The sequence below is a fragment of the Gordonia ajococcus genome, from assembly GCF_012974285.1.
In the GTDB taxonomy this organism is placed as follows: domain Bacteria; phylum Actinomycetota; class Actinomycetes; order Mycobacteriales; family Mycobacteriaceae; genus Gordonia; species Gordonia amicalis.
Map to the genome: position 1 here is coordinate 918,136 of NZ_CP052884.1, position 57,671 is coordinate 975,806.

Genomic DNA, 57,671 nt, shown 5'->3' on the forward strand with positions numbered 1-57,671 from the left:
AGTTCGCGACCGCTGGTTGGGTCGACTGGTACAACAACAGCAGGCTGCACTCGAGTATCGGCCAGATCCCCCGACCGAGTTCGAAACGCTCCACTACTCTGGCCTCGGCCCCGAGGACCAGCCCACAATGGAGGCGGCACAAAACCTGGGGTGATTCATCTTGTTGGTGTGCAGCACTTCGGCGAGGTAGTCGGCGACATCGGCCGCGCCGGTGATGTCGTGGCGGGCAGCGATTTGGACCTTCTCGGCGGTGATGCCGATGAGCAGGATGGATTCGGTGGGCACGAATCCGATCAGGCCGGGGATCGCGGCGATGAGGTCGGGGGTGGTGATGATGGGGTGCATGGTCGCTCCTTTGGGTCTGCGGGTTCGCTTTGCTACCGGAGGACTTTGGCTGGAGACCGCGAACACCAACGAGGCAAGCGACAATTGTTTTCGGGGCGCTCGCCCTGTAACCGCCTGCGGCGAAATGAATTTCGCGCCTTGGTGGCGCGGGTGGAAGCCATGGGCTCGGAAGTGCAAAGCGAACCGGGGTCAGGGCTGTTCACCGTGCGGCGTAGCCGCTTCCGATCAGGTGACGGCGCAGCCGGCAGTCTCACTGCCGCACTGACGAACAGCCAGCAAGGCGGCTCGACGCAACCACACCGGCCGCAACCCCGCAGTCGGGGATCTCAATGCGGGAATGCAAACTGACATGCGGAGCGCGGCGAGGCTGCCGTGCGCTGGTGTAGCGACTCAGCTGGCGGCCGCTGCTGTCCCAGCATGAACACGATGACCACGTGCAGCAATTCAAGGTCGTCGGCCGCGTACCGCGGCAGCTTTGGCGTGCTGGGGAGCGTGATATGTCTTGCGTCGTCACGGCGCAGTCGATGATCGCGGGGCACTTGTCCTTGGCTTCATCGACAGGCGGTGTTGTCGTGCGACCATTGGTCGTGGCTGCACTCGTCTAGCCATGCTCTTAGCGGACCCTGGATACGATCTCAGCCGAACTGGATACGACGAGTTTGCCCTAGTCCCAGACACTTTGACGCGGTCAGACATCGCCTTCCCCGGCAACGATCAACTCGTCCAGACATGCCTGGCATCCTGTCCAGCAGGAACCCTTCGTGCCATCAACTCGGTACTCACCCGGAATGGGAAGGCACGGCACTCGCAATCTCTTGGCGCTTCTCCAGGTCTATGGGCCGATGCGGCGTCAGTCTGTCCGCGTGAAGTTGGTGAAGAAGTCATCGATTGTTGATACGTCGGCATACTGTCGGAAATGAGCGACGTCGACCTTGACGAAGACACCGCTAGAGGTGAAATACGTTTGAGCATCTAGCGATCCAGCGGCCGCAATGTGCAATAGACGATCCGACTCGTGGTCAATCCAGGCAGTGAGGCGCATGGGAGTGTGGAGAGGGACCGGCCGGCGATATTCGACGGTCAGGGTGCGGGTCACCGCGGGGGTCCGCGCGATCCACAGGGTGAAACCCATGATGTCGTCGCAGGCGGCCGAGATCGCGCCACCGTGTGCCAACCCTGGCGCGCCGACGTGTTTCTCGTCGAAGGTGTGATCGGCGTACACCCGCTCGCCGCTCCGGTGGACCTCAAGTTGAAGTCCGTGGGGGTTTTCGCTTCCGCAGCCCATGCACTGGGACGAGTGCGCCGGCAGTCTTGCTTCTGAGGTCATCTTCTGATCGTTGTCCTTACTGAGCCGCCACCTACTCAAACAGGGTGCGGGGGTCGATGAGGTGTGGGAGCTGGTCCCGACACGGTCTTTCTATAAATACTATGGGTAATACTGGCAGTACCTGGTACTGTCCATCACGCGCACCGGCATTGAGTGGCGCAAACCACGTGTACGAGGGAAGGAGAGGTCCATCACCACTAGGACCGACGCCAACCGTTTCCTGGACGGCGCCGCCACTTTCGGTAGCACCCTCGGCTTGGCTGGCCAGGCCCTGCGGTGGGTAGCGGTAGACATTGCTACGGGACGGTTTCCGTTTCGCGAAGCCGTATCGCAGACCTGGTTCGTTATTGTCGTGACGACTCTGCCCGCGATTCTGGTAGCTGTGCCATTCGGTGTCATCGTGTCGGTACAGGTGGGAAGCCTCACTCAGCAAGTTGGGGCCACGTCAATTGCTGGCGCGGCTGGGGGCCTCGGGATCATTCAACAGGGAGCGCCGATCGTTACCGCCCTTCTACTCGGGGGCGCGGCCGGATCAGCGATTGCCTCTGATTTGGGCGCTCGAACGATTCGCGAAGAAATTGCCGCCATGGAGACACTCGGACTCAACCCCACCAGGCGCGTCGTAGCACCTCGGTTCGTATCTGTGTTGATCACCGCGCCGATGCTCTGCATGCTGATCGTCTTCACCGGGCTGCTGGCGGGCTACGCAATCAGCGTCGATGTCCAAGGCATCACACCCGGCAGCTATGTCGCGTCGTTCGCGTCGTTCGCATCGGTAACCGACATCGTTGTCGCTCTATGCAAATCACTTGTGTTCGGACTTGTCGTGGTGACGATTGCCTGTCACCGCGGGCTGTCGACGAAGGGCGGCCCTAAAGGCGTCGCAACCTCGGTGAATGCCACCGTAGTACTGGGTGTCGTCGCGTGCTTCGTGATCAATGTCTTTATCACGCAACTAACAACCATGTTCGTCCCCCAAACCATTGGATGAGAAACGCCTCGTGACCACCGTTCCCTCCCGGAGGTTCTCCGCCGCCACCCGTCCGGTCGGTGCCGTGATCGCGCCCGTTGCACAAGTACCTGAACGCTTGGGGCACGTCGCGACCTTTGTGATCGCCGCGGTCCTCGGCATCCGCCATGTCATCGCCACCTACCGACGCCAAACCCTGCTCTACATACAAGAATTCGCCTGGGGTAGAGGTGCAGTCTTGGTCGGTGGTGGAACGGCCATCGTCCTCGCCATCCTCGGCATCGCCGTCGGCGCCTCAATCGGTATCCAGGGTTACGCCTCGCTGGACCTCGTAGGGATGGGTTCACTGACTGGATTCATCTCTTCCTACGCCAACACCCGAGAGCTTGCACCAATGATCGCTGCGATCGGGTTCGCAGCGCAAGCCGGCTGCCGGTTGACAGCTGAGATAGGCTCGATGCGCATTTCCGAGGAGATCGACGCTCTCGAGGCTATGGCGGTACGTCCCATTCCCTTCGTCGTCAGCACTCGCGTAGTGGCGTCGATCACGACCGTGATTCCTTTGTACATCATCGCGCTTATTCTCGGATTCGCGGCCGCTAAACTCGTCGTCACACAGGTACACGGCCAATCCGGCGGCACTTATGATTTCTATTTCGACCAGTTCCTCAAACCTCAGGACCTTATCTTCTCGCTCATCAAAGTTCTTGTATTTGTCGTTTCCGTAGTGATTATCCATAGCTATCAGGGCTACTTCGCCACAGGCGGAGCTGAGGGGGTAGGCCGGGCGTCCGGCCGAGCGATCCGCACGAGCCTCATCGTCATCGTCGTGGAGGACATGATTCTGACACTTCTGATGTGGGGACTCGATTCCGGCGTACGGATTTCTGGGTAGGGGGGTTCAGTGGCTGTCTTTCATGATCCGTCCGGGCGCGAACCATCGCACGGGAACCTAGTCCTTCGGGGGGTCGCCCTCTTAATCCTCGGCGCGATAGCTGCCTACTTACTGATAAGTGACGCTAACGGTGACTTCAGCGATCACACGTCGTTGACCATCAACACCGACGCGATAGGCGACGGATTGAAGGGGGGATCGGAGGTGAAGTACCTTGGGTTCACCGTGGGCGAGGTCTCGAGCATCTCGGTTCGAGACCGTGGCGCGACGGTCAGAATCAACTTCACCGGTTCCGGCAACGATCTAGATCTCCGGCAGGGCATGACGGTGAATTACACCTCGGCAAACGCACTGGGACCGACGGCACTGGAGATCGTGGATCCTGGACACGGACCGCCCATCGGTTCCGGCGGGAGTGTCTACGTAAGCAGGTTGCAGTCTGAACAGACCTCGGTGTCAACACTTGTTAGGAAGATCTCCACGCTGGTCGAGGCACTGGACCAGCCCTCATTTGAAGCGGTGGTGAGGTTCATCGTCGAGGATTCGCAGGCAATGGCTGATAGCGGAAAACTCGTATTCCAGATCGCGAAGCTCACGCGGGATGTCCAGAAACGGCCGGTCGGGGAGGACCTAGAAATTGCAGCCAATCTGTCCACCGGAGTCGCCGACTTCATGACGCCGTTCGTCCCTGGCGTCTTGAAGAACGTCGATATCGCTGACTTTTTCGCCACTCAACAAAACATCGATCGCACGAAAAGCAATCTCGGCGACACGGGAAAGGTTCTGTTCGGTGCACTCGGCGGACTGCTCGACAAGAATTACCCGGCCCTGAGTTCGCTGTTAGACGTCGGCCTTGACCTAGCGCGGCCCGTCGCCAGATCCGCCTCGGGGCTCGTTCGCACGGTGTACACGATCCCGCAGATCCTCGATGGCATCGACAAAGCCTTGCCGAAATTCGGCGACCGAGTCCAGCTCCAGCTAGCACTGGTGGTCCAGACCTCACCTGCTCTACAAAGCGCATTGAGAATGGGGGGGCCCACGGGATGACTCTGAGGTCTCTGACACCCACAATCATTAAGATCACCGCGTTCACCGCTGTCATCGGCGTCCTTACATATGTCATCATCGCGATTCTGCAGCCGACCAACGAAGGATCCTCCAGTTCGCAGCGTTCCGCGGTTTTTGCCGACGCTTCCGGACTCAAGCCCCGCGACGGGGTACGACTCGCTGGAGTGAAGGTGGGATATGTAACGGCTGTCGACCTGAAGGGATCAACAGCGATCGTCCGTTTCCAACTGGACGACGGCGTCTCGATTACCCCCGCGACGACTGCCGCCGTCCGTTACCAAAACCTGCTGGGGCAGCGGTATGTGGAGCTCATCAATGCCGGACAAGGCGCCGACCAGGAGTCGATCACACAGGTGGCACTCAACAAGACCGTCCCGTCGTTCGACGTATCGACACTATTCAACAGTTTCAAACCAGTATTCGATACATTGAATACGGCCGAGATCAATGAGCTTCAGTCGAACCTGCTACGGGTCGCCCAGGGGGACGGTCGAGGTATCGCACCAGTCATGAAGCAAGTCGCGAACATCACCGAGTACGGGAACCAGCGTTCAGAGATCATCACCAACATTGTGACGAGCCTGGGACAGGTGTCTGATCAGTTGATGGGGCGCTCCGCCGAACTGGTCGAGTTGATAGACAAATTGGGGTCAATCGTCGATGCGTTCAGCCGCGTGAGCGATCGCCTGAGGGCCTCGCTGCGGGAGGTCAACCGTTCGATGGCGAAGACTGTGCTCTCCGGTGAGCAGATCGAGTCGACCTACGACACCAGCTTCGCGGCCATTTATCAGAGATTGGTGCGGGAGCCAGGGGATACAGAAAGCTTACTGAACGGTGCCGTTCTCCTGAAGCCACTCCTGGACGCCCTGGAAGCTACATCCAAAGCGACACCTTCGTCCTCGGCGGCAGGGTGCGCCCGAGGAGTGCTCGACCTACCGAGAACAGCGCAGATCGCCCTGATGGGTCAACGACTGGTGGTGTGCCAGTGACCCGCTTCTTCGATAAGCGTCCGCATCACCGCCCGCAGCGTCGGCGCGACCTCATCCTGGCGGGAGTCGTTACGATGGTCACGGTGGCCGGCCTCGTCGTGGCGGGTGCTGTGTACATCTCACCGCCCGGACAAACTATCTACAGTGCCAAGTTAGTCAATACCGGCGGATTGGAAGCCGGCGACCAGGTACGTATCGCCGGGATCAGGAAAGGCAAGGTCGCGTCAGTCGACCTGACCGGAACGTTCATCACCGTGCGATTCCGGCTGGATGACTCGATTGCCGTTCGGTCGGACGCGACGGCGAACGTCCGTCTCATCACCCCTATCGGTGGACGTGTATTGGACCTCGACCCAGGTTCAGGCCCGTCGGCCCTCGACGGTGCAATCCCACTGGAGCAGACAAGCAGCACCTACGACATTTCCAGCACGCTTGAGACAACCACACCGGTGTTCCGTGACGTGCGTGGTGTTGATCTACGGCGCACAGCGGCGCTGCTACAGAATGCTTTCTCCGACGGAAACACCAATATCCCTGATGCCCTGCAAAACGCGAGCAGCCTGATGGACCTACTGCAACGTCAGTACGCACAACTCGACAAGACGATGACGTTGTCCGATGAGTACGTCGCCGCCCTCGCAAACCGCAAGCAGGTACTCGTGGACTTCCTCCGCCAGCTCAGCTTCCTTGCCCGCACCCTTGGACCAGACATCGCCAACGTCCAGAACGGATTCGATTATCTGCGCCGTCTTTTCAAGCTACTGACCCGACCGCTTGTCGCGTACCGCGACGGAATAGAACCATCGGTACAACAGTTCAAGACCCTTCTGAACAAGGTGTCGGCCCAGATGCCCGCCTACGCAAACGCGCTGACCCAGGTCGATCAGATCACCAGACGACTGAGCATTCTTCTCGACGCTCCAGAGGTCGGTCCAGCGAGTCCTGAACCGACTGTCCGCGTCTGCATCCCGAGTGGTGATCAAAAATGCTGACAGAGCGGATGCGTCAGCATCTGATCCCGATCGCCACCATCGTCACACTGGCAGTAGTGATCGCGGCCGTAGGAATCAACTATGCGACAGCCGACGACGACACGCGGCCACTATGTGCGGAGTTTTCCGACGCATCAGGTCTGTACGAAGGCAACTCCGTCGCGATGCTCGGCAAGAAGGTGGGCAGGGTCGTAGGCATTCACGAGGAGGGCCAGAGGGGCGTGCGTGTCGACATGCGGATCGACAAGACCGTGCCGCTTCCCGCGGATGTGGGGGCCACCCTGGTGTCCACCTCGATTGTCACCGAAAGGCAAATCGAGTTCACCCAGCCCTATCGCGGCGGAGAGCATTACGAGTCGGCCAAGTGCATACCACTGAACAAAACCAGGACTCCACTGGGGATTAGTCAAACGCTCGACGCGATCAGCACTCTTTCTGATGAACTCGTCAAGGACGGCGGACGTAACACCGATGCGATTCTCCAGGCGCTCACGCTCGTCTCCAAGAACATGGAGGGAACCCAGGGCGATATCTCTGGCATTCTCAAGGACTCGGCCACGCTGATCAACGATCCGACCCGGCGTGATGGTCAGATACGCAGAATTGTAGCCAACCTCGCGACCTTAACCGGTGTTGCCACCGAGAACAGTGCTGAGGTGACCCAACTGTTCGACAACTTCGTCGGCGCAATCGAGGTGATTGTTGCTTTCGGTCAAACATTCGGCGCCGCAACAGAGTACGCAGGTACCTTCGTCCCCATCCTGTCGCGATTGGCGTCCGACTTCGGTCCACCGATCTTCGCAATTGGTGATGCTGCGGTTCCACTCCTCGCGCAAGTAGGCAAGCAAGAGAACATCCTGGCGACCGTCGCCGCTCGAACGGCTGACCTCATCGTCAAGCATCCGGATGCGAAGTCGATCCTGCGGGCATTCGCCGTGTCTGTCCCACTGCAGACCCTAAGAACGGCGTGTGCCTCTCCCCCCGTCAACGGCGTCTGCAGGACGGGTAACGAAGTGGCGACGATCGCTAACTTGATCGGAGGGCAATCTCAATGATGACCTACGGCTACCTTCGCCGTGTCACGGCCGCGATCGTGACGCTGTTCGCAGCGACCATCGCCCTCGCCGCCTGCAGCATCAACGCCGACAATCCGCCGACCATCGGCGGATCATCCGCCCGAGACGGTTACTACATCGAGATCGAGTTCACGAGTGCTCTGAACTTGCCTGCCCGTGCCAAAGTCCTCTCTCGAGGGATTGACGTCGGTGCCGTCACCAGCGTCACGTACGACGGAGGCCACGCGCTGGTTGCCGCCCGAATTGATAAAGACGCCCAACTGCCGGAAGATTCGCGCGCGGAACTCCGCCAAGACACTCTCCTGGGCGAGATTTATGTGGCCATCCTTCCCCCCGCACAGCAGTCCACCCAAGCCTTGCTGCACGCGGGATCGGTAATACCTCTCTCACGCACCGAACCGGCTGCCAACGTCGAGGACGTGATGCGGGGTATGGCTAATGTACTGGGCGGGGGTGAACTCGATAAAATCCATACCGCGATATCGACACTGAACTCGACCTTTCCGAGTGACCCCGCCCAATTCGATACGCTTTACCGCACGACGTTGCGCACCGTGTCTGAGGTGTCCGCCAACACCGACAAACTCGACGTAGTCCTGCAGTCGGCCGATCGCACGCTGAAAGTGATCCTGGCCGACCCGTCAGGTACTGACCGAATGCTGACCAAGGGGGGAGTGAACTTCTATGGTCTGGGCTACTCGCTAATTGACGTCGCGCTACTTATCGCCAACCTGCGCGACTTCGCAGTATCTGCCGGCCGTATCGTCGACCCTGAGTATTCCCGCATCAAGGAAACGGTAGGAGCGATCGCGCCGGTAATCGCGTCCATCGCGTACTCGGACATCTACTCCAAGGATGTTTCTGACAAGGCGACGCGTGTAATACGCGAGAAGCTCATCCCATTCGTCAGCTCGCCAGATATCAACGTTTCCGACGTGTCTATCGACGGCCAAGATCTAGCGCGACGTGATGCCGGGTCGTTCATTAACGTATTGCGAGCGATCGGAATGATGCCATGATCCGCAGCACCGTCGTATCCCTGGTTGCCCTTGTCGTCGTCTTCCTCGTCGGAGCAACATACCTGACCATCGACGTGGCACGGGTAAACCCGTTCCGCTCCGACTACACGATCTCGGCCATACTCGAGAGCTCGGGCGGCCTGCTCGACACATCGCCGGTGATGCTAGAGGGGGTGCCGGTGGGCAAGGTGACATCTATTCGCGTCACAGATAATCAGCTCGCCGTCGACATGTCCATCGACTCCGGCTATAAGATTCCTCGCGGCAGTGTCATGACGATCCAGAACCTCTCGGTCGCGGGAGAGCAATACATCAACTTCATCCCACCGGGTACCACCACCAGTGAGTACTTGCGTAGTGGGGACCTAGTGTCCGCCAGTGCCATCCACGTGTCCCAATCCGTTCCCCAGGTGCTCCCGAAATTGTCGGCAGTGGCCGATGCGCTCGATCCAGCATCGATTGAGTCCATCAACGAAACGATCTCGGCTGCAGTCGACGGCCGGCAAAAGGACCTCGACACGATCGGAGACATGATGCACCGCCTCGTGGACTTCGTCGGTGACGACGGTGCGGTCCGTACCACTGCGGACAATGCCGAGTTCCTCCTGGGCCTTATGTCGAACGTGGGCGGTGTGCTCAGTACCGCGTCGGTCCGGACCCCGGATGCCGTCGACGGTTTGGCGAGAATCCAACGTGCGTTCATCGTTTTCACCTCTACGTCCTACGACAAATGGCCGCCGATCCTGAAGCTAGTGGAAAAGCTCAGCGGTTACATCCAGATACTTCAGCCCGACATTGTCGCCATCACCCGCGCGGTCAAACCGGCGACGGCGAAAGTCGCAGACACATATATCGACTTCGGATCGATCGGTGATCTTCTGGCTCGAACATTCCCCGCGTCCCATCGGGGGCAGGCGCAGATCCCGATCGCCGTCACACCATCACCTCGCTGACGCCCGATGTCTACCCCCCTACCCCAGCATTTACAGAAGGCAGCAAATGACGGCACACGACAACGGATCAGAATCCGAGGACAGCGGCACCGAAAATGAGCTGACTGCGGCTTCCGATAAGGCAGATCGCGGCGACGCCACTAGTGCTGCAGAATCTGCGACGTCACAGGACGTTTCCGCCTCGGACGAGGCAAGCCCCCCGACGTCCGTCGCCGAGCAGCGCTGGGGATCAGCACGCCTCCAGGTGGTGGCCGTCGGTGCTCTCGTGGTAGTACTCGCGGTGCTGGCCGGGCTCTTTGCTTACCTCTACATTGACATGCGGCAAGCAAAGACGTCCCTGGAGGACGCTGCCACACAACGAGCGCAGGCAGCGCAGGCAGCATCGGACTACACCACAAAGTCGCTCACGTACAGCTACCAAAACACCGACGCATTCTTTACCGAAGTGAAAGAGAATGCCAGCGATGCGTTGGTCAAGCGATACGACGATGTCGAACCCACCTTGACCCAAATCATGGAACAGGCCAAGGTCCAAGCGTCGGGACGCGTACTGGCGACCAGCGTCACCGGCAGCGCCAGCGAGAACCGGGGGGAATACACGGTGCTGGTCTTCGCCACCCAGAAGACCCAGAATGTTCAGAACCCTCAGCCGAGCGAACTCCCCACACTGTTGAAAGTCGTCGTGCTGAAGACCGATAACGGCTGGCAGATCCAGGATTACGGACCTGCTGAATGATCCAGCGTCCGCCGCGAAAGGAGAGTTAGATGAAAAGCACCATGCAGGAGGTGCCGATGACAGTGTCATCGATACTGCGCCACGTCGCAACCAATCACACTGTTAGGCAGGTGATTACCTATTCCGTGAACGGCTCTGCCCGGTATGCGACCTACGGCGATCTTGAAGAGCGATGCGCACGTCTGGCGAATGCTCTGCGTCGGGTCGGCGTGGTCGGCGACGACCGCGTGGCAACGATGCTGTGGAACAACCAGGAGCACCTCGAAGCGTACGCTGCGGTACCCGCGATGGGCGCGGTGCTGCATACGCTGAACATCCGGTTGTCACCGGCTCAGCTGCAGTTCATCGCGAACCACGCCGAAGACAAGGTCATTATCGTGGACGGGTCGCTGGTTCCGTTGTTGGCGGCGGTCCTACCGGGCTTGGCGACGGTTCGGGTTGTGTTCGTTACCGGCGACGGCGACACCTCCCCGCTCGACGGGCACGGCGTGACCGTGATGCGATATCATGACGCGCTCGCAGCGGAATCCCCAGTGTTCTCTTGGGTCGATCCCGACGAGCGGTCGGCTGCGGGTATGTGTTATACGAGCGGCACTACAGGCGATCCCAAGGGGGTCGTCTACAGTCATCGCTCGGTGTTTCTGCACTCCATGGCAGCGTGTACCGGTAACGCTCTGGCGATCGCAGAAGCCGATCGTGTACTTCCCGTCGTGCCGATGTTTCATGCCAGCGCCTGGGGTCTGCCCTACGCGTCGCTGATGGCCGGCGCGGACTTGCTGATGCCTGATCGATACCTTCAAGCAGCGCCGCTCGCTGACATGATCCAACAACATCGCCCCACGAAGGCAGGAGCAGTACCGACAATCTGGAACGATCTTCTTCAGTACGGTATCGCGAATCCGGGTGTCGACTTGTCATCGATCGACCTTGTCGCCTGTGGTGGAGCTCCCGTCCCGCAGTCGTTGATCGAGGGGTTTGCGGACCGCTTCGGCGTACAGATTATTCAGGCGTGGGGTATGACTGAGACGTCCCCGCTTGCAGCGGTAGGTCGGCCTCCCGCCGGGATCAGCCCCACAAAGGAAATGTCTTACCGCAAGCGACAGGGACGGGCAATTTGCGGGGTGGAGATGCGCCTCATCGACGAGGGCGGCCTGCCTGTTCCCCGTGACGACAAGTCCGTCGGTGAACTCGAAGTGCGGGGTCCGTGGGTCACAGGCAGCTACTACCGACTCGAGGACACCGAGAGGTTTCGGGATGGCTGGTTGCGGACCGGCGACGTGGGACACATCAGTCCGGACGGGTATCTGACGCTGACCGACCGGTCCAAGGACGTCATCAAGTCCGGGGGCGAATGGATCTCGTCAGTGGAGCTCGAGAACTGGATCATGTCGCACCCGGATGTCGCCGAGGCCGCGGTTGTCGCGATGCCCGACCCCCGATGGCAGGAGACAGCGCTCGCTGTTGTGGTTCCGGCACCGGGTCGCGAAGTGTCGGCTGACACGCTCCACGAGTGGTGCCTAAGAAATTGCCCGGAGGAGATCCCGCACTGGTGGATCCCGAAGAACTGGACGTTCGTGGAGCAGATACCACGGACGAGCGTGGGCAAGTTCGACAAGAAGGTGTTGCGCGCGAAGCATGAGCAGGGCGAGCTGTCGGTTGTATCGAACTAGCGCCGCACGGGGTCGGCTTCGCGTCCGCACTGGCCGAGATAGGACACCGCCGAGGTAAGGCACAGATGTGCCCACCGAACGTCCTCAGCGTTCGGTGGGCACGTATTTGTTGGAGCGATGCGTCTGCCCGATGGCCCCGGTGGGACAGACAGCACCGTCACTGGGAATTGCGCGGCCATTCATCTCTCACTCATCGTTCGTTGGGCGCCGTTTTATCGAGCGTCGTAGAGTTTGCGAGGTGGACATCGCAGCCAGCGCTCCACATTCGCAGTCATCAGCACACAACATCGAAGGGGGCACCATCATGGCCGAGGCTATCGTGGGCGCAATCATTACCGACATCGTCGGCGAACTGGTCACCGGATCGATCGAGTCCGGATCAGACGAAGCTACCGCTTGAGCGCTTCACAGAAGAACACACCGCCCCGTGGCTTCTGCCGCGGGGCGGTCTTTTGGTGCGCGGGGGGTGTCGTAGAGTTTGCGAGGTGGACATCGCAGCCAGCGCTCCACATTCGCAGTCATCAGCACACAACATCGAAGGGGGCACCATCATGGCCGAGGCTATCGTGGGCGCAATCATTACCGACATCGTCGGCGAACTGGTCACCGGATCGATCGAGTCCGGATCAGACGAAGCTACCGCTTGAGCGCTTCACAGAAGAACACACCGCCCCGTGGCTTCTGCCGCGGGGCGGTCTTTTGGTGCGCGGGGGCTCGAAACGTATGTCGCAACACGTACTCGACGAGGCCACACCGATGAGCCATGTCCGCACACTCACCGTCCGACTCACCTCCTAAACCAACCCCACACCCACAGCCGAAGCGCATGACTTGTCCTGGACGAAGTAGCGGTCGGCGTCACGACTGGGCGCCATCGCCCCCGCCGGCACCAGTGACGGCGCTCATTGAAACTGCCCAGTCCTGCTAACTGAAACTGCTCACTTGTGTGGCACCGCCAACAGGGCGGGCCTTCCTCGATGCTGATGGTCTCTGACCACACATCAGCCTTCGAGGGAGACCCGCTCGTTCATGCTCACACAAGGAGAATCCGTGGAAGCACATGCCCTGCGAAAGCAGGGATGGACGATCTCGGCGATTGCCCGGCACCTGGGCTGCAACCGTCGCACGATCCGCAACTATCTCAACGAGACGACCACGCCGGGAGTCCGGGCCAAACCCCAGGTCGATCCGTTCGGCGAGTTTGTCGACTACGTGACCGCGCGGCTGATGGAGGATCCGCATCTGTGGGCGCGCACGTTGTGCGACGAACTCGAGGACCTCGGCTACCGGCAGTCATATCAAACGTTGACCCGGCAGATCCGGGCGCGCGACTTGCGTCCGGTATGCACCGACTGTGCAACCGCGACCGACCGGGCCAATACGGTGATCGAGCATCCGCCGGGCGCCGAAACCCAGTGGGACTGGTGTCAACGGCGGCCGGAAACTGACCCCTTATCGACAGTCCCGGATCTTGTGAGCCAAATTAACAACAGATTGCAACGTTTGCACATGGATCGGTCGGATTCGCCCATACACACTTAAGGGGAACCTCATACGTGCAAGGAGGTGGCCATGGCCACGATCACATACACCACCCACGACGGAGACGACTACAAAGTCGATCTCGTGGAGGGAAAGTCGCTCATGCAGACCGCCGTCGACGAAGCGATCCCCGGCATCGACGGTGATTGTGGTGGCGAAGCGGCCTGCGGTACGTGTCACGTCATTGTCGACCCGGCGTGGATCAAGACCGTCGGGCACAGCGGCGAGGGCGAGGAAGAGATGCTGAGCATGCATCCGGAACGGGAAGAGACCTCGCGGCTGTCCTGCCAGATGATCGCGACTGAGGAGTGGGACGGCCTGACTGTTCGCCTCCCAGAATTCCAACTCTGACCCGCAACGACGAAGGAATGCAATCATGAGCATCGCAACCACCGTCGCCGAGAAGGCGCAATCAATGATCCCGATCGACCTTCAGATCCGAGGCGCGCATGTCTATGACAAGACCCGCCGAATCGTCACAAGGACCGACGGCCAGAAGATCTTCACCGAGACCCCGATCCCGCCGGTGGACGAGGTCGATCTCGCCGAAATCGACCTGAGCAACCCGTTCCTGTATCGCCAGGGTATGTGGCGCTCGTACTTCGAGCGTGTCCGCAACGAGGCGCCGGTGCACTTCCGTTCGGAGAGCCCGTTCGGTCCGTTCTGGTCGGTCACGCGACACGCCGACATCATCGCGGTCGACAAGAATCACGAGGCGTTCTCCGCCGAACCGTTCATCATCATCGGCAGGCCCCCGCGTTTCATGGACATCGCGATGTTCATCGCGATGGATCCACCCCGGCACGACAAGCAACGCGCCGCAGTGCAGGGCGTGGTGGCTCCGAAGAACCTTCGCGAGATGGAGGGGCTCATCCGCGCGCGCGTCCGCGAAGTCCTCGACGGCCTCCCACTCAACGAGCCGTTTGACTGGGTCCAGACTGTGTCGATCGAACTCACTGCACGCATGCTCGCGACGCTACTTGACTTCCCTTACGAGAAGCGGCACAAGCTGGTCGAATGGTCCGACCTCGCGACCTCGATGGAGCAGGCCAACGGCGGCCCCTCGGACAACGACAAGGTCTTCCGTGAGATGGTCGCGATGGCGCAAGGCCTGAGTTCGCTGTGGCGGGACAAGGCGGCACGTACCGTGGCTGGCGAAGAGCCTGGCTTCGACCTCATCACCATGCTGCAGAGCAACGAGGACACCAAGAACCTCCTCGACGATCGCCCCATGGAGTTCCTCGGCAACCTCGTGCTGCTGATCGTCGGCGGCAACGACACGACCCGCAACTCCATGAGCGGCGGAGTGCTGGCCCTCAACGAATACCCCGAGCAGTTCGAGAAGCTCAAGGCCAACCCCGACCTCATCCCCAACGCGGTGTCGGAGATCATCCGCTGGCAGACCCCTCTTGCCTACATGCGCAGGGTCGCCAAGAAGGACGTCATGCTCGGCGGCCAGTTCATCCGCAAGGGTGACAAGGTGGTGATGTGGTACGCCTCGGGCAACCGAGACGAGCGCGTCTTCGAGCGTCCAGACGAGCTCATCATCGACCGGGCCAACGCCCGCAACCACATCGCGTTCGGTTTCGGTGTACACCGCTGCATGGGCAACCGGCTCGCCGAGCTCCAGCTACGCATCCTGTGGGAGGAGCTCCTCCCTCGCTTCGACAACATCGAGGTGGTGGGTGAGCCGGAGTACGTGCAATCGAACTTTGTCCGTGGGATCAGCAAGATGATGGTTCGCCTGACCCCCAAGGGGGAAATGTGACGGCTGATCAGGTCGTCATCCTCGGCGCGAGCCACGCCGGCGTCCAACTCGCGGGCGCTCTCCGAAAGGAGAAATGGGCCGGGGATGTCTTGCTGATCGGCGACGAGGGCAGGCTCCCCTACCAGCGTCCGCCGCTGTCCAAGGCATACCTGGCAGGTGCATCACAGCTTGATGACTGCGCGATCCGCGGACGTCAGTTCTACGACAAGCAGCGGATCGAGCTCGTGGACGGAACGGCGACGGCGATCAACCGTTCCGCGCACACCGTCACCCTCAGCAGTGGAGACGTGGTGTCTTACGCCATGCTGGCACTGTGCACCGGCGCGCGCGCCCGCACGCTGACCGTTCCGGGCGCCGAGTTGACGGGCGTCCACTACTTGCGCACTGCCACCGACGTCGAGGCCATCCGTGCCGCGGTGGTGCCAGGTTGCCGGGCCGTCATCGTCGGCGGCGGCTATATCGGCCTGGAGACGGCCGCCTCACTTCGAGCTCTGGGTGTGAACGTCACTGTTCTCGAGGCTGCGGAACGCGTGCTCGAGCGGGTGACCGCGCCGGTGGTCTCGAGGTTTTTCGACCGTATCCACCGGACCGAGGGTGTCGATGTTCGCACCAGCGCGTTGGTCGAGGGTTTTCGCGGGGAGGGGCGAGTCGAAGAGGTGGTCCTCGCCGACGGTGAGACCCTGGCCGCGGACCTCGTCATCGTCGGTGTCGGCATCATTCCCAACACGGATCTCGCGGTCGCCGCGGGCCTCGAGGTTGACGACGGAGTCATCGTCGACGACCATGCACGCACCAGCGACCCCGACATCGTCGCCGCCGGCGACTGCGTCAACCAACGGATCGCACGGTACGACAGGCGCGTCCGCCTCGAATGTGTGGCGGCCGCCACCGAGCAGGCCAAGGTCGCGGCAGCGACCATCTGCGGCAACGAAGCCGGTCTCACCGCGCTGCCTTGGTTCTGGTCCGATCAATACGATCTGAAGCTGCAGATCGCCGGGCTCAACACCGGGTACGACGAGGTACTGGTCAGCGGTGACCCTGACCACGACCGTGACTTCACCTGTTACTACTTCAACGACGGCGAGCTGATCGCCGCGGACTGCGTCAACAGACCCAAGGATTTCATGAACGCGAAGCGTACGATCGCACAGCGTTCGTCGCTCGACAGGTCCGAACTGATCGGAGCCACACCATGACCACATCACCCGCGGCAGCGGAAAGGCCGGCGGCGGCGCTCACAGCATCGACCTTCCTCGACATCCATCACGCGACCGTGCAGGCCTTCACCCAAGACGCGGTCGGCGACGCGGACACCGATCGCGAGAAGGCGCGGCGCCTCTTCGCCGCAGTCCGAGACCAGATCCGTTACGACCCCTACACCGTCTCTGACAAGCCCGATCATTACCGGGCCAGCCATGTCATCGAGTCCGGACGTGGGTACTGCGTACCCAAAGCGGTCGTACTGACAGCCGCGTTCCGCGCTGCAAACATACCGGCCCGGCTCGGCTTCGCCGATGTACGCAATCATCTGCAGACCGACGCGCTGCGCGAACTCATGGGAACCGACGTCTTCGTATATCACGGATACAGCCACGTCTACATCGAGGGGCGCTGGTTGAAAGCTACACCCGCGTTCAACATTGAATTGTGCACTCGATTCGGGGTCCCACCTATCGACTTCACCGGCGATCGCGACGCGTTGTTTCACGCGCACGCGGCGGACGGCTCCGCGCACATGGAGTACGTGCACGAACGCGGCGTCTACAACGACTTGCCCCTCGAGGAAATCCTGGCGGGCCTGCGGCATGCCTACGGCCCTCTGATCTTCTCGGGACGGCCAGCTCCGTCCGACGCATTCCGCGCATAGTGTGCGCTCCGGCGGGCTACCGCCGCAGGTCACTGCCCGCTCGAACACCCGTGCCACCACCTGTCGGCCAGATCCCGTCGCCACAGTGTCCACCACCACTAGGGAGACCATGACAATGTCCGAGTCGTTGCTCGACACCTATCCACACCGGATGGGCGGCCATTGCGGCTCCAGCGCGATGCGCGACTTGATGGAGTGGGCGGGACTAGGCTTCGACGGGCCACCGAACGAGGGTCTGGTGTTCGCTCTGGGCGGAGCACTCTCGCTCACGTATGTTCGCACCGACGCCCTCGTGCCGCCGTTGTATCTGGTAGGACGTGGTCCTGACTTCGAGATGGACCTCCCCCGCCGTCTCGGCGCTACGGTGGAGGTCCGGTCCACCGACGATCCCCAGCTAGGGTGGGATCTCGTCCGCGACGAACTCGACCGCGGCCGGCCCGCGCTCGTGTGGGCCGAAATTGCTGAATTGCCCTACCTGCGCGTTCAGTTGCGCATGAGTCGCCACGATATCGTCATAGTGGGCTACGACAGCGACGCAGAAATCGCTTACGTCGCAGACAACGATCGCGTCGAAATTCAACAGGTTCCCTTCGACGCGCTGGCGCGAGCCCGACGCTCGATGACCTTCCCCGAGCCGACCCGACATACGCTCTTCCGCATTGACTGGCCCGAGGCGCTACCGTCAATCGCCGTCGTGGCTGCGGAGGCGTTCGCGCAATCTGCGGCATGCATGCGCGCGCCCGCAGGATCCACGATCGCCGGCCCTGTCGAACACTCTGGGACACACGGAATAGACGCAGCCCTAGCACTATCCTCTGACGTGATGCTCTGGCATGAGCTGCCCACCGACGTGCTCGAAGTCCACCTATTCAGTCTCGGTGCATTCATCGAGAAGGCAGGTACGGGTGGTGGCCTGTTCCGACGACTACTCGCGTGTGGCTGCGACGACATCGCCCGCCTGACAGGCGACGCTGCAACCAGCGACCTCGCCAGAGATGCTCACCGAGCGGCTGCAGCATGGACAGCAGTCGCTCAGGCGGCCGTACACAAGGGCTCAACCGCTGCTACCCGGCTCGACCACGTCATCGAGGCCGCGGCAGTCCTAACTGACACTGAGTCGAGCCTCGCCACCTCACTGGACTCCGCCGCCAGATCCCTAAGGTCCGCCGTTTAGAAGAACGGAACTATCAATGTGTCGGCGACCCCAATCGGATCTCGGTGACCCGTCGGGGAATCGGATACTCCACGATGAGAACAGTTATGAGTGGTGTGAGGTTCCCCCGCATAGTGGAGCGTGGTTACGCGACCAACACGCGCTAGGGAGTGCTCATCTTTGATCACACACGGGTACATATCGCCTTCACCGCAGGTCAGATAGGTGATGTCTGAAGTCCAGACCGCATTGGCGTGTCCCCCGTGTGACGAGGCTCAAGAAGCTTCCCCAGATGTGCTCACTGAACTCCCCACCCGTGGGCGGCTCCTACTGTAGCGTCCGTCGGGTTGGTGTGGTGGCGGTGCGCTGGTTTTGGGTGCGGGCGTGGTTGGTCGCGTAGGCGGTAGGAATCGCCGTCGAGTTTGATGACGACTGAGCGGTGCAGGAGCCGGTCGAGCATGGCGGCGGCGACGGTGGTGTCGCCGAGGACTTCACCCCATTCGGCGACCGATCGGTTGGTGGTGATCACGATCGAGGTCTTCAAATACCGTTGCGCCACAACCTGAAACAGGGCGAGGCTGCTTCGGCGGGCAACGGCAGGTAGCCCAGTTCGTCAATCACCAAAAGAGTTGGGCCGGCGAAGAACCGCATGGTGGTGGCCCACCGGCCCTCGATCGCAGCTTTGTGGCAGCGGGCGGCCAGATCAGCGGCGGTAGTCACGTAGGTGCGGTAGCCGGCATGCGCCGCAGCGTGGGCCAACCCGACGGCGAGGTGAGTTTTTCCGGTGCCCGGCGGCCCGACGAGCAACACGTTGGTCGCCGACTCGAGATAGGCGCAGGTGCCCAGTTCGCGGACCAGAGCCGCGTCCACGCCGGGAGCGGCGTCGTAGTCGAACGAGTCCAGCGTCGCGGTGGTGGGCAGGCACGCGAACCGTAGGCGGCCGGCCAGTCGGCGGGCGTCGGTGGCGTCGACCTCGATCGCCAACAGATGCTCCAGGGCCTGCGTCATCGTCCAGGCTTCGTCGGTGGCGGTTTGCAGCACCCCAGGAAGCCTGGGCAGCCGCATCGAGCTTGAGGGTGGCCAGATGACCGCGCAGTTGTTGATCCACCGAGACCGCTGCTGGCGATTGCGGCTCGGTGGGAGAGGCAGTGGAGGTGTTCTTCGTGGTCATGGCAGAGTGTTCCTGTTCTGTGCGGCACGTTCGTAGACGGCGAGATCGATCACCGGGGCCGTTGCATCGGTGGTGGTGGCGTGACCAGAGATTTTGTCGCGCAATGCTTGTGCGGCGGCGCGTGCGGCTTCTCCGGGCGGGATTCGTTCCTTGCGGCGATGCGGACGCCCACCGCCTGAAGCGGGCCGAGCACTAGGGTTTCCAGCGCTATGACGTGACCGTGGTCACGGACCTGGGCGCCCGAACCCGGGGCGGCCAGCCGGTGGCGGGCGATCACGATCCCGGAGGCGGTAGCGATGTCGATATGGTCGTCGCCGAGCGCTTCTCGCCCGGTGACCTCACTCATCGCGATCTCCGGCGGTACCGAGTACTGGTTGCCCCGCCAGGCGACCAACGCCTGCCGGGAGACCTGCCGGGTTTCGGCTGACGGGGCTCAAGAAACTTCCCCAGGTGTGCTCACTGAAATTCCCCACCCGTGGGCGGCTCCTACTGTAGCGTCCGTCGGGTTGGTGCGGTGGCGGTGCGCTGGTTTTGGGTGCGGGCGTGGTGGTCGCGTAGCCGGTAGGAATCGCCGTCGAGTTTGAGCACGACGGAGCGGTGTAGCAGTCGGTCGAGCATGGCGGCGGCGACGGTGGTGTCGCCGAGGACTTCACCCCATTCGGCGACTGACCGGTTGGTGGTGATCACGATGCTTGTCTTCAAATATCGTTGTGCCACAACTTGAAACAGCGCTGACGCGGCTTCGGCCGGTAGCGGCAGGTATCCGAGTTCGTCGATCACCAGCAGGGTGGGACCGGCGAAGAATCGCATGCAGGTGGCCCAGCGGCCCTCGATGGCGGCTTTGTGGCAGCGGGCGGCCAGATCCGCGGCGGTGGTCACATACGTGCGGTAGCCGGCGTGCACCGCGGCATGCGCCAGCCCGACGGCGAGGTGGGTTTTGCCGGTGCCGGGCGGTCCGATGAGCAGCACGTTGGTGGCCGATTCGAGGTAGGCGCAAGTGCCCAGTTCGCGGATCAATGCTCGGTCGACTCCGGGGGCGGCGTCGTAGTCAAACCCGTCCAGGGTGGCGGGGGTGGGCAGGCAGGCGAACCGCAGCCGCCCGGCCAGGCGGCGGGCCTCGGTGGCATCGACCTCGATGCCGAGGAGGTGCTCGAGGGTGTAGGTCATCGTCCACTCCTGCTCGGCGGCGGTCTGCAGCACCTGCGGTAGGGCTTGCGCGGCGGAGTCGAGTTTGAGTGCGGCGAGATGCCCACGTAGCTGCTGATACACCGAGACCGCCGATTGTGACTGCGGTGCATCACTGTTCGGATTGGAGGTGGTGGTGGTTTCGTCGGTCTTGTTGGTCATGGGAGTTGGGTCCTGTTCTGTGCGGCGCGTTCGTACACGCTCAGATCGATCACCGACGCCTCGGTCGGTGTGGCGGGGTGGGCGGTTGCGCGGCGCAGCGCTTCTGCAGCTTGTCGGGCGGTCTGGCCGGGTGGGATGCGTTCCTTGCGGCGATGCGGTCGGCGACTCGATGAGGCGCCGGCCTGGGCCAGGGTGTCCAAGGCGACGACATGGCCGTGGTCACGCACTTGGGCTCCCGAGCCGGCAGTGGCCAGGCGGTGGCGGGCGATCACGATGCCCGAGTCGGTGGCGATGTCGATATGCCCGTCACCGAGACGCTCACTGACGTGCACGTCGCTCATCGCCAACTCCGGGGCACCGAGTACTGGTTGCCCTTCCATGCCGCCAGCGCCTGGCGAGACACTTTCCGCACCTCGGTGACCGTCGTCGGGTACGGAGCTGCTGGCGGGGCGCTCAGGGGTTCGCGTTTGGCGATGGTGGCCACGTTCGAGCGCCCATCTTTGGTTCGGCGCACCCGAACATCCGAGCGGGTCCGGCAGAACGTGTCGCAACTGGTCTGGGCTTGCTCGACGGTCAGCTCGTCAGGAAGTGTGCGCCACCAGCGTTGCGCGGCAATGTGATTGGACTTCTCCACCACACCCTTGCGGTTCCCGCGCCGGGGTGGGCACACGGCCACCGAGACGCCGTAATGCTTGGCGACGCCGGCGAACTCGGCGGTCAACGCGCCGGTTGCCGGGTGACACACCGTGGCCATCCGGTCGAACCGCCACGACTTGGTGACCCCACCCAAGCGGCGGGTGATGCGGTCGATACCGGCGATCACCTGCGGGCGGGTCATATCCGGTGCCAGATAGCCACGCCACCGCCCCGAATGCGACAGTGACCCGACCAGCAGGAATGCGGTCGAACCCCAACCCCACTGCGCTGGAGGATTCGGCAACTCCACCCAATCCCATTGTGTCTCTTCACCCGGCGGGTGTTCGATGATCGCATTCGCCCGTTCGGTGACCTGCGCGCAGTCCGCACACTTCGGTCGCAGACCGCGAGTCCGGATCTGGCGGGTCAGGGTCTGATACGACTGGGTGTAGCCGAGGTCCTCGAGTTCATCGCACAACGTGCGTGACCACAGATGCGGGTCCTCGTCGAGTCGGGCCCGGACATAGTCGAGGTAGGGGTCGAACGGATCAACCGCCGGCCTCTTGCGCTGGCCCGGGGTGCGCTCACCGTTGAGGTAGGCCCGGATCGTCTTTCTATCGTGGCCGGTGTGGCGGGCGATCGCCGAGATCGTCCACCCCCGGTTGTGCAGTGCATGTACTTCCACATCGTTCTCCCGTGTCAACATGAAAGCGGGCCTCCCGAGGTTGCTGGTGAGTGGTCAGAGACCATCAGCATCACGGGAGGCCCGCCTACTCTGGCGGAGCCACACGGGTGGGGAATTCAGATGAGCATCACTGGGGAATTTCGATGAGCGCCGTCACGGTCAGGATCGCCGGATACGGGGCTGCTGGCGGCGCGGTCAGGGGTTCACGGGCGGCGGCCGTGATCACCGATGCCCGCCCATCGGCGGTCGGCCGTATCCGCGCATCCGAACGGGTGCGGCAGAACGTGTCCAGGCCGGTTTGCGCGGCCTCCACCGTTGTCTCGTCAGGAAGAGTGCGCCACCAGCGTTGTGCTGCAGTGTGATTGGACTTCTCCACCACACCTTTGCGGTTGCCGCGTCGGGGCGGGCACACTGCGACTGACACCCCGTAGTATTTGGCGACCGCGGCGAACTCGGCGGTCACCTCGCCGCTGGCCGGGTGACAGACGGTGGCCATCCGGTCAAACCGCCACGACTTCGTCACGCCACCGAGTCGGCGGGTGATGCGATCGAGTCCGCGATCACCTGCGGGCGGGTCATATCCGGGGCCAGGTAGCCACGCCACATCCCTGAATGTGCCAACGACCCGACAAGTAGGAAAGCTGTCTTCACGGAAGGGGCCGACGGCATGGGCTACCGGGAGGTTGCAGTGGAAGAGATCAGAGAAGTCCTGCGGTTGTGGTTGGGCCTTGCGGTGGGGTTACCGGCGCCGGGTCTGCGCACGATCGCCGCGCGTGCGGGTGTCGATAGGAAGACGGTGCGACGCTACATCGCGGCGGCGCAGGCGGCGGGGTTGACGCGCGATGTCGGTGCGTCGGCACTGACCGATGAGTTGCTCGGTGCGGTGGTGGCCGGGGTGCGTCCGGCGCGGCCGAATGGTCATGGCCAGGCGTGGGAAGCGTTGGTGCCGTTCAGCGAACAGATCACGCAGTGGGTGAGGGGAGGAACGCCGGAGAATCCAGAACCGTTGACGGTGACGAAGATTCACATCCTGCTGGCCCGTCAGGGGTGTGTGGTCCCGTATCGGACGCTGGTGCGGTTCGCGACCGAGTGCTGTGGGTATCGCCGCACCACGACCACGGTGCGGGTGGCCGATGGGGATCCCGGGGTGGAGTGCCAGATCGACTTCGGCTACCTCGGGATGCTCGATGATGCGGCAACAGGTAAGCGCCGCAAAGTGTTCGCGCTGGTGTTCACCGCCGTGTACTCGGGGGTGTCAGATGGTCTGTGTAAGTCCAAGTGCTCATCAGTGAGAGGAAGATCTATGAGCATGGCGTTAGACGACAAGCAGCAAGCTCACGACGACGAACCGTTGCCTGAGCTGGCCGAGCCCTGCTCGACCGCGGAAGTCGCCGAGGCATTACACGCCTCGGGCATGGTCGATGAGTTGCTCGCCCAGTTCGATACCGGACAGGTCCAGATCACCGGCGAGGGCTGAAGCGCCCCGGGTTTGATGGAGGCAATCAAAACCCGGAAGGATGACCAGTATGGTCGCACCACGGAAATACCCCGACGAGCTACGCGAACGCGCCACTCGCATGGCCATCGATGCCCGCAAGGACCCCGCCGTTCGGGCCGGCGCCCTCAAGCGCATTGCCGACCAGCTCGGCGTCCACCCCGAGGCACTGCGGACCTGGGTCAAACGCGCCGAAACCGACGAAGGCCTACGGCCGGGCACCACCAGCGACGACGCCGCCCGCATCGCCGAACTCGAACGCGAGAACCGCGAGCTGCGTCGCGCGAACACGATCTTGAAGCAGGCCTCGGTTTTCTTCGCGACGGAGTTGGACCGTCCACACAGATGAAGGTCGAGTTCATCGACCGTCACAAGCACGAGCACGGCGTCCAGCCGATCTGCGAGGCGTTGGAACAGACCGACGCGGCGATCGCGCCGAGCACCTACTACGCCGCCACGGCACGTCCCGAAGCGAGACGCACGATCCGGGATCGGGAGCTGACCGAACAGATCACCACGATCCACGCCGAGAACTACGGCGTGTACGGCGTCCGCAAGGTCCATGCCGAACTGAAGCGGCAGCAGGTGCCGGTGGCGCGTTGCACCGTGGAACGATTGATGAGAAAGGCAGGCTTGAAAGGTATTGTGCGGGCGAAGGGTCCACGCACCACCCGACCGAAGGCTGAGACCGAACGACCCGCGGATCTGGTCGAGCGCAGGTTCGTCGCCGACGCCCCGAACGAGCTGTGGGTTGCCGACATCACCTACGTCAAGACATTCTCCGGTTGGGTCTATGCAGCCTTCGTCATCGACGTGTTCTCCCGGATGGTTGTCGGCTGGCAGGTCGCGACCTCCTTGTATACCGACCTGGCTCTCGACGCGCTGGAGATGGCGATCTGGCGACGCACCCACGGCGGGGCGGATCTGTCGGGGCTGGTCCACCATTCCGACCGCGGCGTGCAGTACCGTGCGGTTCGGTACACCGAGCGACTCGCCGACGCGGAAGCGGTGGCTTCCGTTGGCTCACGGGGTGATTCGTACGATAATGCGATGGCGGAGGCCTACAACAGTTTGTTCAAGGCCGAGTTGATCCGCAACAAGGTGGCCCTGGCAGGGAATCGACGATGTCGAGATCGCTGTCGCTGAGTATGTCGATTGGTTCAATCAGCGACGGCTCCATGGCGAGATCGGGCATGTTCCGCCGGCGGAGTTCGAGGAACTCCATTGGCAGGCCCACGGCGACAACCTTCATCGGATTCTGTTACAGGAAACCAGCTAACCGACTCTCCACAAAACTCGGGGCTTGACAGGCGGATTGATCCCGGGCCTGATCAAGCTGGCCCTCGAACGCGGTTTGAAGGCCGAGCTGACCGATCACCTCGGCTATGAGAAGGGTGATCCGGCCGGTCTGGAGTTGCCCAACGCCCGCAACGGTTCGAGCCCGAAAACGGTGGCCTCTGAGGCCGGGCCGGTCGAGCTGAACATTCCTCGTGACCGTGACGGGACGTTCACCCCGCGGCTGGTCCCGAAGGGCTCCCGCCGGCTTGGCGGTCTCGATGACATCATCATCTCGCTGTACGCCGGCGGCATGACGTTGCGCGATATCCAACACCATTTGGCCTCCACGATCGGCACCGATCTCTCGCACGAGACGATCTCCAAGATCTGCGACGAGGTCCTTGATGCGGTCGATGAATGGCAGAACCGGCCGCTGGAGCCGTTGTATCCCGTCATCTACCTCGACGCGCTGGTGGTGAAGGTCAAAGACGGTGCCCATGTTCGAAACAAGCACGCCCACATCGCTATTGGCGTCGACATGGCCGGCGTCAAGCATGTGCTGGGAATCTGGATACAGGCCGAAGAAGGCGCCAAGTTCTGGGCCGGGGTGGGTGCGAATCTGGCCAACCGCGGCGTCAAGGACGTGCTGATCGTGTGCTGTGATGGGCTCACCGGATTGCCCGAGGCAATCGAGGCGACCTGGCCGCTGGCCACGGTGCAAACCTGTGTGGTGCATCTGATCCGCAACTCGATGCGGTTCGTGAACTACAAAGACCGCAAAGACGTGGCCCGGGCGATCAAACCGATCTACACCGCCCCCGATGCCGAGACCGCTCGGCGTGAGTGGGAGGCTTTCCGGGACTCAGAGCTGGGGGTCAAGTATCCGAGTGCGGCATTGGCATTCGACCGCGCGTGGTGAAGCGCCCCGGGTTTGATGGAGGCAATCAAAACCCGGAAGGATGACCAGTATGGTCGCACCACGGAAATACCCCGACGAGCTACGCGAACGCGCCACTCGCATGGCCATCGATGCCCGCAAGGACCCCGCCGTTCGGGCCGGCGCCCTCAAGCGCATTGCCGACCAGCTCGGCGTCCACCCCGAGGCACTGCGGACCTGGGTCAAACGCGCCGAAACCGACGAAGGCCTACGGCCGGGCACCACCAGCGACGACGCCGCCCGCATCGCCGAACTCGAACGCGAGAACCGCGAGCTGCGTCGCGCGAACACGATCTTGAAGCAGGCCTCGGTTTCTTCGCGACGGAGTTGGACCGTCCACACAGATGAAGGTCGAGTTCATCGACCGTCACAAGCACGAGCACGGCGTCCAGCCGATCTGCGAGGCGTTGGAACAGACCGACGCGGCGATCGCGCCGAGCACCTACTACGCCGCCACGGCACGTCCCGAAGCGAGACGCACGATCCGGGATCGGGAGCTGACCGAACAGATCACCACGATCCACGCCGAGAACTACGGCGTGTACGGCGTCCGCAAGGTCCATGCCGAACTGAAGCGGCAGCAGGTGCCGGTGGCGCGTTGCACCGTGGAACGATTGATGAGAAAGGCAGGCTTGAAAGGTATTGTGCGGGCGAAGGGTCCACGCACCACCCGACCGAAGGCTGAGACCGAACGACCCGCGGATCTGGTCGAGCGCAGGTTCGTCGCCGACGCCCCGAACGAGCTGTGGGTTGCCGACATCACCTACGTCAAGACATTCTCCGGTTGGGTCTATGCAGCCTTCGTCATCGACGTGTTCTCCCGGATGGTTGTCGGCTGGCAGGTCGCGACCTCCTTGTATACCGACCTGGCTCTCGACGCGCTGGAGATGGCGATCTGGCGACGCACCCACGGCGGGGCGGATCTGTCGGGGCTGGTCCACCATTCCGACCGCGGCGTGCAGTACCGTGCGGTTCGGTACACCGAGCGACTCGCCGACGCGGAAGCGGTGGCTTCCGTTGGCTCACGGGGTGATTCGTACGATAATGCGATGGCGGAGGCCTACAACAGTTTGTTCAAGGCCGAGTTGATCCGCAACAAGGGGCCCTGGCAGGGAATCGACGATGTCGAGATCGCTGTCGCTGAGTATGTCGATTGGTTCAATCAGCGACGGCTCCATGGCGAGATCGGGCATGTTCCGCCGGCGGAGTTCGAGGAACTCCATTGGCAGGCCCACGGCGACAACCTTCATCGGATTCTGTTACAGGAAACCAGCTAACCGACTCTCCACAAAACTCGGGGCTTGACATGGGATCGGTTCATCCCGTTCCTGGCATTCCCTCCCGGGCTGCGCAAAGTCATCTACACCACCAACTCGATCGAGTCATTGAACTACCAACTGCGCAAGGTCATCAAGAACCGCGGCCATTTCCCCAACGACATCGCGGTCCGCAAACTGTTGTGGCTGGCCATCTGCGACATCGAAGACAAACGAGCCGCTCAACGACTCAAAGAACGCGGGACCAGGCGGTCACAGCCCCGTAAGGCCCTCGGGCGACTGGTCGAGGGCCAGGTCGTCACCAACTGGAAACAGGCCCTCGGACAACTCGCACTGGCCTACCCCGACCGGATCGAACCCCACCTCAGCTAAACCCCACAGACCACAAGAAAATGAGAAATTGTCAAGACCTGTGGATCGGGGTGTTTCAGGCGACCTCCGTTCCGGTGCGCTCGTCACCGTTTGAAGGCGGTTGCGGTGGGGTGATGTCGGTGGGCCGTTCGAGCAGTTTGCCTTTGTGGAAGACCGCGCCGGCACGGACCAGGGCGACCAGATGCGGGGCGTTGACGGCCCGCCAGCGGGCTTGTGCGGCGTCTATCAGCTTGTAGGCCATGGCAATCCCGGCCGCGCGTGATCCAGGCCCCTTTGGTGACCTTGGTCCGAAGTCGCACCGTGGCGAAAGTGCTTTCGATCGGGTTGGTCGTGCGCAGGTGAATCCAATGCTCGGCCGGGTACTTGTAGAACTCAAGCAGGGTGTCAAGGTCGTCGGTGATCTTGGCGACGGCCTTGGGGTATTTGGCGCCGAAGTCGACCTCGAATGCCTTGACCGCGACCTGTGCCTTGTCGATGTCCTCGGCGTTGTAGATATCCTTGATCGCCGCCAACGCCGACGGATGTGCCGACTTAGGCAGTGCGGCAAGGACATTGGCCTGCTTGTGAAACCAGCACCGCTGCTCACGGGTCGCTGGGAACACTTCGCGGACCGCCTTCCAGAACCCGAGGGCGCCATCGCCCACGGCCAGCACCGGGGCAGTCATCCCGCGGCGTTTGCAGTCGCGTAGCAGGTCGGTCCACGACTCGGTGGACTCCCGATACCCGTCGGTGATCGCCACCAGCTCCTTGCGGCCATCAGTACGCACGCCAATCATCACCAGCAGGCACAGTTTGGTCTGCTCCAGGCGCACCTTGAGGTGGATGCCGTCGACCCACAGGTAGACGTAGTCGGTACCGGACAGATCACGGCGCCCGAACGCCGCGGCTTCGTCCTGCCACTGCGCGGTCAGCCGGGTGATCGTCGAGGCCGACAACCCCGCACCCGAGCCGAGGAACTGCTCCAACGCCGCAGTGAAGTCGCCGCTGGACAGCCCATGCAGGTACAGCAGCGGCAACACCTCACTCATCTGCGGAGACTTACGTGCCCACGCCGGCAGGATCGCCGAGGAAAACCGCTGCCGCACACCGGTATCGGGGTCCACGCGGCGGTCGTTGACCCGCGGCGCCTTCACCTTGACCGCGCCGGCCGCGGTCAGCACCTCACGCGGCTGGTGGTAGCCGTTGCGGACCACCAACCGATGGCCGTCCTCATCGAGCTGGTCGGCGAACTGGGCCACGTAGGCGGCGACCTCGGCTTTGAGTGCTGCAGCCAGCATCTGCCGGGCGCCGTCGCGGACGATCTCGTCCAATAACGACCGACCGGCACCGCCGGTGCTTTCAGTGGCCTCGGTGGCATCGTGAACTACGGTGAGCATGGGCGTACCTTCCCGAACCAGCGCGCCAACGCCGGCTCATGATCGGACCTTCGGATATTCAGATCATCCTCGGGAAGGTGCGCCCACTTTCAACGCCCCCTCACCGAGGGTCATCCACAGGTTCTGATCATTGCTCCAAGAAAATCAGGAGTCACGTTCTTACACAGACATCTTGACAAGCTCCGGGTTCGTCACCGACACCGCCCGAGTCGCCACACCAACCGACAAGCCGCGGGTAGAACGCACCATCCACTACGTGCAGAACAACTTTTGGGCCGGTGAGCGATTCTCGAGCCTGCCCGATGCCCAGGCCGCCGCGGTGGCGTGGTGCCAGAGCACCGCGGGGCTGCGGATTCACGGCACCACCGCCGCCGCGCCAGCGGTGCTGTTCGACACAGACGAGCGCGCCCACCTGTTACCGATACCGGCCGACTACGACGTACCGATCTTCAAAACTGTCAAGGTGCACAGAGACTTTCACGCCTCGGTCGGCAAAGCACTGTACTCACTGCCCGAATGAAGCGCCCCGGGTTTGATGGAGGCAATCAAAACCCGGAAGGATGACCAGTATGGTCGCACCACGGAAATACCCCGACGAGCTACGCGAACGCGCCACTCGCATGGCCATCGATGCCCGCAAGGACCCCGCCGTTCGGGCCGGCGCCCTCAAGCGCATTGCCGACCAGCTCGGCGTCCACCCCGAGGCACTGCGGACCTGGGTCAAACGCGCCGAAACCGACGAAGGCCTACGGCCGGGCACCACCAGCGACGACGCCGCCCGCATCGCCGAACTCGAACGCGAGAACCGCGAGCTGCGTCGCGCGAACACGATCTTGAAGCAGGCCTCGGTTTTCTTCGCGACGGAGTTGGACCGTCCACACAGATGAAGGTCGAGTTCATCGACCGTCACAAGCACGAGCACGGCGTCCAGCCGATCTGCGAGGCGTTGGAACAGACCGACGCGGCGATCGCGCCGAGCACCTACTACGCCGCCACGGCACGTCCCGAAGCGAGACGCACGATCCGGGATCGGGAGCTGACCGAACAGATCACCACGATCCACGCCGAGAACTACGGCGTGTACGGCGTCCGCAAGGTCCATGCCGAACTGAAGCGGCAGCAGGTGCCGGTGGCGCGTTGCACCGTGGAACGATTGATGAGAAAGGCAGGCTTGAAAGGTATTGTGCGGGCGAAGGGTCCACGCACCACCCGACCGAAGGCTGAGACCGAACGACCCGCGGATCTGGTCGAGCGCAGGTTCGTCGCCGACGCCCCGAACGAGCTGTGGGTTGCCGACATCACCTACGTCAAGACATTCTCCGGTTGGGTCTATGCAGCCTTCGTCATCGACGTGTTCTCCCGGATGGTTGTCGGCTGGCAGGTCGCGACCTCCTTGTATACCGACCTGGCTCTCGACGCGCTGGAGATGGCGATCTGGCGACGCACCCACGGCGGGGCGGATCTGTCGGGGCTGGTCCACCATTCCGACCGCGGCGTGCAGTACCGTGCGGTTCGGTACACCGAGCGACTCGCCGACGCGGAAGCGGTGGCTTCCGTTGGCTCACGGGGTGATTCGTACGATAATGCGATGGCGGAGGCCTACAACAGTTTGTTCAAGGCCGAGTTGATCCGCAACAAGGGGCCCTGGCAGGGAATCGACGATGTCGAGATCGCTGTCGCTGAGTATGTCGATTGGTTCAATCAGCGACGGCTCCATGGCGAGATCGGGCATGTTCCGCCGGCGGAGTTCGAGGAACTCCATTGGCAGGCCCACGGCGACAACCTTCATCGGATTCTGTTACAGGAAACCAGCTAACCGACTCTCCACAAAACTCGGGGCTTGACAGAAACCTGGATCGGCTCGACACTGGACGTTCGCCTGGACAGCGAAGCGGTGAAGTTCTATCACCGCGGCGAGTTGGTCAAGCAACACCCGGCGCCAGCCCGCCGGTGGGCAGAGCACCGACCCCAACGACTACCCCGCAGACAAGGCCGCCTACGCGCTGCGCAACATCAGCAAGCTGCAGGCCACCTGCGAGCATCACGGCCCCCATATCGGGCTCTACGCGGCCCGTATCGTCGACGACCCGCGCCCGTGGTCTCGGGTGCGGGCGGTGTACACCCTGCTCGGCCTGGTGCGCACCTACGGGCCCGGACCTGTCGATGCTGCCTGTGCCACCGCCCTGGAGTTCGATGTCATCGCCGTGCCCAAGATCGCCTCGATGCTTGAGCAGGCCACCGAGAACACCACCCGGACATGCCCGTGGCCGCCGGGTCGGAATCGTCTCGCTTTGCCCGCGACCCCTCCGAATACGCAACCAACAGAACACAGTTGACACTTGTTCCTAACCCCGACAACACCATTCAGGAGTGAACCGATGACCCGAACCACCAACAGTGTGCCCGAACCTGTCGGCGCCGACATGCTCGGCCTGCTCAAAACCCTCAAACTCGGAGCCCTCGCCGACACCCTGCCCCAACGCGCAGCCCTGGCCCGCCAACACAAAACCTCGCACCTGACGTTCCTGCAACAATTGCTCGCCGATGAAGTCTCACGGCGTGAATCCAGCTCCGCCGCCCGACGATCAGCCAAGGCAGGTCTCGACCCCAGCATGCGGATCGACAACTGGCGCGCGGCAGACGATCTACTCTACGACCGCCCCCTGCTCGAGGACCTCACCACCCTGCGGTTCATCGACGCCGGCCACTCCGCGATCCTGCTCGGCCCCGTCGGAGTCGGCAAAACACACCTAGCAAACGCGTTGGGCCACATGGCCATCGGCCGACGCAAAACAGTGCTGTTCGCGCGAGCGGACAAACTGTTCCACCGACTCAAAGCCGCCCGCCTCGACAACAGCGTCGACGCCGAACTCCGCCGCATCACCGCCGTCGACATCCTGAATCACCCCAGGTTTGATGCCGCTTCCTTCTGAGTCAGGAAGGATGGGCACATGCCTAAGAAAATCGATCCGGAGGTCCGTTCGAGGGCCTTGCGGTTGCTGGAGGCCCACGGCGGCGAGTACACGTCGTTGACTGCCGCGGCCGAAGCGATCGCCAAGCAGGTCGGTGTCGGCGGGGAGACGGTACGTCGATGGGCCGTACAAGCCCAGATCGATGCCGGCGCCCGCTCCGGGACCACTACGAAGGAGTCCGCCGAGATCAAGCGCCTCAAGGCCGAGAACAAGCAGTTACGAGAAGACGTTGCCATTCTGAAAGCAGCGACAACTTTCTTCGCGGGGGAACTCGACCCCCGCAACCGATGATCGTGGCGTTCATAGATCAGATGCGCGCCAACGGGTTTGCGGTCGAGTCGATCTGCCGGGTCCTGCGTGGGCAGGGCTGCCAGATTGCCGCACGAACCTACCGGGCATGGCGATCACGCACGCCTGCCGCACGGACGGTCTCTGATGCCCACGTCGTCGATGCGGTGCGCACTGTCGTCTGGCGCACCGGTGACGACGGCCGGCGGAAGATGACTCCCGAGGGCCTCTACGGGCGGGTGAAGATGCGCGCCCATCTGCATCGCACAACTCTGCCTGGGGTGTCCTATGGTGCCGTTGATCGAGCGATGAAAGTGTTAGGCCACCAAGGAATTCGACGGTCGAAGGGAGTCCGAACGACCGTCAGATCCGCTGATGGTGTCCGCGCGGAGGATCTGTTGAACCGACAGTTCAGTGCTGCCGAACCGAACCGGGTTTGGGTGACCGATTTCACCTACTGCCGGACCTGGGCTGGGTGGGTGTATGTGGTGTTCATCATCGACGTGTTCTCCCGTCGAATCGTGGCATGGCATGCCTCGACATCGAAGTCGGTGGAGTTGGTGACAGTCCCGCTTCGGATGGCACTGTGGCAGCGCAATCGGGAAGGGCATCCGGTGAAAGCTGCTGAGCTTATTCATCATTCGGATGCCGGAAGTCAGTACACATCGGTTACACTGACTGAGCGTCTGCGACTCGAAGACATCGCAGCGTCGATCGGATCGGTCGGGGACGCCTACGACAACGCGCTGGCCGAGTCGGTGAACGGCTTGTACAAGACCGAGTGCATCCGGACCACGATCTTCCACTCCGGCCCGTACCGGACGATCTCCGACGTCGAGTTCGCGACCGCTGGTTGGGTCGACTGGTACAACAACAGCAGGTTGCACTCGAGTATTGGCCAGATTCCCCCGACCGAGTTCGAAACGCTCCACTACGCTGGCCTCGGCCCCGAGGACCAGCCCACATTGGAGGCGGCACAAAACCTGGGGTGATTCATCCTGATCATCGACGACTTCGCACTCAGAGCGCTCGACGCGACCGAAACCAACGACTTCTACGAACTCATCGTCGAACGCCACCAGCAGACCAAGACCACCATCGTCACATCCAACCGAGAACCCGCCGAATGGCTCACCATGACCGCCGACGCGCTACTGGCCCAATCGGCCATCGACCGACTCACCTCACGCGCGCACACCCTCGTCATCGAAGGCCCCTCCTACCGCCAACGACACCGACCCGGACTTGACCGACCCAACCCCGCAGAGCATCCTCAATAACGCGCCAAGGTGGTCCCATCCTCGTGGCAATCCAGGCGGTCCCATAGCAGTGGCAAATGACATACGGTGATCGAGCATCCGCCGGGCGCCGAAACCCAGGGGGACTGGGTGGAGCTGCCTGATCCTCCTGCCGAATGGGGGTGGGCGTGAACATCGTCACGGCCGAGTCAACGGACAAAATGAAGGACCACCAGCGCGACGCGCCGGTGGTCCCATAACTGGCAATCCAGGTGGTCCCATCCCTATGGCAAACAATCAGCCCAGGTGGTCCCTTCACGGTGGCAAATGACACCGTATTGGCCCGGTCGGTCGCGGTTGCACAGTCGGTGCATACCGGACGCAAGTCGCGCGCCCGGATCTGCCGGGTCAACGTTTGATATGACTGCCGGTAGCCGAGGTCCTCGAGTTCGTCGCACAACGTGCGCGCCCACAGATGCGGATCCTCCATCAGCCGCGCGGTCACGTAGTCGACAAACTCGCCGAACGGATCGACCTGGGGTTTGGCCCGGACTCCCGGCGTGGTCGTCTCGTTGAGATAGTTGCGGATCGTGCGACGGTTGCAGCCCAGGTGCCGGGCAATCGCCGAGATCGTCCATCCCTGCTTTCGCAGGGCATGTGCTTCCACGGATTCTCCTTGTGTGAGCATGAACGAGCGGGTCTCCCTCGAAGGCTGATGTGTGGTCAGAGACCATCAGCATCGAGGAAGGCCCGCCCTTGTAGGCGGTGCCACACAAGTGAGCAGTTTCAGTTAGCAGGACTGGGCAGTTTCAATGAGCGCCGTCACGCAGCGGAGTCGAGTTTGAGTACAGCGAGGTGCCCACGTAGTTGCTGGTACACCGAGATCGACGATTGTGACTGCGGTGCAGCACTGTTCGAGTCGTCAGCAGCTGTCGCACTGGTGGTGGTCATGGGAGTTGGGTCCTGTTCTGTGCGGCGCGTCGTACACGCTCAGATCGATCACCGACGCCTCTGTCGGCGTGGCGGGATGTGTGGTTGTGGTGTTGCGGCGCAGCGCTTCTGCGGCGTTTCGTGCGGTCTCGCCGGGCGGGATGCGTTCCTTGCGGCGATGCGGCCGGCGACTGGAGGAGGCGCCGGCTTGGGTCAGGGTGTCCAAGGCGACGACATGGCCGTGGTCACGCACCTGCGCTCCCGATCCGGCAGTGGCGAGGCGGTGGCGGGCGATCACGATGCCCGCATCGGTGGCGATGTCGATATGCCCGTCGCCCAGTCGCTCACTGACGTGCACTTCGCTCATCCGTGCCGGCGCGGTCTTCCACAAAGGCAAACTGCTCGAACGGCCCACCGACATCACCCCACCGCAACCGCCTTCAAACGGTGACGAGCGCACCGGAACGGAGGTCGCCTGAAACACCCCGATCCACAGGTCTTGACAATTTCTCCACATCGCCGTGGAGTCACCCATACCGTCTAGCGTTGTACGGACGCAATTCGTCTATCACGAGCGACCGTGCCGCGTCATGCCCTATGCCGATCCTTACCTGTTGACGGGATGGTCGGGAAGTTCAGGGACCGACGCTTGTCAGATCCCCATGGGTCCGTCCGCGTGTCTTTTGCGATGGTCCCGGGGCGCGCCGGAAGCGGTCGATGTCACCCGGCCACCAGCTTGCAGTGCCCAGCAGCACCGCTAGTGCCGGGACTACTAAGGTCCGCACCAGGAACGTGTCGAGCAGCAAACCGACACCGATGATGAACCCGATTTGCACCATCACATCGATGGAGCCGACCATCAGCCCGAACATGCTGGCTGCGAAGATCAACCCGGCCGAGGTGATCACCGAACCGGTGTAGGCGACGGTACGCATTACTCCGACCCGCACGCTCGCTCTCGTCTCCTCTCTCAGGCGTGAGACCAGCAGCATGTTGTAGTCAGCGCCCACCGCCACCAAGACGATGAACGACACCAGTGGAGCTGGCCAGGCGATCCCGGCACCGAGGATGTGTTGAAGTACGAGCACACCGATACCAAGAGCCGCCATATAGTTCAAGACGACGGTTGCAAGGAGATAGACCGGTGCAACGACGGCCCGCAACAACAGCATCAGGATCAGACCCACGATGAGAAGTGTGGCTATGCCAAGCAGTTTGAAATCGTACGACAACAACCGCTGGACGTCGGCATTGATCGCAGGAAAGCCCGCGACCGAAGCACGTCCGCCCTCCAGAGTGGTGTTCGGCATCGCGTTCTCGGCGACGCTAGACAGCTCGTTCGCCAGCGTCATTGCATCGGCAGAGTATGGGTCGTAGGAGGTCTGTACCGCATAGCGCACGGTTTTCCCGTCGGGCGAGATGAACTGTCGAGCGACCTGACTGAACTGCTGGTCCTTGAACGCATCCGCGGGGAGATAGAAGCCGGTTGCCGAATCAGAATCGCCGATCTCGCGGGCGGGAGCCCGAAGCTGTGCGGCGACCTGTGCTAGTCCACCGAGTAGCTGAACGTTGCTGTCCACCAAAGCCCCGACTCCGTTCGACAACTGACGTGCGCCGTCGGCGAGTGCGCCGACGCCGGACTCGAGTTGCGAGACCCTGTTCCCGAGGTCCTGTCCACCGATGGTCTGTAGTGCAGAATTCAGCGTTTGAAGAGAACGCTGCAGCTGTGCCATGTCGGTAGAGCCTGGCGCACTCACGCGGCCGAGTTGCGCGGCAAAGTTAGCCACCCTCGCGAGCGACTGATCATCCGCGAGTGCCCGGATGTCGGCCGTTTGCGCGCGCAGTGCCGAGCACTGCGCGATCTGCTGACACCACGGAGCTTCCAATGCGGACAACGCTGGCGCGACCGCGTCTGCCGCAGACTGGGCCCGACGTGCGAGTTGAGACAGCTCAGGCGCTCGCTGGGAGAACTGTCGAAGCGTTGGGGCGGCGCTCGCGAGTTGGTTCACCAACGGCCGGTACTCATCGAGTTGTGGGCCAAATGACGACACCTCGTCTAGCAACCCCGACAGCGGAGCGAGATTGGATGAGATCTGGTCTTCTAGCAGTGCCAGGCCTCCGGCGAGCTGCTCTGATCCGGTCTTCAGGACGGCCAGATCACCCTTGCGGGCCTGTACATCTCCGGTCTCCTCGGTGATCTTGGTACCGATCTGATCGTTCTGCCAAGACAATTGCGCCTGCTGCAGCTTCTCACCGGTTGGCCGCGTCACGCCAATGACCCTGGTCACGCCGGGAATCTGCGCGACGCGGGATGCCAACTGGTCGAGGTCGGCAAGGCCTTGAGCCGTGCGCATGTCGTTCTCGGACTCCACCACCAAGAATTCCGAGATAATGATGTCTTTCGGAAAGTGGCGGTTGAGCAGCGCGTAGCCTTCGTTGCTCCCTGTGTCAGTTGGCTGCCCCTCTCGATCGTCGTAGGTGATCTGAATTGTTGCGGCGACCAGGGCGAGGCCAATCAACGCGACTACACTGATCGCGAGCAGAGGGACCGGCCGCCGGATAACCATGACTCCGACTCTTCTCCAGTAATCCCGCGTCAGGTCACGGCGGGGAAGGCCGGCCCCTCTCTTGGCAGCGAAGGAGAGCACGGGGGGCAACAATGTCACCGTCGCCAAGAATGCGAATGCTATGGCGATTGCGCAGGCCGGCCCCAAAGTGTTGAACACACTGAGCTTGGCGAAGGCCATAGCCAGGAAGGCTAGGGCCACAGTGCCCGCCGATGCGAGAACCACGCGGCCGATAGTTGCATTCGCGTGGGCAATAGCGGCATCAGGAGAGTTGCCTGCTCGAATACCCTCATGATAGCGGCTGATGAGGAACACCGAATAGTCAACTCCGGCACCGAAGATGATGACGGTCATGAACATCGAGGTGAACTGGGATACCGGCATGCCCAGCTCGCCTAGTCCAGATAGAACTCCGCGACCCACGGCCAAACTCATGCCCACGACAAGCAGCGGCATCAGCGCGGTGAACACCGAACGGTAGACGACGAGGAGGATCACGGCGATCAGCAGCACGGTGGCGACAGTGATCAGGACCAGATCCGACTCGCCCACGGCGAGTTGGTCGCTAAAGGTCGCGGGTGGGCCTGTCACACGGACTCTCGTCTCAGTGTCGCGAAAGATTCTCTCCGCGGTGTCGCGTACCGCTGCGACCGCCTCCGCGGTATCGGGTCCCCCGAGTGTGCCGGTCACTCCCACGGGCAGATACCAGGCTTGCTTGTCTTTGCTGAGAGCCTGACTCGCAGTGAGGGGATCGCTCAGCAGGTCTCGGACGGCGATGACGTGCTTGTCGTCCGCCCGCAGGGTGTCGACAAGCACGTGGTATCGATCGCGGGTGTTGTCGGACAGGCCTGCACTGTTCTCCATCACAACGAATACGGTGGTCTTGGCGCCGCGCTCGTCGAAAGAGGCGCCCATACGGTCCAAGGTCTGAAAAGACGGGACTCCGGCCGGGATCGGATCCACAGATTGTTCCCGTACCACTGACTCCAGTTGAGGAAAGAGAAGGCCTAAGCCGATAGCGGCACCGAGCCAAACCAGCGTCACAATCCCTTTGCGGCGGAGGGTAAACCATGCAACCCGCTCAAGGGTCGGACTGTATTCGCCGAGTTTCTCGCCCCCTCTCGACGAGCGGGTTCGAATGGGAGACGAACTCACCATGTGCAATATCCTCTCGACCTGAAGTGGGCGACCCAATCGTTCGGATCCGTCTGGCGAACGTCCGTGCGGTGGATGATTGTCACTTGTGGTGCTCGGCCATGTCTTCGACCTCCTCGAGAGTGGTGGGCAGGTGGTATGGGGGGGTGCTCTTACCTGAGATGCGGTATCGGCCCCAGAAGTCGGGATCCCCGACGACACACTCCGCTCGGCCCTCGGGGGTCGTAAATACAGCGATCGCGCGGGCGCCTTCCAGGAGCTCGTCGAGCTCATCATTCTTCTGAATCCGGCCATACCAGGTGTAGAGGCCGTTCAGCGGCTGGAAATAGCCTTTGATCTTCGCTTCGACATGGATCTCCGTCCCGCGGCACACCAGGGTCCCTTCGCCGGAGTAGTCGAGGTCATGGTCGTCGTACATGAGTCCTACCTTCTTCGCACTGAGCATTGACAAGTAACGCGGCTCGTGGATACTAGCAGTACCAGATACTACAAGTAATGGGTACTGGGCGGGGTGCTGGGCGTCGGACCCAACTCCCAGCCTTGAACGACCGAGGAGACGACATGACCGTGCAGAATGTCCAGATCAAGCCCGACTTTTCGACGGAAGGCATGGCTCGGGTGAACGGACGCAAGCCCGTCGACATGGAACGATCGGCGGGTCGATTGTTGCGGTCTTCCGCAGAGAAGTTCTACGACGCGGAGATCGACATCGACTGGGAGTCGCCCTGGGAGGAAGGCAAGTACTTTCTGCCAGAGCACCGGGTGTCGCTATACGGCACCAAACTGTGGAACAAGATGACCGAGGAGCAGCGTCGCGAGCTGGGACGCCACGAGATCGTGAGCATCCTCAGCTTCGGCATCTACGCAGAGAACCTCTTGAGTTCGGCGCTCCTGCGCATGTCGGCAAAGGGGGCCCTAACCGATCAGAAGTCCCTATACGCGCTAACAGAAATCGGCGATGAGTCCCGCCATTCCACTATGTTCGCACGCCTTATTAACAAAACAGGCGTGCCCCCTTACAAGCTCCCTAAGGGCTTCTTGAGCTTCGCAAAGATCCTGCATTTCGTCCCCCTCGGACCGTCGGTGTCCGGAGCCACGCTGCTGATCGAGGAAATCCTGGACCGCGCCCAGCGCGAGGCGATGAACGACCCCGGTATGCAGCCTCAGCTTCGCCAGCTCATGAAGATCCATGTCCTCGAGGAAGCCCGTCACATTACCTTTGCGCGACTGGAGATGATCGAAGGCATGCAGCGTCGACGTAAGGCGACGCGCGCTTGGCACCGAGGAGTGCTTGCCGTCATCGCGAACCTGGCGTACCCGCTGCTCATAAATCCGAAAGTGTACCCCGCAGTGGGAATTAGCCGCTGGCGTGGCGTATGGGCACAACAAACCAGCCCAAACTATCGGACCAACCTGCAGTTCATGTCGGAGCCCATGATTCGGTTCTTCCATGAGGCGGGAATGCTGGAAGGCAAATTCACAATGGCCATGTGGCGCGCGACGCGGAGCCTTCCCGACGATCTCCGCTGATCTCCGTTCACGCGGCCGAGACGTCGCGGTCGACATCAGTTAGACCTGTGCGGAGCATTCTCGATGGCTTCGCGATCACCTCCGCCTCAACAGATCACCTGCTGCCACTGTGCGCAGGATGTGTTGTGCCAACGAACCCACGAGGGAGAAAGCATAAACATGGCATCATCAACTACCCGGCGCGCCTCGCGCGCCGCCGCCACAACTGACTCAACCGACGACCCGATTTCGACCAAGATTCTGATCATCGGAAGCGGGTTCTCTGGTCTCGGGATGGCCGCACAGCTAAGACGTCGCGGGTACAGCGACTTTCTAATCCTGGAGAAGGCAAGCTCCGTCGGTGGAACCTGGCGCGACAACACCTATCCGGGCTGTGCATGTGACGTCCCGTCGCTGATGTACTCGTACTCATTCGAGAGTCGAGGTAGCTGGTCGAAGGTGTGGTCGTCACAACCAGAAATTGAGCGGTATCTACAAGACGTGGCGGACAAGCGCGGCGTGACACAAAAGATTCATTTCGGTCAGAAGTTGGTTTCCGGATACTGGAGCGAGTCAGAGTCGCGGTGGCACCTGCGTACTGAGTCCGGACGTGAGTACATTGCTCAGTTCGTAGTCTCAGGAGTCGGTGCGCTGCATATCCCCAATTTTCCCGAAATTTCGGGGATTGAGGACTTTAAAGGCGAAGCGTTTCACTCCGCACAGTGGGATCATTCGGTGGATCTGGAGGGCAAGCGTGTCGCCGTGATCGGCACTGGTGCCAGCGCTATCCAGTTTGTGCCGTTCGTGCAGAAGGAGGCCATGTCCCTCAAGGTCTTCCAGCGAACCCCTGCCTGGGTCCTACCCCGCAAGAATTTCACCGTTCCGCCGGCCCTGCGGACTCTTCTGAGCAGACTCCCGATTGCACGTCGTATCGCCAGGTGGTCGGTGTACTGGGGTGCGGAGAGCCTAGCCTTCGGCCTCAACGGTCACTCCAACCTTATGCGGCCAATCGAACGGGTCGCTCGGTGGAACATTGAACGCTCCATCTCTGATCCGGTACTACGCAAGAAACTGACCCCCTCATATCGCATCGGCTGTAAGCGAATTCTGGGGTCAAACGACTATTACCCTGCACTTGCGGCGCCCAACACCACTGTCATCAGCGATCGGATTGAGAGGGTCACCGCTGATTCCATCGTCACCTCAGACGGCGTCGAGCACCCCATTGACGTAATTATTTATGCGACCGGTTTTCACGTGACTGATGGTTTCGATCAGCTCGCCCTGAAAGGTGCCACTGGCGAGGATCTCCCGTCCCACTGGCATCAGACGGGGATTAACACGCACCTGGGCATCACGACCGAGGGTTTTCCCAACCTGTTTTTCCTCCTCGGACCCAACACGGGCCTCGGCCACAACTCAGTGGTGTTCATGATCGAGCAACAGATCAAATACATCATGAAGGCTATCGACACAGTAGAAAGCCGAGGCGCTGAGAAGGTCGACGTACGCCCGTCCGTGCAAGAACGGTTCAACACCGACATCCAGCGGAAGCTGGCCAAGGGAGTGTGGACCAACGGCGGCTGCACGAGTTGGTATCTCGACTCGCAGGGCGTCAACCGGACCGTGTGGCCGGGCTTCACATGGCAGTACTGGCGCGCCACAAAAGATTTCGACCCCGCTGAGTACGACATCGCCTGAGCCCGAACGCACGGAGAGACACGATTCGTAGAAATGATGAGACGACATGAGTAATTCTGACCGGCATGATTACACAGGCAAGGTGGCAGTGATCACCGGTGCCGCGTCAGGGATCGGGCGGTCTTTGGCACTCCAGTTGGCGGAGCGAGGTGCCGCACTGGCACTGTCCGACATTGATGAGATGCACTTGAAGGAGACTGCAGAACTTTGCCGCACCACGTATGGGGCGACGGTAACCGCCGCCGTACTAGACGTTGCGGACCGCAGTGCGTTTCAGGACTATGCCGACGGAGTGCGGTCAGAGTCGGGCCACGTCGACATGGTGTTCAACAACGCCGGCGTGGCCTTGGGCGTCGACGTGGTCGACATGACCTGGGAAGACTTCGACTGGCTCATGGGCATCAACTTTGGCGGAGTCGTTAACGGGTCGAAGGCGTTTCTGCCTCACCTGATCGCGTCCGGGGACGGACATCTCGTTAACACGTCGAGCGTCTTCGGCTTGATCGGAATCCCCAGCCAGAGCGCATACAATGCCGCGAAATTCGGCGTCAGAGGCTTCACCGAGGCGCTCCGACAGGAGATGAAAATCAGTCGATACCCGGTCACAGTGACGTGTGTGCACCCGGGGGGTGTAAAAACCAACATCGTCAACAATGCCCGAGGCGTCTCCGCCATGGGGGCAGACACCGCGACTGTCGCCTCGTTGTTCGACAGGATCGCACGAAGCACCCCGGATAAAGCAGCGGCGACAATCCTCAAAGGTATGGACAAGAAGAAGGCACGAGTGTTGATCGGTGCGGACGCCCGCGGTTTCGACTTCGTGGCACGGGTGATCGGTCCCCGCTACCAGGACATCGCGGCGCCACTGACACGGGCGGGTTACGCGGTCGCACGTAGACAGGGGATCCTCAAGTGACCGTCGAACCCGATGCACGTCCGGCTGCCGCAGCCCGCTCACGCACCTTGACCGTCTCAGAAGTGACCCAGGAAACGAAAGACTCCGTCACCATTTCGTTCGAGATCCCCGATGCCATGGTCGAGGAGTTCAAGCATGTCCCAGGGCAATTCATCACCGTGAAGATCCCATCTGATCGGACCGATCATGTCGCACGATGCTACTCGTTGAGCAGCTCGCCTCACGTCGAGGACTTCCGTCTCGAGATCGGGATCAAGCGGACGGAGAACGGTTACGCATCGAACTGGCTGTGCGACAACGCGATCCCGGGAATGGAGTTGACCGTCCTCCCGCCGTCAGGGCACTTCACGGCTAAGAATCTCGACGTCGATTTTCTTTTCTTTGCAGGAGGAAGTGGGATCACTCCGGTCTTGTCGCTGATTAAGTCGGCCCTTGTGTGCGGCGGGGGCGAAGTCACACTGTTCTACGCGAATCGCGATGCCGAGTCGATCATGTACGAGGGCCAACTGGCGCAGATCACCTCCGAGTTCCCCGAGCGTTTCACGGTCTTCCACTGGTTGGAGTCGGCTATGGGGATTCCGGCACCTGAGGATGTCGAATCCGCCATACGTGAGCACCGCGGTGCACAGATCTACACCTGTGGTCCGGCGCCGTTCATGGATCTGGTGCAGAAGTCGGCGGAGGCCTGCGGTGTCGAGCACTCCTCGGTACATCGAGAAGTCTTTCAGTCACTGACCGGAGATCCGTTCGACATAGCCACGATGCGTCAGCTCAGTGACGACGATGGTGTGGCGACCGCCACAGTCTATCTGAATGGGCAGTCCATCACGACTGAGTGGCCGCGCAACACTCCGTTGCTCGACGTGCTATTGGCCCAAGGTCACAATGCCCCGTACTCCTGCCGAGAAGGGGCCTGCAGCGCGTGCGTATGCAAGCTGGTCGAGGGTGATGTAGAGATGGCACAAAACCACATCCTCGTTGAAGATGACATTGCCGACGGTGAACGGCTTGCGTGTCAGGCACTTCCGCTGACGGATGCAGTCACGGTGAGCTTCGATGACCTCTGAGATAGCGAGCGAGTCGCGAGTGTCGCGGCACCTAGAGGTCCTCTCCTCCGACGGAACCAGGTTATTCGCCCAGGAATTCGGCCCGGGCCGGGATGCTCCACTGCTGGTCTTTAGTCACGGCTGGGCCTGTCAGGGGCGTTTCTGGCGGCCACAGATCGAGCAGTTCGCGGCGACGCATAGGGTAGTGGTCTACGACCAACGCGGACACGGGTGGAGCGACCGGGGCCGGGCACCGTTCTCGGCGAGACTTCTGGCCGATGACTTGGAGGCCGTAGTTCGGGCGGTCGCCACTCCCACCGACAAGGCTGTCGTGGTCGGACACAGCATGGGAGGTATGTCCATCATGAGCTGGGCAGCTGAGTACCCAGCCTCGGTGTCGGAGCTGGCCCGCGGAGTAGTACTGGCAAGCACCGGGCCATCACAGTTGGTGGATCGGTCAACGTTGCTCAAAGTTCCCCGACAGCTACGACCGAGACTTGAACGGGCCTTCGCGGCTAGTCTTGCGGTCGCGGGACCCGAGGTGCGGGACACGCGTTTGTCTCGCCGCCTGATTCGTTACGGAACCCTGGGCCCGGGCGCGACTGTCGAGGTAGTCGATGAGTGCGCCGACATCGTGTTGCGATGCCCACCACAGGTGCGGGGGATGTGGGGTGCCGTTTTGGCGACAATCGACGTCAGCAGGGGGGTTGACTCGCTGACAGTGCCGGCGGCGGTCATCGTGGGCGATGCCGACAGACTGACCCCGGCGGCCCATTCGGTGGATCTCGCAGCGCGACTGGGTCGGCGGGGCGTTCTATTCGAATTCACTCTTCTCGACAAGGTCGGTCACATGTCCAACCTAGAGGCCGTTGGAGACTTCAATTCAGCTGTGGCCAGGTTAGACAGATCCGCCTGAAGCTCGTCTCATTCACCAATGTCACGGCCACGCGGGCGCCACGTGCTCACTGGCGCGACGAGTCGTCCATCCTGATAACGTAGGAGGCCATGTCTGTAGTCCGTCGAATCTCCGCGGCCCCGGTGAAAGTGCAGCGTCGTGTGCGCGACGCACGAAGCACGCGTTGGGACGACCACCGCGCTGTCGTTAAGGCTGAACTCGTCGACGCCGCTATACGCGCGATCGAAAAGTTCGGCGATGCCGTGAGCATGGACGATATTGCGGAAGAGGCAGGTGCGTCGAAACCTAAGCTCTACCGCCATTTCGGTGACAGAGCTGGGCTCTATTCCGCCGTGGCAGCACGTCTGGGTTCGATGATGTGGGAGTCAGCGCAGTCAACTCTGCTCTCCGGACAGGAAGACAGCTCCGTTGACGAGCTTTTCCGTTCAGCGATCTCTGCATACGTATCCTTGGTCGACGACCATCCAGCGGTCGTCCGTTTCCTCATGACGAAACACATGTTCCAGTACTCTGAGTCCGGCGAGGGAGGGCCCGCAGATCAGTTGAGATCGGCAATGGAGATCATTTCTGACGAGTTCGCTCGTGGCCTCCGAGAGGTCGGCGGCGACGAGTCCCTCGTCGCCGTAGCAGTGGCCTCTATCCTAGGGGCTGGTCTATCAGCGACCCAGTGGTGGATCGATCAGGGTCGGCAGAATGGAATGAGCAGGGACTTGTTTGCCGCGCACCTGCGCCAGACCTCGTGGGGGATTATTGACGGCGCTGCGGCCACGGTGGGCGTTCGCTTTCATAGAGACAGGCCCTTCGGAGACCCTGCATTCGCCACTCGCGTCGACCCCGTCTAATCACCTCGCGCGAGTGGTCCGCCCTGTTGTCACGCACGCGGCACGACAGCTCACTCAAACGATGTGTATCCCACAAGTCCTGACTGCGGTGTGTCGAAAGGACCCTGACCCCGGGTGTTGGACACGCTGAATCCCGCAAGATTGGCGGGGGAAGCGAGATGATCGACACCGATGGCAAGGAAGAATTATCCCGACGAGTTCAAACGGGACGCGGTAGAGCTGTACCGAGACACCGAGGGCACAACGATCACGCAGATTGCCGATGAACTCGGCATCTTGTCCATGGCCATGAGAAAGTCCCCACTGGTGGCCAGGTCGAGGTCCCCGCTGGTGGCCAGATAAAAGTCCCCACCCTGTGTTCGTCGTGTCGACCCGGAACTGAAGGCCCAGGCGATGACGGTGAAGGTGCCAACCGATCACCATCACCGCCCGGGAGTTCCATTGAAGTCTGCGAAGGACCGTATGGACATCATTTCTGCTTACCGAGAACTCGGAAGCTGGGCCTTGACCCCGGATGGTGGACACGGGATTTGGATTAGGCAGCTTCTGACAGCGTAGCGAATGTGTGGTGTTTTCGTAGCTGGCCGGGCTGGAATAGCGCAGCGGGAGTGCCGTCGTCGGAGGTTGTAGCGGACCAGCCAGCGGAACACGTCGCGGCGGCAGGTAGCAGCGTCGGGCCACTGGCTGCGGTCCTGCAGGATCTCGCGTTTGAGGCTGGCGTTGAACGATTCGGCGAGCGCGTTATCGGCACTTGACCCCACCGCGCCCATAGACTGGACAACGCCCAGAGCTGCGCAGAGTATCGCGAAATCCTTTGAAGTGTACTGGGCGCGTTCAATCGGTCGATGCAACACCGGGTTGTTGTACCGAGTGTAGTTGTTCGCCAAAGACTTCGGCGGGGGTCTTCCAGTTGAGGACTTTTCTAGGACGGCTGTTGAGGGTGTAGGCGATAGCCTCGAGGTCCTCCGAGTGAGGTGTGGAGCTGTCTAAGAACCGCTCCTCAACCCGGAGGTCTTCATGTCTCACCGTAATTCACCGTTGTCCCCGACTGGCCGGCTGCGTCTGGCGAGCTTGTCAAGATGTTTGTGTAAGAACGTGACTCCTGGGTTTCGTGTGGTTGCTGTGGGGGACTAGTTGAGGTGGGGTTCGATGCGGTCGGGGTAGGCCAGGGCGAGTTGCCCGAGGGCCTGTTTCCAGTTCGTCACGACTTGCCCCTCGACGAGTCGTCCGGGGGCTTTGCGGGTGGCGGCGGGCTTGCCGCGTTCCTTCTCTCGTTGCCGGGCGCGTTTGTCCTCGATGTCGCAGATGGCCAGCCACAGGAGTTTGCGGACTGCGACGTCGTTGGGGAAGTGGCCGCGGTTCTTGATCACCTTGCGGAGCTGGTAGTTCAGCGACTCGATCGAGTTGGTGGTGTAGATGACCTTGCGGAGCTCGGGAGGAAACGCCAAGAACGGAATGAACCGGTCCCAGGCACGGTCGAAAGCCATTGCCGCACTCGGGTATTTGACGCCCAGTTCCGAGTCACGGAAGGCCTCCCATTCGTGGCGGGCAGTATCGGCGTCGGGGGCGGTGTAGATCGGTTTGATCGCCCGGGCGACGTCTTTGCGGTCCTTGTAGTTCACGAATCGCATTGAGTTGCGGATCAGATGCACCACGCAGGTCTGGACCGTGGCCAGTGGCCAGGTCGCCTCGATTGCCTCGGGGAATCCAGTCAGTCCGTCGCAGCACACGATGAGCACGTCACGCACGCCGCGGTTGGCCAGATTCGCACATACCCCGGCCCAGAACTTCGCGCCTTCCTCGGCCTGAATCCAGATTCCCAGCACATGTTTGACGCCGGTCATGTCCACGCCAATAGCGATGTGGGCGTGTCTGTTTCGGACGTGTGCGCCGTCTTTGACCTTCACCACCAGGGCGTCGAGGTAGATGACGGGATACAACGCTTCCAGCGGCCGGTTCTGCCATTCATCGACCGCATCGAGGACCTCGTCGCAGATCTTGGAGATCGTTTCGTGGGACAGATCGGTGCCGATCGTCGAGGCCAGATGATGCTGGATGTCGCGTAACGTCATGCCGCCGGCATAGAGCGAGATGATCATGTCATCGAGCCCCCCGAGCCGGCGGGAGCCCTTCGGCACCAGACGTGGGGTGAAGGTGCCGGCACGGTCACGAGGGGACGTTCAGCTCGACCGGCCCGGCCTCGGACTGCACCGTTTTCGGGCTCGACCCGTTCCGCGAGTTCGGCAACTCCCTCCCGGCCGGGTCGCCCTTCTCATAGCCGAGGTGATCGGTCAGTTCGGCCTTGAGACCGCGTTCGAGGGCGAGTTTGATCAGACCCGGGATCAGGCCGCCGTCGCCAGTGATCTGGACCTGGCCGGTATCGATCTGGGCCAACAGCTCATCGACCATGCCCGAGGCCTGCAGCGCTTCGGCCACCTCCGCAGTCGAACGCGGCTCGGCCAGCTCAGGCAACTGCCGGTCGCCGTTGTCGTGCTGCTTGTCGTCTAGGGCCATGCTCATAGATCTTCCTCTCACTGATGAGTACTTGGACTTACACAGACCATCTGACACCCCCGCTCGCGTGTCGCTCACGCAGCCTTCGCCTCAACCACGAATCGTGCGGCCGCCGTCGCTCAGTCGCTGTCTGGACTGTTGGGCAGGGGAAGGTCGCGGCGCTCTCGGCGTTCTCGGACTCGCACGTGGTCGAGCTGGGCATGAGCACGTGGCGCCCCGAGCTCGTCCAGTCGACTCGCCGCTGATGTCAGAAACGCAGCTTCGCCACACGACGGCTCCAAGACGCTGTCAAGAGGATCACGGACTGCCCAACGAGAGACGAAGTCGGCGAGCGCCGGCGGTGTGAAGAACGCACCACGGGCCTTCCGCAGCGCGAGAGTGTCCTTAACCTCGGTGGCGGCGGTCTGCACAACTCGAGTCACGCTACTGACCCTTCGTGTAGTGCGTCTGCAAGGATCGCGGCAGCACACTCGCTGACAGACGTGCCTCGACTCGACGCTTCCGCCGCGAGTTGCTCGGCGAGCCCGACGGGCACCCGAACCAACACAGCCTTGCGCTCACCGCGCCAGTGGCGCCGACGCTCCGACGCAGACCCCTCATGTTTCGATTGCACCCGAAAGTTGTATCAACTTCCGCCGACACCTTTCGTGAGGCGCGCTCGCAACGAGCAATCTACGCGGCAACCGGTGAGTTCGTTGGCGGAGCGACGGGCTGGGGGGTCCACAACCGTCCATCTCGAATAAGTGCCCACACGACGTCGACGAGACGTCGGGCTAGCTGTACTAACCACGGACGTTAGGTACGGCGTGGCGGGATGACATGACGAAGACCTCCGAGGAAGTGCGAACTGCCTAGGTAAGCACTGCTCAACTCGGAGGTCTTCGTGTCCCACCGTAACGCCCCACTGACCGAACTGGGTCGCCTACGTCTTGCTCGATGTGTGGTGGAGGATGGTTGGTCGATTTGCCGTGCCGCTGAACGCTTTCAGGTCGCCCCGACCACCGCCCAACGCTGGGTCCGCCGCTACCGCGAACACGGGCCGGCCGGGATGGTCGATCGCAGCAGCCGTCCGCATTGCAGCCCCAATCGCACACCGACCCGCACCGAACGACGCATCATCAAAGTCCGCGTCCTACGCCGCTGGGGACCAGCCCGCATCGCCTACCTGCTCGGTCTGAACCCTTCCACTGTGCACCGGGTGCTGTCCCGCTACGGCCTGGCTCGTTTGCGCTGGCTGGACCGTCCGACCGGGCGCGTGATCCGCCGTATTACCGCTGATCAGCCGGGTGAGTTGGTGCATGTCGACGTCAAGAAACTGGGCAAGATCCCTGCCGGCGGTGGCTGGCGCAAACTCGGCCGCACCGCCGGACGCCGTAACAGCCGAGCCGACAAGAGCAGCGGCAAGCAGAACAAGTACCGCACCCCCGTGCGCGGCTATCACTTCCTGCACACCGCCATCGATGCCCACTCACGGTTGGCGTACTCGGAGATCCTGACCGATGAACGCAAAGAGACCGCCGCTCAGTTCTGGCTGCGCGCCCAGCAGTGGTTTGCCGAGTGCGGGATCGAGGTGCGGAAAGTGTTGACCGACAACGGTTCCTGCTACAAGTCGCATGTATTCTCCGGTGCGCTCGGGCCATCGATCATCCACCGTCGAACCCGGCCGTATCGGCCGCAAACCAACGGCAAGGTCGAACGGTTTCACCGCACCCTGGCCGACGAATGGGCCTACGACCGGCTCTACACCAGCGACACCGAACGCTGCGCACAGTTCCCGATCTGGCTGCATCACTACAATCACCACCGCGGTCACACAGCACTCGGAGGACAACCACCAGCCAGCCGCGTACCCAACCTCTCGGGTCAGTACAGCTAGCGCGATGAGCGCGTGGACGTGGGAACGTTTCTCGCGTCGTTTGCGCTGGTAGAACTCCCGAGATGGGCCGTCGCGTTGGGAGCTGTTAAGCGCGGCCATGTAGAACACCTTCCGTAGCCCTCGGTGGTAGCGCTGGGGTCTGCGCAAGGTGCCACGACGGTTTCCGGAGTCGTGCGGTACTGGAGCAAGACCGGCGTAGGCGGCGAGTTTGGCGGCCGAGCCGAACGAAGTGAGGTCGCCACCGGTGATCGCGACTACTTCGGCGCCGCTTCGGGTGCCGATGCCTGGCACGGATTCGAGAATCCGTGCGTGACGGTGGCGGCGGAACACCTCGGTGATCTGTTTGTCCAGCTCGGCAATCTGACGAGTGAGCGCCATCAGGGAGGCCGCTGCCTGCTGCAGCAGCAGTGCCGTGGTCGCCTCGCCAGGCAGGGTGACGGTCTGCGCGGCCACCGCGACACGCGCCTTGGTGATCATCTTCGGGATCGTCGGGCGGCGGACGCCGTGACCGCGGAGGTGATCGTAAATCTCCTCGTCGGAGGCCACAGCGATCGCCGCCGGTGTGGCGAAGCGGGTGAGGAACGCCAGACCGGTCAGTGTCGAGTAGTCGAAACACCGTTCTAGTGCAGGGAAGATGCGGGTCAGTAGACCGCGCAGGCGGTTGATGCCTCGGGTACGTTCAGCGACGAGCTCGTTGCGATGTCCGGTCAGCAGATCGAGTTCGATCGCGACGTCGTCGGGCACGGTAATCGTCGCGAGATCGCCACGTAGGCGGACTGTCTGGGCGATCACGACCGCGTCGCGGGCATCGGTCTTACCTTCGCCGGCGAAGGCGCCGGTCATGCTGTGCACGACCCGGCCGGGCACATAGCGGATGTGCTGGCGCCGTGCGGCCAGCACACCCCGCAGCAGCGCGGACTCCGGTGCAGTCATGTCGATCGCCCACACCACCAATTTCATGTCAGCGACCCGGTCTACGAGCGCTTCGATCGCCGGCTGATCGTTGGGAAGCCGCCGGGACCACAGCACCGTTCCCACCTCGTCGACCGCGGCGGCGTGGTGCTCATGTCGACCGACATCGATTCCTACCCAGACGGTTTCGTCCATACTGCCCCTTCCGTATGCGTCTGGCTCGTCAGGGTGGTTTCGCCGGCACACCTTTACACAGCGACACGCTCGCGAACACATCTCAATCAGCGGCCGAAACAACCCGTCACGGCCCAGGGTGGCCTTCCCCGCCGAGCCACCAAGGGCAATAGGTAATTGTCGAGCCACGCCCCGAACCGCGGACGAGCGTCCGAGGCGACCGCCCCGGACGTACTCCAACGTAAAGGTGATTGTGCGGGAGCGACGCGGGTTCGGTAGGGCTTGGTGTCGCGGCAGCTCTAGTAGTTGCAGTTTTTGTCCGCCATGCTCTTCACATGGCTTTTCACCTGGGGAGATTGGCTTAGGTTTGTGCTAATGCCTCTCATCATTGCCGGAGTTACCGCGATTGTTGCGACCCGGAACGCCAAAAAGACACCGCACGAACGTTTGAAGAATCTGGTTGATATTCACAAGAACATGCCTGCAGATCTAGATTCGAGAAATGCTCCGTCGCCGACCGCAGCGCTTGCGGGTTGGCGAACCGCTGTTCGAGATCGGTGCGTTCCTTGATCGTGGCGCGGACCTGCTTGAGCAGTCGCTGCAACTCTTCGGCGTCTTCGGCCATGCGATCCCCTCCACTGCGCCCGATCAGGTCAACTGTTCCGGGGCGATGATGCCCCCCGGGTGTGACAGTGCGACCCGCATTGCAGCGCCCCTCGACCCCGCGATTTTAGTGCGCCGTGGCCCTCACACTGCTCACTCCGAACGGCAGTGACGGGCGGCGGCTGGCCGGTACGGTTCCGGCATGGCAGCCCAACGTCGACGCCCAGTGCCGAGATGAGCAAGGCCCGTCGCTCACCGTGGCTTGACGACCGCGCGGCCCTGCTCGTCAAACTGCTCGCTGACCGACACGGACTGACCGTCAGCGAGGACGTCGCCCGCCAGGACATCTCCGACGACGTGGACCACGTAGCTCGCCTCATGCGCATCGGCCGCCAAGCTGCCAAGGTCTACCTGACCGACGACGCGATCATCACCACCCCCGACCGGATCGCCGCGGCAGTCGCCGAGCACCAGGGCGCCAGCATCGTCGCGGCCGCGGGCCGAGAAGGTATCGCCGACGTCGGCCGCCCGGGCCTCGTCGACCTCGATACCGAACGCCGCCGGCGCCGCTGACACCGAACTGCTCGACGAATGCACCAGGAGCTGCCGTGACCACTGAACCGATCGATCTGGACGCCTTCACCGGGTGGGTGCCGTTCGCCACGCTGCCCACCGCCGACGTCCCCACCGAGCCCGGCGTCTACGTCATCGTGCGACCGACCGACGATCCCCCCGCATTCCTCGACGCCTCCCCCGCCGGCCACTTCAAGGGCAAAGACCCCACCGAGCCCGTCGCCGATCTGCAGGCGCTGTGGGTGCCCGGCACCCGCATCGTCTACATCGGTAAGGCCAATGCGGGTAGCGCCGGACGCCGCGGGCTGCGTAAACGGCTCGACGAATTCCGCCGGTTCGGCGCCGGTGAACCGGTCGGCCACTCCGGGGGCCGACGGATATGGCAGCTGGCCGACCACGCCGGCCTCCTCGTCGGATGGCGCGTCACCGACGACGCCGAGGCGGCCGCGACCGAAACAGACATGATCGTCCGGTTCCGCGCCCACCACGGAATGCGCCCATTCGCCAACATGCGCAACTGAATTCGATGACCCGGGGCCGATGACCGAATCGCCTCAAGGCTCCTGCGTGTCGAACTGCTCAACCCCGACGAACGCCGCGAGGTCCGTCACATCCCGATGCACGTCGAACGCACGCAGCAGCCCGATGTAGTGCTGCTTGTCCAGATCCCAGTCGTACTGCTCCACGGTGGGGTCTTGGGCCGCGGCGAACACGAGGTCAGCGAGAAGCCTTGTTGTGCGGCCGTTTCCGTCAACGAAGGGGTGTATGCGAACCGTCTCGGCATGGACCGCGATCCCCAACTGGCGGGGAGTCCAGTCGTCGGTGTGCTCCCACCGCCAGGCAATGGAGTCGAGCGTGTTGCGCAACTCGACGGCGATGAGTTCGGGAGCGACCCCGATGTTGAGTTCGAGCTGACGCGCCCGCCCCACTGCCAGATCGGCCCGAATAACTGCGTGTGGAGATCACGGATGAAGTAGTCGCCGAGAAGCTCGTCGAGCGGCAACGAACCGTCCAATCAGGGAGGGACTGTCTCGATAACGTGTGTAGCTGCGGTCTCGGGTCGGGGTAGCTAGTGTTGTGCAGCTGGTGTCCGTACGAGGATGCCATCCAAAGTCGGGCAGATTCTGATTTGGCAGCCGAGTCGGGATGTGTGGTCTACGCCATCACAGAATTCCAGCATTGACACCTCTTGGTCGCTGCTGGGCGGCAGTTTGTCCAACCAGTCTGCATCGACGTGCACATGGCATGTCGCGCATGCGCACTCCCCGCCGCAGTCCCCGTCGATGCCTGGCACGTTGTTATTGACGGCGATTTCCATCAGTGACATGCCGTCTTCGGCGTCAACGCAGCGGCTCGTACCGGTGTAGTCGATGTAGGTGATCTTCGGCATTTCGATTCCTTTATCAGTGGGTTAGAGGGAGGTTGGGGATGTTGCGCGGGTGGGGGCTTTGACCGCCGCCGCAAGGGCTGTGAGGGGGAGGCTCTCGTCGGCGAGTTGCGTCGGGTCTACCTCTGCGCGTTCGGCGATAAGGGTTTTCGACGCCATGAATTCGCGCGGCCGGTTGATTGCATCGACGGCCAGCAGTTTCCCGGCGCGCAGGTAGAAGGCTGCAAACGATGCTGAGGCCGGATCACCCCGGATGATCACGTCGTCGTAGCCTTCGTTGACGCCGGCCGTCTGTAGTTTGATGTTGTACTGGTCTGACCAGAACCAGGGGACTTGACGGAACGGCTCGTCTCTGCCGAGGATCGCTGCGGCGGCCGTTTTGGCCTGTTCGATGGCGTTGTGCACCGACTCGAGGTGAATTGGTCGGCCGTATATGGGGCTCGGGTACTGGGTGCAGTCACCAGCTGCGTAGATGCTAGGTGCGCTTGTCTGGCAACTGTGCGCCAGCCTGGCCGGCACCGACCACCACAACGGCTTCGGTCACGCAGGTGTGGATCATCAGGCGTTGATGCGCACGGGCAGCGATTCGTAGCCCTTGACGAACGGTGAGAGCACGCGGGTCGGTTCTTGAAGAACTTGGATCTGCAGTGGGTCCGGCCACCGTTTGAGGATTTCTTCCCACAGGATGTTGAGCTGTAGTTCGGCGAGTCTGTTGCCGACGCAGCGGTGGATGCCGAACCCGAAGGACAAGTGCTGGCGGGGCTTGGCGCGATCGATGATGAATGTGTCGGGATTGTCGATGGCCTCGGGGTCCCGGTTGCCGGACACGTACCACATCACGACTTTGTCGCCCTGGCGGATGTGCTTGCCGCCGAACTCGATGTCTTCCAGTGCGGTACGACGCATGTGCGAAAGAGGTGTTTGCCACCGGATGATCTCCGACACCATAGAGCTGATCAACGCCGGGTTGGCGGACAGTTTGCGGTATTCGTCGGGAAATTCGTTCAGGGCCAACACACCGCCCGTCATCGAGTTGCGGGTGGTGTCGTTGCCGCCGACGATCAGCAGCACGACGTTTCCCAGATATTCCTCGGGCGCCATGTGTCGTGTTGACTCCGAATGGGCCATCATCGAGATGAGATCGTTCTTGGGTTCGGCATTCACGCGCTGGTTCCACAGCTCGGTGAAATACGTCGCGCACTCCATCAGCTCGGCCATGCGCTGTTCTTCAGAATCGATGATCCCGCCACCGGGCAACGCCGTGGTGACGTCCGACCAGCGCGTCAACTTGGCGCGGTCGTCCCAGGGAAAATCGAACAGCGTCGCCAGCATCTTGGTGGTCAAGTCGATCGACACCCGATGCACCCAGTCGAACTCTTCATTGATCGGCAATCCGTCGAGGAGGTCCGCGGTGCGCTGGCGAATCACCGATTCCATGGTGGCAAGGTTTTCGGGCGCCACGATGGGGCTCACGGTCTTTCGCTGGACATCGTGTTTCGGTGGATCCATGGCGATGAACATGGGAAGCGATGCTGCGGCGTTGTCGTCCATGATGGTGATGCCGCCACTTTTAGCCTCCGACGAGAACACCTTCGGGTTGGTCTCGACTGCCATGATGTCGCGGTACTTGGTCACCGACCAGTAGGGGCCGAACATGCTGCTCTTGCAGTAGTGAACCGGATCCTCTTCGCGCAGGCGTTTGAAATAGGGATGCCAGGTGTTGTCCCGGAACAGCACGGGATTGCTCACATCGATGTCCTCCAAGGCCATCCCGTACGCTGCGTTCGTCGCGTCGCTGGCGGCAACCGTCATTTCGGTCATGTTGGTCCCTTCTCAACCTGGTGCTCTACAGAAAAATGGGCGCATGAGCGGAAACATATCTCGCCCCAACCGTTTTGCGCGCCGAGCCGTTCCACCTCGACGTGCACCCCGCGCGGCCTAATGTGACCCTCAACACGATCAAGAGTGATAGGTGGCGAGGCCGACGACAAGTGGCCCGCGGGCCACGTCATGACCCCTGCGGGCCACGTCTGGAAGAGGCCGGATGCGGACGTGAGCCGCACCGGACGTTCGAGCTACCGCCGATCGGCGAAGTTCCTGCCGGGCAATCCGGTGCACACGCAGACGGGCTGGAGCCGATTCGTCATGCTGCGCCGGACGTTGCGAATCGAGATTGCGATGGTGACTGCCGCCCCTTTCGTTCCCATGATCGATCACGCCAGCGTGGGCCAGTGGGCTGCGTGCCGTTGGCGGCGCCGACAACTGGCCGACGAGGCCCGCGGAAAGTTGTCCGGACTACCAGCGCGGAGCGGGGGGCGGGTCTGGTTGCGGCGCGGTGATGAGCGGAACACGGAAGGTCGCGACGAGCCCACCACCAGCGCGAGCGGCGAAATTCACCCGACCGCCCATTGCGTCGGTGATCTGCTGCACAATCCACAGTCCCAGACCGGCGGTGCCGCGCTGACCGCCGGCACTGACGTACTTTGCTGTCAGCTCTCCCAGATCCTCGTCGGGGATTCCGGGGCCACGGTCGGCGACGGCGATGACGAGGTCGTTGCCGTGTCGACTGCACGTGACGTCGACCGGGGCGCCGCGGCCGTGGCGGGCCGCGTTTTCGAGCAGGTTGGTCAGCACCCGACGCAATCCCTGGGCGTTGATCGCGACAGCACTCAGGTCGGCGGTCATCGCAAGCTGTAGGCGTGGCGCAGTGAGGCCTACCGCATCGGCTGCTGCGGTGACGATATCCGCGACGTCGACTTGGCGTACCCTGCCCCCAGAAAAGGTGGGGCGTCGGCTCAGCGCGACGTCGGAGAGTGCGTCGAGCATGTCGACGACATGGCGGGTGTGCCGGCTGGCCAGCTGCAGGCTGGTGCTGCGGTCGGCGTCCGTCATCGGTGAGATGCCGGCCAGTGCATCGAGCAGTGCCTCCAGCGAGGCGATGGGGGTGCGGAACTCGTGCACCAGCACCTGCAGCCCGTCCTGTTGGGACTGGTAAGAGGTGAGCAGCCGTGAGCGCAGATCGCGTTCCTCCTCGGCCGCGGCGTGCTGGGTCTCGGCTTCGACCAGAGCGCGCAGTCTGGAGCGGTGTTCGCGCTCCGCCAAAGTGGACAGGCCCGCGGTGAGAACCGCCGCGAACAACAGATACAGCGCCCACCAGCTGGCCTGGGCCCAAGGGCTGAGCGCCGTTGCTGGCGTCGATGAAGAGGGCACGATCACAGCGGTGTACGCCAGACCCAAAAGCGTCGATAACAGCAGAGTCTCGATGAATGACAGCCGGGCCGCCGATGCGATAACGACCAGGGGAAGTACCGCCACCACCGGGCTATGCGGTCCACCGGTGACGGCGATCCAGGCAAGGGTGATGGCACTGTCAGCCAGGGCGACCGCCCAGGAGTACCGGGTGCGGCGCGCCTCGAATTTCGGGTTGGCCAACAGCACCATTGCGTACACCGTCGCCGCAATCAGAATGCCCACAGCCGCGGGCACGTGCTGGCGAACCCAGGCGGGTCCCACAAGCACCAGCACCCCGACTGACGCCACTACCGCCATCCGGACTGCCACCACAACGCGGGCCAGTCCGTATTCGTCACCGTCGACAAATGCGGTGACCCGGTTATGCAGTCTCATCGACCTTATCCTGGGGTGCGGCTAACATCGTAACAATGAAGCCTAGCGGCGGCCGGAAGGGGATCGTCGTGGCTATCGTCGATGACCACGAACTGTTTGCGCAGGGACTAGCCTTGCTGCTCACCCGCGAATGGGGGGACGTCTTCACCGTGGGGGGCCAAACCAGCTATGTCGAGGAGGCGGCGAACCTCGTCGCGGACTGCGCCGCTGACGTCGCGATCGTTGATCTGACCATGCCCCCGCTGGGAGGACTGGCTGCGATCCGCCACATCAAGGGCCGTAGCCCCACGACCCGGATCCTCGCGCTGTCGGGCACCGATGATCTCGACCTGGCCGAAGAAGCGTTGCGTGCCGGAGCCGACGGCTTCCTGCCCAAGACCGCACGGCCCGAAGCGCTGGCAGGTCCTCTGTGGACGATCGCCGAAGGCATGCGGGTTGTCGATGGCGCCGTCCTCGATGACCTCCTGACCCAGACCCGCCGACCCCCAAGTGAAGTGCTAGAGCATTTGTCCGATCAGGACCTGAAGTTGTGGACGTTGCTGGCGGCAGGGCTGGAGAACGCGGAGATGGCCGACCGATTGCTGGTCTCGGAACGAACCGCCAAGCGCATGGTGGCCACGCTGCTAAATAAGCTTGGCGTAAGTAACCGGATCAGCGCTGCTGCCTTGGCGGGCAAGTTCGGGTTGCTAGACATCAGCGATGTCCAGGCTCGGCGCCTGGCCCGTTCGCCCTAACTTTAGTTGCGTTAGTGAGCGACGCGAATCTGGTCGCATGCAGCTGACTCTGGAAGCCAAGTAGCGTGACGCCGCCATTGCTGCGGCTCAAGGCCAGCGGGATCGGCGAGAGTCTTCCGTATCTGTGACACCTGCCTGCCAGTCGCGCGGCACTCCCCCGGGCGGCGGGGACCCTCTCCCTGCCTGCTTGGCCCTGGCGTCGCCCGTGCGGCGGCGCCGTGCAAGGCTGCGCGAGGCGTGCTCGATC

The 57,671-nt window shown here is 62.3% G+C and carries 44 protein-coding genes, 17 pseudogenes and 1 other annotated feature (1 of these 62 running past the window's edge); of the genes and pseudogenes, 40 read left to right on the top strand and 21 right to left on the bottom strand.

Features of this window, described 5'->3' with window-relative positions:
* A pseudogene (locus GAA2_RS23055) lies at positions 1-154 on the top strand (integrase core domain-containing protein); its annotated part reaches 184 nt to the left of the window's first position; the annotation flags it as partial.
* On the opposite strand, the gene GAA2_RS04190 reads toward GAA2_RS23055, so the two are convergent.
* Positions 94-345: a DUF4192 family protein gene (locus tag GAA2_RS04190; RefSeq protein WP_006437577.1), complete on the bottom strand. Its 252-nt coding sequence runs from the start codon at positions 343-345 to the stop codon at positions 94-96. The pseudogene GAA2_RS23055 and the gene GAA2_RS04190 sit on opposite strands and share 61 nt — an antisense overlap.
* A gap of 850 nt (positions 346-1,195) precedes the next feature.
* The gene (locus GAA2_RS04195; RefSeq protein WP_006437578.1) at positions 1,196-1,672 is read right to left on the bottom strand and encodes a PaaI family thioesterase; all 477 of its coding nucleotides are present in this window, start codon (positions 1,670-1,672) and stop codon (positions 1,196-1,198) included.
* Positions 1,673-1,928: 256 nt separating this feature from the next.
* On the opposite strand from GAA2_RS04195, the gene GAA2_RS04200 reads away from it, so the two are divergent.
* The 18 genes and pseudogenes from GAA2_RS04200 (at position 1,929) to GAA2_RS04285 (ending at position 18,391) form a co-directional block, all read left to right on the top strand.
* On the top strand, positions 1,929-2,663 hold the full coding sequence (locus tag GAA2_RS04200; RefSeq protein WP_005194985.1) for an MlaE family ABC transporter permease: 735 nt from the start codon (positions 1,929-1,931) through the stop codon (positions 2,661-2,663).
* Between the two features lie 10 nt (positions 2,664-2,673).
* On the top strand, positions 2,674-3,537 hold the full coding sequence (locus GAA2_RS04205; protein ID WP_006437579.1) for an ABC transporter permease: 864 nt from the start codon (positions 2,674-2,676) through the stop codon (positions 3,535-3,537).
* A gap of 9 nt (positions 3,538-3,546) precedes the next feature.
* On the top strand, positions 3,547-4,584 hold the full coding sequence (locus tag GAA2_RS04210; protein ID WP_006437580.1) for an MlaD family protein: 1,038 nt from the start codon (positions 3,547-3,549) through the stop codon (positions 4,582-4,584).
* On the top strand, positions 4,581-5,594 hold the full coding sequence (locus GAA2_RS04215; protein WP_006437581.1) for an MlaD family protein: 1,014 nt from the start codon (positions 4,581-4,583) through the stop codon (positions 5,592-5,594). The genes GAA2_RS04210 and GAA2_RS04215 overlap by 4 nt, the downstream gene beginning before the upstream one ends.
* Positions 5,591-6,586, top strand: coding sequence for an MlaD family protein (locus tag GAA2_RS04220; RefSeq protein WP_191834748.1), 996 nt, complete (start codon positions 5,591-5,593; stop codon positions 6,584-6,586). Before GAA2_RS04215 ends, GAA2_RS04220 begins: the two co-directional genes overlap by 4 nt.
* On the top strand, positions 6,580-7,641 hold the full coding sequence (locus GAA2_RS04225) for an MlaD family protein (protein WP_024499609.1): 1,062 nt from the start codon (positions 6,580-6,582) through the stop codon (positions 7,639-7,641). The genes GAA2_RS04220 and GAA2_RS04225 overlap by 7 nt, the downstream gene beginning before the upstream one ends.
* Positions 7,638-8,681 (top strand): MlaD family protein, encoded by a 1,044-nt coding sequence (locus GAA2_RS04230; RefSeq protein WP_006437584.1) that lies wholly within the window; start codon positions 7,638-7,640, stop codon positions 8,679-8,681. Before GAA2_RS04225 ends, GAA2_RS04230 begins: the two co-directional genes overlap by 4 nt.
* Complete coding sequence (locus GAA2_RS04235; protein WP_006437585.1) at positions 8,678-9,634, top strand: MlaD family protein; 957 nt, start codon at positions 8,678-8,680, stop codon at positions 9,632-9,634. Before GAA2_RS04230 ends, GAA2_RS04235 begins: the two co-directional genes overlap by 4 nt.
* Before the next feature lie 46 nt (positions 9,635-9,680).
* Complete coding sequence (locus GAA2_RS04240; RefSeq protein WP_006437586.1) at positions 9,681-10,370, top strand: hypothetical protein; 690 nt, start codon at positions 9,681-9,683, stop codon at positions 10,368-10,370.
* A gap of 29 nt (positions 10,371-10,399) precedes the next feature.
* Positions 10,400-12,040 carry a long-chain fatty acid--CoA ligase gene (locus tag GAA2_RS04245; RefSeq protein WP_006437587.1) on the top strand — a complete coding sequence of 547 codons (1,641 nt, stop codon included), beginning with the start codon at positions 10,400-10,402 and terminating at the stop codon, positions 12,038-12,040.
* 238 nt (positions 12,041-12,278) lie between these two features.
* The gene (locus GAA2_RS04250) at positions 12,279-12,440 is read left to right on the top strand and encodes a hypothetical protein (protein ID WP_191834749.1); all 162 of its coding nucleotides are present in this window, start codon (positions 12,279-12,281) and stop codon (positions 12,438-12,440) included.
* 85 nt (positions 12,441-12,525) lie between these two features.
* Entirely contained in the window at positions 12,526-12,687 is a 162-nt protein-coding gene (locus tag GAA2_RS04255; protein WP_191834749.1) for a hypothetical protein, read from the top strand.
* A gap of 382 nt (positions 12,688-13,069) precedes the next feature.
* Positions 13,070-13,465, top strand: a pseudogene (locus GAA2_RS04260) (helix-turn-helix domain-containing protein); the annotation flags it as partial.
* A gap of 147 nt (positions 13,466-13,612) precedes the next feature.
* Positions 13,613-13,933 carry a 2Fe-2S iron-sulfur cluster-binding protein gene (locus tag GAA2_RS04265; protein ID WP_006437589.1) on the top strand — a complete coding sequence of 107 codons (321 nt, stop codon included), beginning with the start codon at positions 13,613-13,615 and terminating at the stop codon, positions 13,931-13,933.
* Between the two features lie 25 nt (positions 13,934-13,958).
* A complete protein-coding gene (locus GAA2_RS04270) occupies positions 13,959-15,350 on the top strand; it encodes a cytochrome P450 (protein ID WP_006437590.1) in 1,392 nt (463 codons plus the stop codon).
* A complete protein-coding gene (locus tag GAA2_RS04275) occupies positions 15,347-16,546 on the top strand; it encodes an NAD(P)/FAD-dependent oxidoreductase (RefSeq protein ID WP_096273186.1) in 1,200 nt (399 codons plus the stop codon). Before GAA2_RS04270 ends, GAA2_RS04275 begins: the two co-directional genes overlap by 4 nt.
* Entirely contained in the window at positions 16,543-17,217 is a 675-nt protein-coding gene (locus GAA2_RS04280) for a transglutaminase-like domain-containing protein (protein WP_005195131.1), read from the top strand. The genes GAA2_RS04275 and GAA2_RS04280 overlap by 4 nt, the downstream gene beginning before the upstream one ends.
* Positions 17,218-17,368: 151 nt before the next feature.
* Complete coding sequence (locus tag GAA2_RS04285; protein WP_174324749.1) at positions 17,369-18,391, top strand: BtrH N-terminal domain-containing protein; 1,023 nt, start codon at positions 17,369-17,371, stop codon at positions 18,389-18,391.
* Between the two features lie 306 nt (positions 18,392-18,697).
* Here GAA2_RS04285 and istB (GAA2_RS04290) read toward each other — a convergent pair.
* The 5 genes and pseudogenes from istB (GAA2_RS04290) to GAA2_RS04310 form a co-directional block, all read right to left on the bottom strand.
* Positions 18,698-19,541 (bottom strand): annotated as a pseudogene (gene istB / locus GAA2_RS04290) (IS21-like element helper ATPase IstB).
* Positions 19,538-19,965 (bottom strand): annotated as a pseudogene (locus tag GAA2_RS04295) (Mu transposase domain-containing protein); the annotation flags it as partial. The pseudogenes GAA2_RS04295 and istB (GAA2_RS04290), both read right to left, overlap by 4 nt.
* Positions 19,966-20,027: 62 nt before the next feature.
* Positions 20,028-20,888 (bottom strand): IS21-like element helper ATPase IstB, encoded by an 861-nt coding sequence (gene istB, locus GAA2_RS04300; RefSeq protein WP_024498619.1) that lies wholly within the window; start codon positions 20,886-20,888, stop codon positions 20,028-20,030.
* Positions 20,885-22,230, bottom strand: a pseudogene (locus GAA2_RS04305) (IS21/IS408/IS1162 family transposase). The gene istB (GAA2_RS04300) and the pseudogene GAA2_RS04305 overlap by 4 nt, the downstream one beginning before the upstream one ends.
* A gap of 136 nt (positions 22,231-22,366) precedes the next feature.
* Positions 22,367-22,857 (bottom strand): annotated as a pseudogene (locus tag GAA2_RS04310) (IS21 family transposase); the annotation flags it as partial.
* Positions 22,858-23,512: 655 nt separating this feature from the next.
* Between GAA2_RS04310 and GAA2_RS04320 the strand changes: the two are divergent.
* From GAA2_RS04320 to GAA2_RS04340, 5 genes and pseudogenes are all read left to right on the top strand, one after another.
* Positions 23,513-23,683: pseudogene (locus GAA2_RS04320) on the top strand (IS256 family transposase); the annotation flags it as partial.
* Positions 23,684-23,735: 52 nt separating this feature from the next.
* A pseudogene (locus GAA2_RS04325) lies at positions 23,736-24,983 on the top strand (IS3 family transposase).
* A gap of 30 nt (positions 24,984-25,013) precedes the next feature.
* A pseudogene (locus GAA2_RS04330) lies at positions 25,014-25,898 on the top strand (IS256 family transposase); the annotation flags it as partial.
* A 43-nt stretch (positions 25,899-25,941) separates the two neighbouring features.
* Positions 25,942-27,196 (top strand): IS3 family transposase gene (locus tag GAA2_RS04335; protein WP_410471356.1). Its coding sequence is split into 2 segments (ribosomal slippage): positions 25,942-26,231 and positions 26,230-27,196, totalling 1,257 coding nucleotides; the frame shifts between segments, so codons are not numbered across the junction.
* Between the two features lie 30 nt (positions 27,197-27,226).
* A pseudogene (locus GAA2_RS04340) lies at positions 27,227-27,568 on the top strand (transposase); the annotation flags it as partial.
* Between the two features lie 55 nt (positions 27,569-27,623).
* On the opposite strand, the pseudogene GAA2_RS04345 reads toward GAA2_RS04340, so the two are convergent.
* Positions 27,624-28,944, bottom strand: a pseudogene (locus GAA2_RS04345) (IS256 family transposase).
* A 172-nt stretch (positions 28,945-29,116) separates the two neighbouring features.
* On the opposite strand from GAA2_RS04345, the gene GAA2_RS04350 reads away from it, so the two are divergent.
* From GAA2_RS04350 to GAA2_RS04375, 6 genes and pseudogenes are all read left to right on the top strand, one after another.
* On the top strand, positions 29,117-29,464 hold the full coding sequence (locus GAA2_RS04350; RefSeq protein ID WP_159406312.1) for a hypothetical protein: 348 nt from the start codon (positions 29,117-29,119) through the stop codon (positions 29,462-29,464).
* A 40-nt stretch (positions 29,465-29,504) separates the two neighbouring features.
* Positions 29,505-30,760 (top strand): annotated as a pseudogene (locus GAA2_RS04355) (IS3 family transposase).
* A 298-nt stretch (positions 30,761-31,058) separates the two neighbouring features.
* Positions 31,059-31,280 carry a hypothetical protein gene (locus GAA2_RS04360; RefSeq protein WP_191834751.1) on the top strand — a complete coding sequence of 74 codons (222 nt, stop codon included), beginning with the start codon at positions 31,059-31,061 and terminating at the stop codon, positions 31,278-31,280.
* Between the two features lie 42 nt (positions 31,281-31,322).
* Positions 31,323-31,877: an ATP-binding protein gene (locus GAA2_RS04365; protein ID WP_248664699.1), complete on the top strand. Its 555-nt coding sequence runs from the start codon at positions 31,323-31,325 to the stop codon at positions 31,875-31,877.
* A gap of 18 nt (positions 31,878-31,895) precedes the next feature.
* Positions 31,896-33,196, top strand: a protein-coding gene (locus tag GAA2_RS04370; RefSeq protein WP_159406341.1) for an IS3 family transposase whose coding sequence is annotated in 2 segments (ribosomal slippage) — positions 31,896-32,169 and positions 32,169-33,196 — 1,302 coding nt in all. Because the reading frame shifts where the segments join, the coding sequence is not laid out codon by codon here.
* Positions 32,168-32,299, top strand: a sequence feature (AL1L pseudoknot). Its footprint overlaps the gene before it by 132 nt.
* 3 nt (positions 33,197-33,199) lie before the next feature.
* Positions 33,200-33,484, top strand: a pseudogene (locus GAA2_RS04375) (ATP-binding protein); the annotation flags it as partial.
* Positions 33,485-33,743: 259 nt separating this feature from the next.
* On the opposite strand, the pseudogene GAA2_RS04380 reads toward GAA2_RS04375, so the two are convergent.
* The 4 genes and pseudogenes from GAA2_RS04380 to GAA2_RS04395 form a co-directional block, all read right to left on the bottom strand.
* Positions 33,744-34,130: pseudogene (locus GAA2_RS04380) on the bottom strand (helix-turn-helix domain-containing protein); the annotation flags it as partial.
* A 234-nt stretch (positions 34,131-34,364) separates the two neighbouring features.
* On the bottom strand, positions 34,365-34,907 hold the full coding sequence (locus GAA2_RS23410) for a hypothetical protein (protein WP_243829161.1): 543 nt from the start codon (positions 34,905-34,907) through the stop codon (positions 34,365-34,367).
* Between the two features lie 100 nt (positions 34,908-35,007).
* Positions 35,008-38,097 (bottom strand): RND family transporter, encoded by a 3,090-nt coding sequence (locus GAA2_RS04390; RefSeq protein ID WP_006438828.1) that lies wholly within the window; start codon positions 38,095-38,097, stop codon positions 35,008-35,010.
* A gap of 79 nt (positions 38,098-38,176) precedes the next feature.
* The gene (locus GAA2_RS04395) at positions 38,177-38,512 is read right to left on the bottom strand and encodes a DUF4873 domain-containing protein (protein ID WP_096274901.1); all 336 of its coding nucleotides are present in this window, start codon (positions 38,510-38,512) and stop codon (positions 38,177-38,179) included.
* 143 nt (positions 38,513-38,655) lie between these two features.
* Between GAA2_RS04395 and GAA2_RS04400 the strand changes: the two genes are divergently transcribed.
* The 6 genes from GAA2_RS04400 to GAA2_RS04425 all read left to right on the top strand — a co-directional run bounded on the left by GAA2_RS04400 (position 38,656) and on the right by GAA2_RS04425 (position 45,024).
* Positions 38,656-39,624, top strand: a complete 969-nt coding sequence (locus GAA2_RS04400; protein WP_006438830.1) for an AurF N-oxygenase family protein — start codon at positions 38,656-38,658, stop codon at positions 39,622-39,624.
* Positions 39,625-39,783: 159 nt separating this feature from the next.
* Complete coding sequence (locus GAA2_RS04405) at positions 39,784-41,304, top strand: flavin-containing monooxygenase (RefSeq protein WP_006438831.1); 1,521 nt, start codon at positions 39,784-39,786, stop codon at positions 41,302-41,304.
* A 46-nt stretch (positions 41,305-41,350) separates the two neighbouring features.
* Complete coding sequence (locus GAA2_RS04410; RefSeq protein WP_006438832.1) at positions 41,351-42,220, top strand: SDR family NAD(P)-dependent oxidoreductase; 870 nt, start codon at positions 41,351-41,353, stop codon at positions 42,218-42,220.
* Positions 42,217-43,287: a ferredoxin--NADP reductase gene (locus tag GAA2_RS04415; RefSeq protein ID WP_006438833.1), complete on the top strand. Its 1,071-nt coding sequence runs from the start codon at positions 42,217-42,219 to the stop codon at positions 43,285-43,287. Before GAA2_RS04410 ends, GAA2_RS04415 begins: the two co-directional genes overlap by 4 nt.
* Positions 43,277-44,182, top strand: a complete 906-nt coding sequence (locus tag GAA2_RS04420) for an alpha/beta fold hydrolase (protein ID WP_006438834.1) — start codon at positions 43,277-43,279, stop codon at positions 44,180-44,182. The genes GAA2_RS04415 and GAA2_RS04420 overlap by 11 nt, the downstream gene beginning before the upstream one ends.
* An 89-nt stretch (positions 44,183-44,271) precedes the next feature.
* Positions 44,272-45,024, top strand: coding sequence for a TetR/AcrR family transcriptional regulator (locus GAA2_RS04425; protein ID WP_096273194.1), 753 nt, complete (start codon positions 44,272-44,274; stop codon positions 45,022-45,024).
* Positions 45,025-45,597: 573 nt separating this feature from the next.
* Here GAA2_RS04425 and GAA2_RS04430 read toward each other — a convergent pair.
* Positions 45,598-45,848, bottom strand: a pseudogene (locus GAA2_RS04430) (integrase core domain-containing protein); the annotation flags it as partial.
* Positions 45,849-46,154: 306 nt separating this feature from the next.
* Positions 46,155-47,544: pseudogene (locus GAA2_RS04435) on the bottom strand (IS256 family transposase).
* An 877-nt stretch (positions 47,545-48,421) separates the two neighbouring features.
* On the opposite strand from GAA2_RS04435, the gene GAA2_RS04440 reads away from it, so the two are divergent.
* Positions 48,422-49,414, top strand: a complete 993-nt coding sequence (locus GAA2_RS04440) for an IS481 family transposase (RefSeq protein ID WP_191834752.1) — start codon at positions 48,422-48,424, stop codon at positions 49,412-49,414.
* A gap of 54 nt (positions 49,415-49,468) precedes the next feature.
* Here GAA2_RS04440 and GAA2_RS04445 read toward each other — a convergent pair.
* Together GAA2_RS04445 and GAA2_RS04450 are read right to left on the bottom strand one after the other, a co-directional pair.
* Positions 49,469-50,602, bottom strand: a pseudogene (locus tag GAA2_RS04445) (IS110 family transposase); the annotation flags it as partial.
* 295 nt (positions 50,603-50,897) lie between these two features.
* The gene (locus GAA2_RS04450) at positions 50,898-51,125 is read right to left on the bottom strand and encodes a hypothetical protein (protein ID WP_006438765.1); all 228 of its coding nucleotides are present in this window, start codon (positions 51,123-51,125) and stop codon (positions 50,898-50,900) included.
* A 212-nt stretch (positions 51,126-51,337) separates the two neighbouring features.
* Here GAA2_RS04450 and GAA2_RS04455 point away from each other — a divergent pair, with 212 nt between their 5' ends.
* Entirely contained in the window at positions 51,338-51,676 is a 339-nt protein-coding gene (locus GAA2_RS04455; protein ID WP_006438766.1) for a hypothetical protein, read from the top strand.
* Positions 51,677-51,711: 35 nt separating this feature from the next.
* Positions 51,712-52,197, top strand: a complete 486-nt coding sequence (locus tag GAA2_RS04460) for a hypothetical protein (RefSeq protein WP_006438767.1) — start codon at positions 51,712-51,714, stop codon at positions 52,195-52,197.
* Between the two features lie 33 nt (positions 52,198-52,230).
* Here GAA2_RS04460 and GAA2_RS04465 read toward each other — a convergent pair whose 3' ends face one another.
* The 5 genes from GAA2_RS04465 to GAA2_RS04485 form a co-directional block, all read right to left on the bottom strand.
* A complete protein-coding gene (locus GAA2_RS04465; protein ID WP_006438768.1) occupies positions 52,231-52,605 on the bottom strand; it encodes a Fic family protein in 375 nt (124 codons plus the stop codon).
* Between the two features lie 140 nt (positions 52,606-52,745).
* On the bottom strand, positions 52,746-53,066 hold the full coding sequence (locus GAA2_RS04470; protein WP_006438769.1) for a 2Fe-2S iron-sulfur cluster-binding protein: 321 nt from the start codon (positions 53,064-53,066) through the stop codon (positions 52,746-52,748).
* A gap of 21 nt (positions 53,067-53,087) precedes the next feature.
* Positions 53,088-53,468, bottom strand: coding sequence for an oxidoreductase C-terminal domain-containing protein (locus tag GAA2_RS04475; protein ID WP_024498990.1), 381 nt, complete (start codon positions 53,466-53,468; stop codon positions 53,088-53,090).
* Between the two features lie 153 nt (positions 53,469-53,621).
* Entirely contained in the window at positions 53,622-54,884 is a 1,263-nt protein-coding gene (locus GAA2_RS04480) for a cytochrome P450 (protein WP_006438771.1), read from the bottom strand.
* 474 nt (positions 54,885-55,358) lie between these two features.
* Entirely contained in the window at positions 55,359-56,690 is a 1,332-nt protein-coding gene (locus GAA2_RS04485; protein WP_006438772.1) for a sensor histidine kinase, read from the bottom strand.
* A 35-nt stretch (positions 56,691-56,725) separates the two neighbouring features.
* Here GAA2_RS04485 and GAA2_RS04490 point away from each other — a divergent pair, with 35 nt between their 5' ends.
* A complete protein-coding gene (locus tag GAA2_RS04490) occupies positions 56,726-57,424 on the top strand; it encodes a response regulator transcription factor (protein ID WP_096273204.1) in 699 nt (232 codons plus the stop codon).
* Positions 57,425-57,671 lie beyond the last annotated feature (247 nt).

What these genes read in the sequence shown, in the direction of transcription:
- GAA2_RS04490 (WP_096273204.1), top strand. Translation starts at nt 56,726, where the DNA reads ATGAAGCCTAGCGGCGGCCGGAAGGGGATCGTCGTGGCTATCGTCGAT.
- GAA2_RS04400 (WP_006438830.1), top strand. Translation starts at nt 38,656, where the DNA reads ATGACCGTGCAGAATGTCCAGATCAAGCCCGACTTTTCGACGGAAGGC.
- GAA2_RS04395 (WP_096274901.1), bottom strand. Translation starts at nt 38,512, where the DNA reads ATGTACGACGACCATGACCTCGACTACTCCGGCGAAGGGACCCTGGTG.
- GAA2_RS04280 (WP_005195131.1), top strand. Translation starts at nt 16,543, where the DNA reads ATGACCACATCACCCGCGGCAGCGGAAAGGCCGGCGGCGGCGCTCACA.
- GAA2_RS04240 (WP_006437586.1), top strand. Translation starts at nt 9,681, where the DNA reads ATGACGGCACACGACAACGGATCAGAATCCGAGGACAGCGGCACCGAA.
- GAA2_RS04235 (WP_006437585.1), top strand. Translation starts at nt 8,678, where the DNA reads ATGATCCGCAGCACCGTCGTATCCCTGGTTGCCCTTGTCGTCGTCTTC.
- GAA2_RS04470 (WP_006438769.1), bottom strand. Translation starts at nt 53,066, where the DNA reads ATGCCGAAGATCACCTACATCGACTACACCGGTACGAGCCGCTGCGTT.
- GAA2_RS04410 (WP_006438832.1), top strand. Translation starts at nt 41,351, where the DNA reads ATGAGTAATTCTGACCGGCATGATTACACAGGCAAGGTGGCAGTGATC.
- GAA2_RS04225 (WP_024499609.1), top strand. Translation starts at nt 6,580, where the DNA reads ATGCTGACAGAGCGGATGCGTCAGCATCTGATCCCGATCGCCACCATC.
- GAA2_RS04420 (WP_006438834.1), top strand. Translation starts at nt 43,277, where the DNA reads ATGACCTCTGAGATAGCGAGCGAGTCGCGAGTGTCGCGGCACCTAGAG.
- GAA2_RS04365 (WP_248664699.1), top strand. Translation starts at nt 31,323, where the DNA reads ATGACCCGAACCACCAACAGTGTGCCCGAACCTGTCGGCGCCGACATG.
- GAA2_RS04270 (WP_006437590.1), top strand. Translation starts at nt 13,959, where the DNA reads ATGAGCATCGCAACCACCGTCGCCGAGAAGGCGCAATCAATGATCCCG.
- GAA2_RS04405 (WP_006438831.1), top strand. Translation starts at nt 39,784, where the DNA reads ATGGCATCATCAACTACCCGGCGCGCCTCGCGCGCCGCCGCCACAACT.
- GAA2_RS04245 (WP_006437587.1), top strand. Translation starts at nt 10,400, where the DNA reads ATGAAAAGCACCATGCAGGAGGTGCCGATGACAGTGTCATCGATACTG.
- GAA2_RS04485 (WP_006438772.1), bottom strand. Translation starts at nt 56,690, where the DNA reads ATGAGACTGCATAACCGGGTCACCGCATTTGTCGACGGTGACGAATAC.
- GAA2_RS04285 (WP_174324749.1), top strand. Translation starts at nt 17,369, where the DNA reads ATGGGCGGCCATTGCGGCTCCAGCGCGATGCGCGACTTGATGGAGTGG.
- GAA2_RS04390 (WP_006438828.1), bottom strand. Translation starts at nt 38,097, where the DNA reads ATGGTGAGTTCGTCTCCCATTCGAACCCGCTCGTCGAGAGGGGGCGAG.
- GAA2_RS04190 (WP_006437577.1), bottom strand. Translation starts at nt 345, where the DNA reads ATGCACCCCATCATCACCACCCCCGACCTCATCGCCGCGATCCCCGGC.
- GAA2_RS04215 (WP_006437581.1), top strand. Translation starts at nt 4,581, where the DNA reads ATGACTCTGAGGTCTCTGACACCCACAATCATTAAGATCACCGCGTTC.
- GAA2_RS04450 (WP_006438765.1), bottom strand. Translation starts at nt 51,125, where the DNA reads ATGGCCGAAGACGCCGAAGAGTTGCAGCGACTGCTCAAGCAGGTCCGC.
- GAA2_RS04230 (WP_006437584.1), top strand. Translation starts at nt 7,638, where the DNA reads ATGATGACCTACGGCTACCTTCGCCGTGTCACGGCCGCGATCGTGACG.
- GAA2_RS04455 (WP_006438766.1), top strand. Translation starts at nt 51,338, where the DNA reads ATGAGCAAGGCCCGTCGCTCACCGTGGCTTGACGACCGCGCGGCCCTG.
- istB (WP_024498619.1), bottom strand. Translation starts at nt 20,888, where the DNA reads ATGACCAACAAGACCGACGAAACCACCACCACCTCCAATCCGAACAGT.
- GAA2_RS04195 (WP_006437578.1), bottom strand. Translation starts at nt 1,672, where the DNA reads ATGACCTCAGAAGCAAGACTGCCGGCGCACTCGTCCCAGTGCATGGGC.
- GAA2_RS04425 (WP_096273194.1), top strand. Translation starts at nt 44,272, where the DNA reads ATGTCTGTAGTCCGTCGAATCTCCGCGGCCCCGGTGAAAGTGCAGCGT.
- GAA2_RS04265 (WP_006437589.1), top strand. Translation starts at nt 13,613, where the DNA reads ATGGCCACGATCACATACACCACCCACGACGGAGACGACTACAAAGTC.
- GAA2_RS04480 (WP_006438771.1), bottom strand. Translation starts at nt 54,884, where the DNA reads ATGACCGAAATGACGGTTGCCGCCAGCGACGCGACGAACGCAGCGTAC.
- GAA2_RS23410 (WP_243829161.1), bottom strand. Translation starts at nt 34,907, where the DNA reads ATGGGTGACTCCACGGCGATGTGGAGAAATTGTCAAGACCTGTGGATC.